This window comes from Candidatus Blastococcus massiliensis AP3, assembly GCF_000582785.1.
Classification (GTDB): domain Bacteria; phylum Actinomycetota; class Actinomycetes; order Mycobacteriales; family Geodermatophilaceae; genus Blastococcus; species Blastococcus massiliensis.
Map to the genome: position 1 here is coordinate 759,574 of NZ_HG931174.1, position 56,223 is coordinate 815,796.

At 73.2% G+C, this 56,223-nt stretch carries 55 protein-coding genes and 1 tRNA gene (2 of these 56 cut by a window edge); 22 read left to right on the forward strand and 34 right to left on the reverse strand.

Going from position 1 to position 56,223, the window contains the following annotated elements; genetic code table 11:
- Both BN344_RS12135 and BN344_RS12140 read right to left on the reverse strand, forming a co-directional pair.
- Positions 1-34, reverse strand: the 5' end (the start) of a protein-coding gene (locus tag BN344_RS12135; protein WP_040338688.1) for an MBL fold metallo-hydrolase. 578 nt of this gene lie to the left of the window's left edge; only the first 34 of its 612 coding nucleotides appear in the window; it begins with the start codon at positions 32-34; the stop codon falls past the left edge of the window.
- A gap of 79 nt (positions 35-113) precedes the next feature.
- Positions 114-1,199, reverse strand: a complete 1,086-nt coding sequence (locus tag BN344_RS12140; protein WP_040338689.1) for an S-(hydroxymethyl)mycothiol dehydrogenase — start codon at positions 1,197-1,199, stop codon at positions 114-116.
- Between the two features lie 204 nt (positions 1,200-1,403).
- On the opposite strand from BN344_RS12140, the gene BN344_RS12145 reads away from it, so the two are divergent.
- Both BN344_RS12145 and BN344_RS20300 read left to right on the forward strand, forming a co-directional pair.
- Positions 1,404-2,813 (forward strand): OFA family MFS transporter, encoded by a 1,410-nt coding sequence (locus BN344_RS12145; protein ID WP_040339178.1) that lies wholly within the window; start codon positions 1,404-1,406, stop codon positions 2,811-2,813.
- Entirely contained in the window at positions 2,810-2,956 is a 147-nt protein-coding gene (locus BN344_RS20300; RefSeq protein WP_166518231.1) for an MFS transporter small subunit, read from the forward strand. The genes BN344_RS12145 and BN344_RS20300 overlap by 4 nt, the downstream gene beginning before the upstream one ends.
- A gap of 16 nt (positions 2,957-2,972) precedes the next feature.
- On the opposite strand, the gene BN344_RS12150 is transcribed toward BN344_RS20300, so the two are convergent.
- Genes BN344_RS12150 through purS form a run of 5 tightly spaced genes read right to left on the reverse strand, consistent with a single transcriptional unit; the run spans position 2,973 to position 7,425 of the window.
- Positions 2,973-3,758 (reverse strand): acyl-CoA thioesterase domain-containing protein, encoded by a 786-nt coding sequence (locus BN344_RS12150; protein WP_051515836.1) that lies wholly within the window; start codon positions 3,756-3,758, stop codon positions 2,973-2,975.
- 56 nt (positions 3,759-3,814) lie between these two features.
- Positions 3,815-4,204 (reverse strand): sterol carrier family protein, encoded by a 390-nt coding sequence (locus tag BN344_RS12155; protein ID WP_040338690.1) that lies wholly within the window; start codon positions 4,202-4,204, stop codon positions 3,815-3,817.
- A complete protein-coding gene (gene purL, locus BN344_RS12160) occupies positions 4,204-6,501 on the reverse strand; it encodes a phosphoribosylformylglycinamidine synthase subunit PurL (protein WP_051515931.1) in 2,298 nt (765 codons plus the stop codon). The genes BN344_RS12155 and purL overlap by 1 nt, the downstream gene beginning before the upstream one ends.
- Before the next feature lie 5 nt (positions 6,502-6,506).
- Positions 6,507-7,178 carry a phosphoribosylformylglycinamidine synthase subunit PurQ gene (purQ, locus tag BN344_RS12165; RefSeq protein WP_166518232.1) on the reverse strand — a complete coding sequence of 224 codons (672 nt, stop codon included), beginning with the start codon at positions 7,176-7,178 and terminating at the stop codon, positions 6,507-6,509.
- Positions 7,179-7,185: 7 nt separating this feature from the next.
- Positions 7,186-7,425 (reverse strand): phosphoribosylformylglycinamidine synthase subunit PurS, encoded by a 240-nt coding sequence (purS, locus tag BN344_RS12170; protein WP_040338692.1) that lies wholly within the window; start codon positions 7,423-7,425, stop codon positions 7,186-7,188.
- Positions 7,426-7,557: 132 nt separating this feature from the next.
- Between purS and BN344_RS19100 the strand changes: the two genes are divergently transcribed.
- Positions 7,558-10,044: an Ig-like domain-containing protein gene (locus tag BN344_RS19100; RefSeq protein ID WP_051515837.1), complete on the forward strand. Its 2,487-nt coding sequence runs from the start codon at positions 7,558-7,560 to the stop codon at positions 10,042-10,044.
- A 15-nt stretch (positions 10,045-10,059) separates the two neighbouring features.
- Here BN344_RS19100 and BN344_RS12180 read toward each other — a convergent pair whose 3' ends face one another.
- The 4 genes from BN344_RS12180 to purD form a co-directional block, all read right to left on the reverse strand.
- Positions 10,060-10,542 carry a PKD domain-containing protein gene (locus BN344_RS12180; RefSeq protein WP_155858857.1) on the reverse strand — a complete coding sequence of 161 codons (483 nt, stop codon included), beginning with the start codon at positions 10,540-10,542 and terminating at the stop codon, positions 10,060-10,062.
- Positions 10,543-10,894: 352 nt separating this feature from the next.
- Positions 10,895-11,785, reverse strand: coding sequence for a phosphoribosylaminoimidazolesuccinocarboxamide synthase (locus tag BN344_RS12185; protein ID WP_040338694.1), 891 nt, complete (start codon positions 11,783-11,785; stop codon positions 10,895-10,897).
- A complete protein-coding gene (gene purB / locus BN344_RS12190) occupies positions 11,782-13,089 on the reverse strand; it encodes an adenylosuccinate lyase (protein ID WP_040338695.1) in 1,308 nt (435 codons plus the stop codon). Before purB ends, BN344_RS12185 begins: the two co-directional genes overlap by 4 nt.
- A gap of 49 nt (positions 13,090-13,138) precedes the next feature.
- A complete protein-coding gene (purD, locus tag BN344_RS12195) occupies positions 13,139-14,416 on the reverse strand; it encodes a phosphoribosylamine--glycine ligase (protein ID WP_040338696.1) in 1,278 nt (425 codons plus the stop codon).
- A 205-nt stretch (positions 14,417-14,621) separates the two neighbouring features.
- Here purD and BN344_RS12200 point away from each other — a divergent pair, with 205 nt between their 5' ends.
- The gene (locus tag BN344_RS12200) at positions 14,622-15,650 is read left to right on the forward strand and encodes a glycerophosphodiester phosphodiesterase family protein (protein ID WP_040338697.1); all 1,029 of its coding nucleotides are present in this window, start codon (positions 14,622-14,624) and stop codon (positions 15,648-15,650) included.
- A 15-nt stretch (positions 15,651-15,665) separates the two neighbouring features.
- Here BN344_RS12200 and rsgA read toward each other — a convergent pair whose 3' ends face one another.
- Complete coding sequence (rsgA, locus tag BN344_RS12205) at positions 15,666-16,691, reverse strand: ribosome small subunit-dependent GTPase A (protein WP_040338698.1); 1,026 nt, start codon at positions 16,689-16,691, stop codon at positions 15,666-15,668.
- A 43-nt stretch (positions 16,692-16,734) separates the two neighbouring features.
- Positions 16,735-18,024 carry an adenylosuccinate synthase gene (locus BN344_RS12210; protein WP_040338699.1) on the reverse strand — a complete coding sequence of 430 codons (1,290 nt, stop codon included), beginning with the start codon at positions 18,022-18,024 and terminating at the stop codon, positions 16,735-16,737.
- 162 nt (positions 18,025-18,186) lie between these two features.
- Here BN344_RS12210 and BN344_RS12215 point away from each other — a divergent pair, with 162 nt between their 5' ends.
- The 3 genes from BN344_RS12215 to BN344_RS12225 all read left to right on the forward strand — a co-directional run bounded on the left by BN344_RS12215 (position 18,187) and on the right by BN344_RS12225 (position 20,763).
- Positions 18,187-18,801 (forward strand): hypothetical protein, encoded by a 615-nt coding sequence (locus tag BN344_RS12215; protein WP_040338700.1) that lies wholly within the window; start codon positions 18,187-18,189, stop codon positions 18,799-18,801.
- Between the two features lie 94 nt (positions 18,802-18,895).
- The gene (locus tag BN344_RS12220; protein WP_040339182.1) at positions 18,896-19,948 is read left to right on the forward strand and encodes an ABC transporter permease; all 1,053 of its coding nucleotides are present in this window, start codon (positions 18,896-18,898) and stop codon (positions 19,946-19,948) included.
- Positions 19,945-20,763: an ATP-binding cassette domain-containing protein gene (locus BN344_RS12225; protein ID WP_081788573.1), complete on the forward strand. Its 819-nt coding sequence runs from the start codon at positions 19,945-19,947 to the stop codon at positions 20,761-20,763. Before BN344_RS12220 ends, BN344_RS12225 begins: the two co-directional genes overlap by 4 nt.
- Positions 20,764-20,895: 132 nt before the next feature.
- Here BN344_RS12225 and BN344_RS20305 read toward each other — a convergent pair whose 3' ends face one another.
- The 4 genes from BN344_RS20305 to BN344_RS12240 form a co-directional block, all read right to left on the reverse strand.
- Positions 20,896-21,039 carry a GPGG-motif small membrane protein gene (locus BN344_RS20305; protein WP_166518233.1) on the reverse strand — a complete coding sequence of 48 codons (144 nt, stop codon included), beginning with the start codon at positions 21,037-21,039 and terminating at the stop codon, positions 20,896-20,898.
- 145 nt (positions 21,040-21,184) lie between these two features.
- Positions 21,185-21,607 (reverse strand): DUF3151 domain-containing protein, encoded by a 423-nt coding sequence (locus BN344_RS12230; protein ID WP_040338701.1) that lies wholly within the window; start codon positions 21,605-21,607, stop codon positions 21,185-21,187.
- Positions 21,607-22,641 (reverse strand): class II fructose-bisphosphate aldolase, encoded by a 1,035-nt coding sequence (gene fbaA / locus BN344_RS12235; protein WP_040338702.1) that lies wholly within the window; start codon positions 22,639-22,641, stop codon positions 21,607-21,609. The genes BN344_RS12230 and fbaA overlap by 1 nt, the downstream gene beginning before the upstream one ends.
- 148 nt (positions 22,642-22,789) lie before the next feature.
- Entirely contained in the window at positions 22,790-24,142 is a 1,353-nt protein-coding gene (locus BN344_RS12240) for an FAD-dependent oxidoreductase (RefSeq protein ID WP_040339184.1), read from the reverse strand.
- A gap of 65 nt (positions 24,143-24,207) precedes the next feature.
- Between BN344_RS12240 and BN344_RS12245 the strand changes: the two genes are divergently transcribed.
- The 3 genes from BN344_RS12245 to BN344_RS12255 are packed head-to-tail and all read left to right on the forward strand — an operon-like array spanning position 24,208 to position 26,035.
- The gene (locus BN344_RS12245; protein ID WP_040338703.1) at positions 24,208-24,720 is read left to right on the forward strand and encodes a P-loop nucleotide/nucleoside kinase family protein; all 513 of its coding nucleotides are present in this window, start codon (positions 24,208-24,210) and stop codon (positions 24,718-24,720) included.
- Positions 24,721-24,729: 9 nt separating this feature from the next.
- Entirely contained in the window at positions 24,730-25,533 is an 804-nt protein-coding gene (locus tag BN344_RS12250; RefSeq protein WP_040338704.1) for a class I SAM-dependent methyltransferase, read from the forward strand.
- A gap of 7 nt (positions 25,534-25,540) precedes the next feature.
- On the forward strand, positions 25,541-26,035 hold the full coding sequence (locus BN344_RS12255; RefSeq protein WP_155858859.1) for an NUDIX hydrolase: 495 nt from the start codon (positions 25,541-25,543) through the stop codon (positions 26,033-26,035).
- Here BN344_RS12255 and BN344_RS12260 read toward each other — a convergent pair.
- Positions 26,013-27,440, reverse strand: coding sequence for an FAD-binding oxidoreductase (locus tag BN344_RS12260; protein WP_040339186.1), 1,428 nt, complete (start codon positions 27,438-27,440; stop codon positions 26,013-26,015). The genes BN344_RS12255 and BN344_RS12260 overlap by 23 nt on opposite strands.
- Before the next feature lie 123 nt (positions 27,441-27,563).
- Positions 27,564-28,118 carry an orotate phosphoribosyltransferase gene (gene pyrE / locus BN344_RS12265; protein ID WP_040338705.1) on the reverse strand — a complete coding sequence of 185 codons (555 nt, stop codon included), beginning with the start codon at positions 28,116-28,118 and terminating at the stop codon, positions 27,564-27,566.
- Between the two features lie 167 nt (positions 28,119-28,285).
- Between pyrE and BN344_RS12270 the strand changes: the two genes are divergently transcribed.
- On the forward strand, positions 28,286-28,756 hold the full coding sequence (locus tag BN344_RS12270; protein ID WP_155858860.1) for a hypothetical protein: 471 nt from the start codon (positions 28,286-28,288) through the stop codon (positions 28,754-28,756).
- A gap of 9 nt (positions 28,757-28,765) precedes the next feature.
- Here BN344_RS12270 and BN344_RS12275 read toward each other — a convergent pair whose 3' ends face one another.
- Positions 28,766-29,236: a hypothetical protein gene (locus BN344_RS12275; protein ID WP_155858861.1), complete on the reverse strand. Its 471-nt coding sequence runs from the start codon at positions 29,234-29,236 to the stop codon at positions 28,766-28,768.
- Between the two features lie 372 nt (positions 29,237-29,608).
- Entirely contained in the window at positions 29,609-32,200 is a 2,592-nt protein-coding gene (gene clpB / locus BN344_RS12280) for an ATP-dependent chaperone ClpB (RefSeq protein WP_040338708.1), read from the reverse strand.
- 206 nt (positions 32,201-32,406) lie between these two features.
- Between clpB and BN344_RS12285 the strand changes: the two genes are divergently transcribed.
- A complete protein-coding gene (locus BN344_RS12285; RefSeq protein ID WP_040338709.1) occupies positions 32,407-32,862 on the forward strand; it encodes a MarR family winged helix-turn-helix transcriptional regulator in 456 nt (151 codons plus the stop codon).
- 95 nt (positions 32,863-32,957) lie between these two features.
- Positions 32,958-33,398 (forward strand): OsmC family peroxiredoxin, encoded by a 441-nt coding sequence (locus BN344_RS12290; protein WP_040338710.1) that lies wholly within the window; start codon positions 32,958-32,960, stop codon positions 33,396-33,398.
- A 39-nt stretch (positions 33,399-33,437) separates the two neighbouring features.
- Here the strand turns inward: BN344_RS12290 and BN344_RS12295 are convergent, their stop codons facing one another.
- The 8 genes from BN344_RS12295 to dnaK all read right to left on the reverse strand — a co-directional run bounded on the left by BN344_RS12295 (position 33,438) and on the right by dnaK (position 41,130).
- Entirely contained in the window at positions 33,438-34,064 is a 627-nt protein-coding gene (locus BN344_RS12295) for a hypothetical protein (RefSeq protein WP_040338711.1), read from the reverse strand.
- Between the two features lie 86 nt (positions 34,065-34,150).
- Positions 34,151-35,740: an MFS transporter gene (locus BN344_RS12300; protein WP_040338712.1), complete on the reverse strand. Its 1,590-nt coding sequence runs from the start codon at positions 35,738-35,740 to the stop codon at positions 34,151-34,153.
- Between the two features lie 55 nt (positions 35,741-35,795).
- Positions 35,796-36,284, reverse strand: coding sequence for a MarR family winged helix-turn-helix transcriptional regulator (locus BN344_RS12305; protein WP_051515839.1), 489 nt, complete (start codon positions 36,282-36,284; stop codon positions 35,796-35,798).
- Between the two features lie 99 nt (positions 36,285-36,383).
- Positions 36,384-36,890, reverse strand: a complete 507-nt coding sequence (locus BN344_RS12310; protein WP_051515933.1) for a MarR family winged helix-turn-helix transcriptional regulator — start codon at positions 36,888-36,890, stop codon at positions 36,384-36,386.
- Positions 36,887-37,336, reverse strand: coding sequence for a heat shock protein transcriptional repressor HspR (locus BN344_RS12315; RefSeq protein WP_040338713.1), 450 nt, complete (start codon positions 37,334-37,336; stop codon positions 36,887-36,889). Before BN344_RS12315 ends, BN344_RS12310 begins: the two co-directional genes overlap by 4 nt.
- The gene (gene dnaJ / locus BN344_RS12320) at positions 37,333-38,544 is read right to left on the reverse strand and encodes a molecular chaperone DnaJ (protein ID WP_040338714.1); all 1,212 of its coding nucleotides are present in this window, start codon (positions 38,542-38,544) and stop codon (positions 37,333-37,335) included. The genes BN344_RS12315 and dnaJ overlap by 4 nt, the downstream gene beginning before the upstream one ends.
- Positions 38,545-38,566: 22 nt before the next feature.
- Positions 38,567-39,259: a nucleotide exchange factor GrpE gene (grpE, locus tag BN344_RS12325; protein WP_040338715.1), complete on the reverse strand. Its 693-nt coding sequence runs from the start codon at positions 39,257-39,259 to the stop codon at positions 38,567-38,569.
- Entirely contained in the window at positions 39,256-41,130 is a 1,875-nt protein-coding gene (gene dnaK, locus BN344_RS12330) for a molecular chaperone DnaK (RefSeq protein WP_040338716.1), read from the reverse strand. The genes grpE and dnaK overlap by 4 nt, the downstream gene beginning before the upstream one ends.
- A gap of 319 nt (positions 41,131-41,449) precedes the next feature.
- On the opposite strand from dnaK, the gene BN344_RS12335 reads away from it, so the two are divergent.
- From BN344_RS12335 to BN344_RS12345, 3 genes are all read left to right on the forward strand, one after another.
- Complete coding sequence (locus tag BN344_RS12335; RefSeq protein WP_051515840.1) at positions 41,450-42,451, forward strand: type IV toxin-antitoxin system AbiEi family antitoxin domain-containing protein; 1,002 nt, start codon at positions 41,450-41,452, stop codon at positions 42,449-42,451.
- A 332-nt stretch (positions 42,452-42,783) separates the two neighbouring features.
- Complete coding sequence (locus BN344_RS12340) at positions 42,784-45,081, forward strand: (Fe-S)-binding protein (RefSeq protein WP_040338717.1); 2,298 nt, start codon at positions 42,784-42,786, stop codon at positions 45,079-45,081.
- A gap of 92 nt (positions 45,082-45,173) precedes the next feature.
- A complete protein-coding gene (locus tag BN344_RS12345; RefSeq protein ID WP_040338718.1) occupies positions 45,174-46,508 on the forward strand; it encodes an MFS transporter in 1,335 nt (444 codons plus the stop codon).
- Here the strand turns inward: BN344_RS12345 and dcd are convergent.
- A complete protein-coding gene (dcd, locus tag BN344_RS12350; RefSeq protein ID WP_040338719.1) occupies positions 46,477-47,064 on the reverse strand; it encodes a dCTP deaminase in 588 nt (195 codons plus the stop codon). The two genes, BN344_RS12345 and dcd, sit on opposite strands and share 32 nt — an antisense overlap.
- Before the next feature lie 176 nt (positions 47,065-47,240).
- Between dcd and BN344_RS19105 the strand changes: the two genes are divergently transcribed.
- The 5 genes from BN344_RS19105 to BN344_RS12375 all read left to right on the forward strand — a co-directional run bounded on the left by BN344_RS19105 (position 47,241) and on the right by BN344_RS12375 (position 53,332).
- A complete protein-coding gene (locus BN344_RS19105; protein WP_051515841.1) occupies positions 47,241-49,982 on the forward strand; it encodes a S8 family serine peptidase in 2,742 nt (913 codons plus the stop codon).
- A gap of 32 nt (positions 49,983-50,014) precedes the next feature.
- Complete coding sequence (locus tag BN344_RS12360) at positions 50,015-50,623, forward strand: PAS domain-containing protein (protein ID WP_081788574.1); 609 nt, start codon at positions 50,015-50,017, stop codon at positions 50,621-50,623.
- 1 nt (position 50,624) lies between these two features.
- On the forward strand, positions 50,625-51,581 hold the full coding sequence (locus BN344_RS21045) for a methyl-accepting chemotaxis protein (protein WP_051515842.1): 957 nt from the start codon (positions 50,625-50,627) through the stop codon (positions 51,579-51,581).
- 71 nt (positions 51,582-51,652) lie between these two features.
- Entirely contained in the window at positions 51,653-52,906 is a 1,254-nt protein-coding gene (locus BN344_RS12370; RefSeq protein ID WP_051515843.1) for a phosphotransferase family protein, read from the forward strand.
- A 90-nt stretch (positions 52,907-52,996) separates the two neighbouring features.
- Positions 52,997-53,332: a hypothetical protein gene (locus tag BN344_RS12375; protein ID WP_051515844.1), complete on the forward strand. Its 336-nt coding sequence runs from the start codon at positions 52,997-52,999 to the stop codon at positions 53,330-53,332.
- 107 nt (positions 53,333-53,439) lie between these two features.
- Here the strand turns inward: BN344_RS12375 and BN344_RS12380 are convergent, their stop codons facing one another.
- Genes BN344_RS12380 through BN344_RS12390 form a run of 3 tightly spaced genes read right to left on the reverse strand, consistent with a single transcriptional unit; the run spans position 53,440 to position 55,812 of the window.
- Complete coding sequence (locus BN344_RS12380; RefSeq protein ID WP_040338720.1) at positions 53,440-54,102, reverse strand: response regulator transcription factor; 663 nt, start codon at positions 54,100-54,102, stop codon at positions 53,440-53,442.
- Positions 54,099-55,553 carry a sensor histidine kinase gene (locus BN344_RS12385; protein ID WP_040338721.1) on the reverse strand — a complete coding sequence of 485 codons (1,455 nt, stop codon included), beginning with the start codon at positions 55,551-55,553 and terminating at the stop codon, positions 54,099-54,101. The genes BN344_RS12380 and BN344_RS12385 overlap by 4 nt, the downstream gene beginning before the upstream one ends.
- Positions 55,543-55,812, reverse strand: coding sequence for a hypothetical protein (locus BN344_RS12390; protein ID WP_040339195.1), 270 nt, complete (start codon positions 55,810-55,812; stop codon positions 55,543-55,545). The genes BN344_RS12385 and BN344_RS12390 overlap by 11 nt, the downstream gene beginning before the upstream one ends.
- 185 nt (positions 55,813-55,997) lie before the next feature.
- Here BN344_RS12390 and BN344_RS12395 point away from each other — a divergent pair.
- Positions 55,998-56,071, forward strand: a tRNA-Gly gene (locus BN344_RS12395).
- Positions 56,072-56,079: 8 nt separating this feature from the next.
- Here the strand turns inward: BN344_RS12395 and BN344_RS19110 are convergent.
- A protein-coding gene (locus BN344_RS19110; protein ID WP_051515846.1) for a putative bifunctional diguanylate cyclase/phosphodiesterase crosses the window boundary here: on the reverse strand, positions 56,080-56,223 show its final stretch. The gene runs 1,905 nt beyond the window's last position; only the last 144 of its 2,049 coding nucleotides appear in the window; its start codon lies beyond the right edge, outside the window — the gene reads right to left on this strand; it ends in the stop codon at positions 56,080-56,082.

Sequence of the window (56,223 nt, forward strand, 5' to 3'; positions counted from 1 at the left end):
GGATGACGACCTTGTCGATGCGGGCGGTGCTCATCGCTCGCCTCCGGGCTCGTTCCGCTCCTCGGTCGCCGGCGCTCCCTGCGATGCTCGCTCGCCCGTCGCTCTCGCGGCCATCAGAGCACCACGACCGATCGCAGGACCTCGCCGCGGTGCATCTTGGCGAAGGCCTCCTCGACGTCGCCCAGGCCGATCGTCTCGCTGACGAAGTCGTCGAGCGGGAAGCGGCCCTGCAGGTACAGGTCGACCAGCATCGGGAAGTCGCGGCTGGGCAGGCAGTCGCCGTACCAGGAAGACGTGATCGCCCCGCCGCGGCCGAAGATCTCGATGGCCGGCAGGGTCACCTCCATGTCCGGCGTCGGGACGCCGACCATGACCACCCGCCCGGCGAGGTCACGGGCGTAGAACGCCTGCTCGAAGACCTTCGGGTGGCCGACGGCGTCGATCGCGACGTCCACCCCGAAGCCTCCGGTCAGCGCCTTGATCGCCTCGACGGCGTCGCCGTCCCTGGAGTTCACCGTGTGGGTGGCGCCGAACTTCCTCGCCCACTCCAGCTTCCGGTCGTCGATGTCGACGGCGATGATCGTCGACGCTCCGGCCAGCGTCGCCCCGGCGATCGCCGCGTCCCCGACACCGCCGCAGCCGAAGACGGCGACGCTCTCGCCGCGCCGCACGGCCCCGGTGTTGATGGCGGCCCCGACGCCCGCCATGACGCCGCAGCCGAGCAGGCCGGCGGCCGTCGGCGGGGCGGCAGGGTCGACCTTCGTGCACTGCCCGGAGTGCACGAGCGTCTTCTCCGCGAACGCGCCGATGCCCAGCGCGGGGGACAGCTCGGTGCCGTCGGCCAGCGTCATCTTCTGCGCCGCGTTGTGGGTGTTGAAGCAGTACTGCAACTGCCCCTTGAGGCAGGCCCGGCACGAGCCGCAGACCGCCCGCCAGTTGAGGACGACGTAGTCGCCGACCGCCACGTCGGTCACGCCTTCGCCGATCGCGGAGACGACGCCGGCCGCCTCGTGGCCGAGGAGGAACGGGTAGTCGTCGTTGATGCCGCCCTCGCGGTAGTGCAGGTCGGTGTGGCAGACCCCGCAGGCCTGCACGTCCACGACCGCCTCACCGGGCCCCGGATCGGGCACCAGGATCGTCTCGATCGCGACCGGCGCGCCCTTGCCGCGGGCGACGACGCCCTTCACCTCGTAGGCCATGCCCGGAGCCTAGGCGCGGTGCGCGCCCGTGGCCCGGGGAGCCGGGGCGTCCCGGACCGGTCACGCGGACGTCACGGTTGCCCGTTGGACCTGCGAGCCGCGGGCAGCCGTCGTACGTTCCCACCGGCTGTGGCGCACACCACCGCGCACAGCACGGGTCGCGTCCGACCGGTCGCGCCGAACCCCGTCCCCGGAGGTCCGTCCGTGGCCGTACCCGCCTTCCTGGCCCGCGAGCGCATCATCGCCCGGCCAGGCTTCAACCGGTGGCTCATCCCGCCGGCCGCCCTCGCCGTCCACCTGTGCATCGGCCAGGCCTACGCCACCAGCGTCTACAAGACCGCACTGGTCCAGCACTTCGACGCCAGCCTGACCGCGATCGGCATCATCTTCTCGATCGCGATCGTGATGCTCGGGCTCTCCGCCGCGGTCTTCGGCACGTGGGTGGACCGCAACGGGCCCCGCGCGGCGATGTTCACCTCCGCGGTCTTCTGGGTCAGCGGCTTCCTCGTCGGATCGCTGGGCATCTACACCGACCAGCTGTGGCTGCTGTACTTCGGCTACGGCGTCCTGGGCGGCATCGGTCTGGGCATCGGCTACATCTCGCCGGTCTCCACCCTGATCAAGTGGTTCCCCGACCGCCCGGGCCTGGCGACCGGCATGGCGATCATGGGCTTCGGCGGTGGCGCGCTCATCGCCTCGCCGCTGTCCCGCCAGCTGATGAACTTCTACGACCCCGACTACGACGGCACCGCGGGCACGGTGCCCGACGGCGAGTCGGTGGCCCTGCTCTTCCTCACCCTCGCCGCGCTCTACGCGGTGTTCATGATGTTCGGCGCGTTCATCGTGCGCGTCCCGGCCGAGGGCTGGAAGCCCGACGGGTTCGACCCGTCCACCGTGAAGCAGAAGGCGCTGGTCACCAGCGAGAGCGTCTCCGCGAACAACGCGATCCGGACGCCGCAGTTCTGGCTGCTGTGGATCGTGCTGTTCTGCAACGTGACCGCGGGCATCGGCATCCTCGAGCAGGCCGCGCCGATGATCCAGGACTTCTTCCGCGACGGCGCGACATCCGCGGTCGCCGCCACGACGGCCGCAGGCTTCGTCGGGCTGCTCTCGCTGTTCAACATGGGCGGCCGCTTCGCCTGGTCGACCACGTCGGACTACATCGGCCGCAAGCCGATCTACATGATCTACCTCGGCGTCGGCATCGTGCTCTACATCATCCTGGCGACGCTGGGCAGCAGCGCGACCTGGATCTTCGTCATCACCGCCGCGATCATCATCAGCTTCTACGGCGGCGGCTTCGCGACGATCCCGGCCTACCTGCGCGACCTCTTCGGCACCTTCCAGGTCGGCGCCATCCACGGCCGGCTGCTCACCGCGTGGTCGGCCGCCGGCATCGCCGGTCCGCTGATCATCAACGGCGTGCTCGACATGGCCGACGGCGAGCCCGGGGAACTGGTCGCCGGCGACTACCGGCCGGCCCTGTTCATCATGGTCGGCCTGCTCGCGGTGGGCTTCGTGGCCAACCTCCTGGTCAAGCCGGTCGCCGACAAGTGGCACGAGCCGACGTCGTCCCCGTCCGCCCCCGACAACGAAGAGAGCGCCGTCCGATGAGCAGTCCGGCCCCGACCGGGAACCAGCAGCCCACCCGCACCCCCGCGGCCCTCATCGCCGTCGCGTGGACCCTCGTGGGCGTGCCGCTCGCCTACGGCCTGTTCCAGACGGTGAAGACGGCGAGTTCGCTGTTCGGCGGCTGAGCGCCGAGCCCCGGGCTCAGCGCGGCCCGGGCCGCCCGGCCTGGCGGGCCTGGATCCGCGGGTCGGGCAGGGCGCCGGCGACGCCGTGCCCGATCAGCCCGTCGCGGTCGTACATCCACGTGGTGCCGAACGCGACGCCGCCGTCCCCGAGGTGCCCGGCGCTCTCCATCCCGATCCACTCGCCCCGGGGATCGCGGACCAGGTACATCGTCACGTCGGTGTTGATGAACGCCAGACCGTCGGGACCCGAGTTCGACAGCGGGTTGGTGAAGTCGGCCATCAGGGCGGCGCGGAGCAGCGGCGTGAGCGGCTCGCCGGCGACGAACTCCGCCGTCTCCCGCATCCACACCCGGCCCGGCTCGGCGCTGCCCCACGGGTTGATCCGCCGGATCTCCCACGACATCGGCCCACCGGCCGGGCCCTCGATCGCCTCGGGCGGTGGCACGTCCCAGGCAGTGGGTGCCCACGGTTCGGACTCCGGGTGCTCCGACCGGCGGAGCAGCACGGCCGAGCCCCGCAGCACCTCGACGTCGTCGGCCAGCACGCTCACGTCGACCGCGCGCAGCCGCCGACCGTCCCGGGTGCGCCGGGTCTCCACGCGCAGCGGCCGCATCGGCACGGCGCGGACCATGTCCACCGTCATCCGGGAGAGCTGGAACTCCGGGTCAGCGCAGTCCCGCTGGACACCCCACCCCACCAGTCCGCCCATGTGATGGCCGTTGACCATCTCGTCGGACCAGGGGCTGGCGGCCGTGGGCGACGGCACCAGCAGCTCCCCGTCGGGCGTGAACGACGCCTGCATGACACCTCCGTGCGGTGCGGCCGATCCGCACGGGGTCGAGCATGCCCGACGTCGGTTCAGGGGCGACTCAGGGGGCGCAGCGGGAGGAGCGCGCTCAGGTCGGCGCGGTTGCCGCTGGCGCTGACCGTCCCCTCGGAGACGGCGTCGGCCCAGCTCAGCAGGCCGCTCGCCATCCGCAGCCAGGTGGCCGCGTCGGTCTCCACCACGTTGGGCGGCGTGCCGCGCGTGTGCCGCGGCCCCTCCACGAACTGGACGGCGACGTGCGGGGGCACCCGCAGCTCCACCGACCGGCCGGGCACCTGCTGGGCCAGCCAGCGCGCGCTCGTCTTCACGGCAGCGCCGACGACCGGCCGCGGGGGCTGCTCCGCCTCGCCGGCGAGCCAGGCGCGCACCGGGTCGAGGGCGGCGCGCAGCTCGTCGGCGGGGATCGGGGCGGTGCCGGCCATCAGCTGGTCGGGACGGTGCCCGCCGGAACGGTGAGCGGGGTGCTGTGCTCCGGCCCGCCGAACAGGGCCGGCAGGGTGGCGCTCCAGGCCGCCCGCAGCTCGGCCAGCGGCAGGTCCAGCAGTCCGTCGAGCGCCAGGACGTCGCCGCCCGTCGTCCCCAGCTCGGTGACCGGCACACCGGCCCACCGAGCCGTCTTCTTCACAGCGCCGGGGTCGGCCGTGGTGACGACGACGCGGGCGGTGGACTCGCTGAACAGGGCGGTGAACGCGTCACCGTCGAGGCGGAGCCGGGCGCCGACGCCGTAGCGCAGCGCGGACTCGGTGAGCCCCTGCGCCAGCCCACCGTCGGCGAGGTCGTGCGCGGAACCGACCAGCCCCTCGCGCGCCAGCGCACCCAGCAGGTCGGCGAGCGCGCGCTCGGCGGCGAGGTCGATCGCCGGCGGGCGGCCGCCGAGGTGGCCGTGCACGACGCTCGCCCACGCCGAGCCGCCGAACTCCGGCTTCGTCTCGCCGAGCAGCAGGACCGTCTCCCCCGCCGTCCGCCAGCCGGCGGGCACGCGGCGGCGGACGTCGTCGTGCACGCCGAGCACACCGATGACCGGGGTCGGGTTGATCGCGACGTCGCCGGTCTGGTTGTAGAGGCTGACGTTGCCGCCGGTCACGGGCAGGCCGAGCTCACGGCAGCCGTCGGCCAGGCCGCGCACGGCCTCCGCGAACTGCCACATGACCTCGGGGTTCTCCGGGGAGCCGAAGTTCAGGCAGTTCGTGACCGCCAGCGGCTTCGCGCCGGTGGCGGCGACGTTGCGGTAGGCCTCGGCCAGGTTCAGCTTCGCCCCGGTGTAGGGGTCCAGGCGCGCGTACCGGGCGTTGCCGTCGAGGGAGAGCGCGATGCCGCGGTGGCTCTCCTCGTCGATGCGGACGACGCCGGCGTCCTCGGGCTGGGCGAGGACCGTGTTGCCGCGGACGTAGCGGTCGTACTGCTCGGTGACCCAGCTCTTGTCCGCACCGTCCGGGCTGCTGACGACGGCCAGCCAGTGCGCCTGGAGCTCCGCGCCGGTGGCGGGCCGCGGCAGGCGGGCCGGGTCGTCGGCCTGCAGGGCGTCGAGGTCGGCCGGCCGTGCCATCGGGCGCTCGTAGACCGGGCCCTCGTGGGCGACGGTCCGCGGCGGGACGTCGACGATGCGCTCGCCGTGCCAGTCGACGGTGAGCCGGTCGCCGTCGGTGACCTCACCGATGACGGCGGCGAGCACGTCCCACTTGTGGCAGACGGCGAGGAACGCCTCGACCTTGCCCGGCTCGACGATGGCGCACATGCGCTCCTGCGACTCGCTCATCAGGATCTCGGCGGGCGTCAGGGTGGAGTCGCGCAGCGGGACGGTGTCGAGGTCGACGTGCATGCCGCCGGTGCCGGCGCTGGCCAGCTCGCTCGTGGCACAGGAGAGGCCGGCGCCGCCGAGGTCCTGGATGCCGGTCACGAGGTTCTGGGCGAAGAGCTCGAGACAGGCCTCGATGAGCAGCTTCTCGGTGAACGGGTCGCCGACCTGCACGGCCGGGCGCTTGGCCGGCCCCCGTTGCCCGTCCGCGGAGTCATCGAAGGTCTCCGACGCGAGGACCGAGACGCCGCCGATGCCGTCGCCGCCGGTCCGGGCGCCGAACAGGATGACCTTGTTGCCGACGCCCTCGGCCTTGGCCAAGTGCACGTCCTCGTGCTTCATGACGCCGACGCACAGGGCGTTGACCAGCGGGTTGCCGGTGTAGCACTCGTCGAAGAGCAGCTCGCCGCCGATGTTGGGCAGGCCCAGGCAGTTGCCGTAGCCGCCGACGCCGGCGACGACCCCGGGAAGCACGCGGGCGGTGTCGGGCGCGTCGGCGCGACCGAAGCGCAGCGAGTCCATGACCGCGATCGGGCGGGCGCCCATGGTGAGGATGTCGCGGACGATGCCGCCCACGCCGGTGGCCGCGCCCTGATAGGGCTCGACGTAGCTCGGGTGGTTGTGCGACTCGACCTTGAAGGTGACCGCGAGCCCGTCGCCGACGTCGACGACGCCGGCGTTCTCGCCGATCCCGACCAGCAGGGCGTCGCTCTGCGGCAGGTCGCCGAACTGCCGCAGGTGCACCTTCGAGCTCTTGTAGGAGCAGTGCTCGCTCCACATGACCGAGTACATGGCCAGCTCGGCGGTGGTGGGGCGGCGGCCCAGGATGTCCTTGATGCGGGCGTACTCGTCGGCCTTGAGACCGAGCTCGGCCCAGGGCTGCTCGTCGTCGGGGTGCTGGGCGGCCTGCTCGACCGTGTCCATGCGGGTCACGCGTTCACGACCGCCTTCAGGACGCTGGTGAAGAACCCGAGCCCGTCGGTGCTCGGCCCGGTGAGGTCCTCGACGGCGTGCTCGGGGTGCGGCATGAGGCCGACGACCCGGCCGTTCTCGCTGGCCACGCCGGCGATGTCGCGGGAGCTGCCGTTCGGGTTGCCGTCGACGTAGCGGAAGACGACGCGACCGTCGCCCTCGAGCCGGTCGAGGTCGCGGTCGGCGGCGACGTAGCGGCCCTCGCCGTTCTTGACCGGGATGAGGATGCGCTGGCCCTGCTCGTAATCGCCGGTCCAGGCGGTGTCAGCCCGCTCGACACGGAGCCACTGGTCACGGTTGCGGAAGTGCAGGTGGCCGTTGCGGGTCAGGGCGCCGGGCAGCAGACCCGCCTCGCAGAGCACCTGGAAGCCGTTGCAGATGCCCAGGACCGGCAGGCCGCCCTTCGCCGCGTCGACGACGTCCTGCATCAGCGGCGACCGGGCGGCGATGGCGCCGGCGCGCAGGTAGTCACCGTAGGAGAAGCCACCGGGGAGGACGACGGCGTCGACGTCCTTCAGGTCGTGGTCGGCGTGCCAGAGGACGACGGGCTCGCCGCCGGCGAGCCGCACCGCGCGGGTGGCGTCGACGTCGTCCAGGGAGCCCGGGAAGGTGATGACACCGATGCGCACGGTTCTCTCAGTCCTTGGGGAGATGCAGTTCGACGTCCTCGATGACCGGGTTGGCCAGCAGCGTCTCGGCGATCTGCTTCAGCTCGGCCTCGTCGGGCGTCCCGTCGACCTCGAGCACGAAGTGCTTGCCCTGGCGGACGCTCCGGACGGAGTCGTGGCCGAGCCGGCCGAGGGCGCCGAGGACCGCCTGCCCCTGGGGGTCGGAGATCTCCGGCTTCAGGACGACGTCGACGACCACTCGGGACACGCGGACGAGGGTACCCGGAAGATTTTTCTTCCTTCCGGCCGCCGAGCTGTGCACACTGAGCCGCCTCCTCCCCGACGGGGGCCCTGACCTGGTGAAAGACCGGTCAGGAGCACACCCCGCCGAGGAGTCGATGTGCGTGCGCTCACGGTGGCCGCGGCCGCCGCCCTGGTCCTCCTGCCTGCCGTCCCCGCCTGGGCGGCGCCCAACCAGGCACCGGTCGCCGTGGACGACGTCGCGGACGTGGACAGCATCGGGATCGACCGCGTGATCCCGGCACTGGCCAACGACACGGATCCGGACGGGGATCCGCTCACGTACACGGCCGTCGGTCCAGCCGCCAAGGGCGTCGCCTCCATCGACGCGGGCCGGCTGCTCTACCGCCCGTTCATGTTCGGGACCGGGACCGACTCGTTCACGTACACCGTCTCGGACGGCCAGGGGAACACTGCGACGGCCACCGTGACGGTCACCCTCTGGGCGCGGCTCCCGGCTCCCACGGGCCTCACCATCAGTTCCGCGGATGCGGCCAGCGCCACGCTGGTCTGGCCGGCCGCCCCAGGCGCCGTGCAGTACCGGATCTACCGGAACACCTGGCTCGTCCACACGACCTCGAGCACGACCTGGACGGACACCGGCATCCCCGCCGGCGCCAACTACGACTACCGGATCGCCAGTGTCGACGGAGGTGGGTTCGGCGGGCTCCAGTCGGGTGCCGTCTACCGGGGACAGCAGGCGCGCACCCCCACGGACCTGGCCGTGAGCGTGACCACCGATCCGACGGCGTTGACCCTCACCTGGGCCAACGGGGATCTCGGCCCCTGGAACGTGTACCGGGACGGCGCTCTCGTGGCGACCCCCTCCACGCGGACCTTCACCGACACAGGCCTGGTCACCGGCCGGGCGTACAGCTACCAGGTCCAGACGGCCGGCTACACCTCGCCCACCGCCGTCAACCCACCGAGCGCACTGTCCTCTGCGGTGCGGGGCACCCCGGCCCTCTCCGCCATCGCCCAGCTGGTCGAGCATCGCGACCTCATCAGCTCGCTGGGGCCGGTCACGGTGCCGGAGCGGGCGATCCCGGGCGGACGCCAGCAGGACCACCAGAACGGTCTGGTCCTCCAGCAGGACGGCGAGGATCCGTTCGTCGTCGGCCACGGCGGCTTCCCCGCGGCCTACGCCAAGGTGGGCGGAGCCACGGGCCAACTCGGCTTCCCGATCGCGGACGTGGAGTGCACCGACGTGCGGGCCCAGGGCTGCATCCAGTTCTTCGAAGGCGGCAGCATCGTCCACTCGCGGGCTCACTGGTCGACCCCGGTCGTCCTGCAGGTCATCGAGGACGGCTGGGCGGCCACCGGGTGGGAGGACGGTCCGCTGGGGTGGCCGATCTTCAACCAGCGAGCAACGGCTCGCGGCGTGATCCAGCCGTTCGAGGGTGGCTACGTCCTGTGGACCCCGACCACCGGGTCTCACGGCGTGAGTCAGTCGAGCGGGTTCCTGGACGCCTGGGACTGGGACCTCGTCTACGAGACCGGTCGGCTGGGCTACCCCACCAGCGACATGGCCTGCGGCCTGCGCGCCGCGGGGTGTTTCCAGCAGTTCGAGGGCGGTGCCATCTACTCGTCCCTGAACAGCGGCGTCCACGCGATGTACACCCCGTATCTCGACACCTGGACACAGCACGGATGGGAGAACGGCCGGCTCGGCTATCCGACCGCCGGTGAGGTCTGCGGGTTGATCGGCGGTGGCTGCTTCCAGAAGTTCGAGGGCGGCGCCATCTACGGAAGCCCGGTGGCTGGGAGACACGTGGTCGCCGGACCCGTCTACACCGCCTGGAGCCGCACCGGCTCGGAGAAGGGCCGGCTCGGCTACCCGACGTCCGGAGAGACCTGCGGTCTTCCGGGTGGGGGCTGCTCGCAGTCCTTCCAGGGCGGGGCCCTCTACTGGACCGCTGCCACCGGCGCCCAGGTCTCGGTCGGGGCCATCCGCGACACCTACCTGCGCGCCGGCGGGGTCGCCGGGCGGCTCGGCTACCCCACCACCGGCGAGCACTGCGGGCTGGCCCGCGCCGGCTGCCTCCAGTTGTTCCAGGGCGGCGCCATCTACTTCTCCCCCGCTACCGGAGCCCACGTCGTCCTCGGCGCCATCCGGGGCACCTGGAACAACGCGTGGTCGCAGGACGGCCGACTGGGTTACCCCACCACCAGCGAGATCTGCGGGCTGCGCCGCGGCGGTTGCTTCCAGGAGTTCCAGGGCGGCGCCATCTACTTCTCCCCCGCCTCCGGAGCCCACGTCGTCCTCGGCGCCATCCGCGACACCTGGGCGCGGCAGGGCTGGGAGACCGGCCGGCTGGGCTACCCCACCAGCAGCGAGTTCTGCGGGCTGCGCGGCGGCGGCTGCTTCCAGGAGTTCCAGGGCGGCGCCATCTACTTCTCACCGGCATCCGGAGCTCACGTGGTCCTCGGTGGCATCCGGGACACCTGGGCCCGGCAGGGCTGGGAGACCGGTCGGCTGGGATACCCCGTCTCCGGTGAGAGCTTCTCGGGCGGCGCCTACCGGCAGACGTTCCAGGGCGGCACCATCACGCTCGACGGCCGGGGACCGCGGATCACCTACCGCTGACCGTGCGCCGTCCGCTCACCCGCTCCAGGTGTAGGTGCAGCCGCCCGTCGTCGTCCGGCCCGTCGGGTCGGTGAGCACGGCACTGACCTCGTAGGTGCCGGGCTCGACGTAGGTGTGCGAGAAGATCGCCCCGAGGCGGTCGCTGGTGTCGGTGTACACGTCGCCGTCCCCGTAGTCGATGGTGATTTCGTACGGCGTCGGCGCGCTGATCTGGTGCCCGAACCTCGGTGAGGCGCCGGCGCCGCTGGGGCAGGTGACGGTCATCGCGAGCGCGGCGGCCGCGGGTTCCGCCGCCGGTGGAGCCGATGCAGTGGGGGCGACGGCGGGAGGACCGGCGACCGGAGGACCGACCGGGGGCGGGGTCGTCGGGGTCACCGCCTGCACCTCGGGCGAGACGGAGGAGCCCGCTGTCGACGCGGACGGCGTCGGATCGCCCGCCTGCCCGGCGATGATGCTCCCGACGAGGACGCCCGCGAGCGCCAGTGCTCCGATGACCACTCCGATCTTCTGGTTGCGCTTCCGGCGTGCGGCGCGGGAGGACCGGTTCAGCGGAGCGAGAGGTCTCCGCTCCCGTGCGGCGGACGAACCCAGGCCCTTCAGCGTCTCCGGTTCACGGCCGCCCGCGGGCGCGGCTGCGGGCCGCGTGGACCGGCTCGGGGGCGACCCCTTCGTCGACGCCGGCTTCTTCCGGTTCGCGGGCTGCGACGCGCGCGACCGCGACTTCCGGTTCGGTTGCTTCCGTCCCCGTCCGCCCATCTGGCTGCTCCTCGACCGAGCGTGTGCCCCGCCTTGCCACGGATCGGCGCAGTGTGCACCCCAGGACATTCAGGGGAAACCCCTCCGGGCGCGCTCAGTCGAACGAGGTGCCGGTGAGCTTCTCGTAGGCGGTGACGTAGCGCTCGCGGGTGGCCGCGACGACGTCCTCGGGAAGTTCCGGTGGCGGTGAGACGCGGTCCCAGCCGGACGACGTCAGCCAGTCGCGGACGAACTGCTTGTCGAACGAGGGCTGCACGTCCCCGGGCGACCAGGTGACCGCCGGCCAGAAACGGGACGAGTCGGGGGTGAGCACCTCGTCGCCGAGCACCAGCGAGTCGCCGGACAGGCCGAACTCGAACTTGGTGTCGGCCAGGATGATCCCGGCGTCGAAAGCGATCTCCGCCGCCCGCGAGTACAGGGCGAGGGTGAGTTCGCGCAGCTCGGCCGCCCGCGACTCCCCGACCGCGGTGACGACGGCGCTGAAGTCGATCGCCTCGTCGTGCTCGCCCACCTCCGCCTTGGTCGACGGCGTGAAGACCGGCTCGGGCAGCCGCGAACCCTCGACCAGTCCGGCAGGGAGCGGCACATCGCGGATCGATCCGGTGCGCTGGTACTCGACGGTGCCCGAACCCGAGAGGTAGCCGCGGGCCACGCACTCGACCGGCAGCATCTCCAGCCGGCGCACCAGCATCGCGCGGCCCTCGACCTCGGCCGGCACTCCGTGCTCCGCCAGACCCGGGCCGCTCGACACCAGGTGGTGGGTCGCCCCGAACGACGCCAGCACGGGAGCGAGCTGGTCGAACCACCACACCGAGAGCTGGGTGAGCACCCTGCCCTTGTCGGGGATCGGCGTGGGCAGCACCCAGTCGTAGGCGGAGATGCGGTCGGAGGCGACCAGCAGCAGCCGGTCCTGGCCGGCGTCGTAGATCTCCCGCACCTTGCCGCGGGCGACCAGCGGCAGCTCCACGGCCGGGTCGGAGCTCACGAGAGCGCAGCCAGCCGGTCGAACAGCGGCCCGAGATTGGTCACGTAGCGCTCGGGCCGGCAGATCTCGTCGAGCCGTGCCTCGTCCAGCGTGACCCCGGACGACGACGCCTTGGCCCGCAGCGTCTCGCGGAACGGCGTTCCGCTGTTCCACGTCTCCATCGCGGCCGTCTGGACCAGCGCGTAGGAGTCCTCTCGGGAGAGTCCGCCCTCGACCAGCTCCAGCAGCACCGACGACGTGTAGATGAGGCCGCCGGTCGACTCGAGGTTGGCCCGCATCCGGTCGGCGTCGACGACGAGGTTCTCGACGAGGCCCGTGGTCAGGTGCAGCAGGTAGTCGGTGGTGATCGCGGCGTCGGGGAGGAAGACCCGCTCGGTGGAGGAGTGCGAGATGTCCCGCTCGTGCCACAGCGGGATGCCCTCCATCACCGGCACGATCGCGGCCCGCACCACCCGAGCCAGGCCGGCGATGCGCTCCGAGCGGATCGGGTTCTTCTTGTGCGGCATCGCGCTCGAGCCCTTCTGGCCCGACCCGAACGCCTCCGACAGCTCCCGCACCTCGGTGCGCTGACCGTGCCGGACCTCCAGGGCGATCGCCTCGCAGACCGTAGCGATCACCGCCAGCGCCGACACCCACTCGGAGATGGAGTCGCGCAGCACCACCTGGGTGGAGGCGTCGGCCGGCTTCAGCCCCAGGGCCTCGGCCACGGCGACCTCGACCGAGGGGTCGATCAGCGAGTAGGTGCCGACGGCGCCGGAGATCGCGACGACGCCGACCCGCTCGCGCGCCGCCCGCAGCCGGTCGCGGGACCGGGCGGCGGCGAAGGCGAGGTCCGCGACCCGGTGTCCCCAGACGACGGGTTCGGCGTGCACGCCGTGGGTGCGGCCCACCCGGATCGTCGACCGGTGCGCCAGCCCGTGGTCGCGGAGCGCGGCCACGAGCCGGTCGGCCTTGGCCAGCAGCACGTCCGTCGCGTCGGTGAGCTGCACGGCCAGTGCCGTGTCGAGCAGGTCGGACGACGTCATCCCGTGGTGCACGTAGGCGGCGGCCGAGCGCGGCTCGGTGTTGTCCGCCCAGGCGGTGAGGAAGGCGATGACGTCGTGCTGCGTCGTCTCCTCGATCTCGGCGACCCGCTCCGGCGTCGGCGGGGGCGCGTTGCGCACCGGCTCGACGACGTCGGCCGGGACCCGCCCGGCAGCGGCGTGCGCCTCGAGCACCAGCGTCTCGACGCGGCACCACAGCTCGTACTTGTGCTGGTCGCTCCAGACCCGACCCATCTCGGGGAGCGTGTAGCGCTCGATCATCCGGCCCACCTCGTCGCCATCAGCACGGGCACAGTCTCCCGCAGGCCGGTCAGGGCAGCGCGATCCGCCCCTCGACGGCGCCCAGCGCGATGTCGGTCCGCCAGTGCGCGCCGGCCAGCCGGACACCGGCGACCCGCTCGTAGGCGGCCTGCCGCGCGGCGGCGAGGTCGTCCCCGACGGCCGTCACCGCCAGCACCCGCCCGCCGGCCGAGACCACCGAGCCGTCGTCGGCGAGGGCGGTCCCCGCGTGCAGCACGCCCTCGCCGTCGGCGCCGGTCACCGGGTCGCCGGTGCGTGGCGCCTCGGGGTACCCGGCAGCCGCGACGACCACGGTGACGGCGGAGCCGGCCCGCCACTCCAGCGGTGGGTGGGCGGCCAGCGTGCCGGTCGCCGACGCGTACAGCAGCCCGGCCAGCGGCGTCGCCAGCAGCGGCAGCACCACCTGCGTCTCGGGGTCGCCGAAGCGGGCGTTGAACTCCACCACCCGGACGCCGCGCGAGGTCAGGGCCAGCCCGGCGTACAGGAGGCCGCTGAACGGCTCGCCGCGACGGGCCATCTCGTCGACCGTCGGCTGCAGCACGGTGGCCAGCACCTCGTCGACCAGGCCGGCCGGGGCCCAGGGCAGCGGCGCGTAGGCACCCATGCCGCCGGTGTTCGGGCCGCCGTCGCCGTCGTCCCGTCGCTTGAAGTCCTGCGCCGGCACCAGCGGGCGTACGGTCGTGCCATCGGTCACTGCGAACAGCGAGACCTCCGGGCCGTCCAGGTACTCCTCGACGAGCACCGCTCCTCCCGCGTCCAGCACCGCCTGCCCGTGGGCGACGGCGGCGGCGCGGTCGGAGGTGACCAGCACGCCCTTGCCGGCAGCCAGGCCGTCGTCCTTGACGACGTAGGGCGCTCCGCCGGTGAGCGCGGCGACCTCGTCGAGCGCGGTCTCGAGCTCCGCCGGGCCGCCGACCGGCCAGGCCTGCGCGGTGGGCACCCCGGCGGCGGTCATGACGTGCTTGGCGAAGGACTTGCTGCCCTCGAGCTGCGCGGCCTGCGCCGACGGGCCGAAGCAGGCGATGCCCGCGTCCCGGACGGCGTCGGCCGCGCCCGCCACGAGAGGCACTTCCGGCCCGACGACGACGAGGTCCGCCTGCCAGGTGCGCGCGAGCGCCGCGACGGCGTCGGGGTCGGGGTCGCGGACGTCGAGCGCGAAGGGCTCGGCCAGCTGCCTCGTGCCCGCGTTGCCGGGCGCGCACGCCAGGGCCTCGACGGCAGGGTCGGACGTCAGAGCCACGCACAGGGCGTGCTCCCGGGCACCGGAGCCGATCACGAGCACGCGCACGGGGCGCGAATCTACCGGCGGGGCGACCGGGACGGGTGGGACGACCGTGATCCGGCGCGGCAGCGCCGCAACCAGATCGCAAACCTGTGAAATGAGTCACCGCGGGCATGCGCCGACCCAGGTCAACGCTGTGTCCGTCGAATTGTGCGCAACACGTTCACTTCAGTTCTCCCGGAAGCCACCCGATTAAGGTGTTGTGGGATCCATGCGCGCGACCGAGTCGCTGGCGATGCCGCCCGTGACCCGCCTTCCCCGGCCTGCCGTCATCGGGCACCGTGGTGCCCCCGCCTACCGCCCCGAGCACACGGCCGCCAGCTTCGAGCTGGCGATCGACCAGGGCGCCGATCTCATCGAGCCCGACGTCGTGGTCACCCGCGACGGCGTCCTCGTCGTCCGGCACGAGAGCGACCTCTCGCTGTCCACCGACGTGGCCGAGCACGCCGAGTTCGCCGACCGCCGCAGCACGCGGGTGGTCAAGGGCGAGCCGGTCACCAGCTGGTTCACCGAGGACTTCACCCTCGCCGAGCTGCGCACGCTGCGCGCCGTCGAGCGGATGCCCGCCCTGCGTCCGCTCAACACCGCCTACGACGGCCGGTTCGGCATCCTCACCCTCGCCGAGGTCATCGAGCTGGCCCGCCGCCGCTCCACCCCCGGTCACCGCGTCCAGGTCCTCGTCGAGCTGAAGAACGTCGTGTGGCCCGACGGCGACGGCCCGACCCTGGCGGCCCTGGCCGCCGACGAACTGCGCCGGCTCGGGGTGGCCCACGCGGCCGGCCCGGTGGTGGTGCAGTCGTTCGACACCGCGCTCCTGCGGGAGCTGCGCGAGCGGCTCGGCGACCACGGGCCGCGGCTCGTCCAGCTCGTCAGCGACCAGCCCGTCGGCGACCGGATGGTCACCCGGGCCGGGCTCCGCGAGATCTCGACCTACGCCCAGGGCATCGGACCCAGCCGCAAGCGGATCCTGGAGTCCGCCGGGTCCCGCAACGGCCGGCGCTGCCCTCTGGTGGTCGAGGCCCACCGCGCCGCGCTGTCGGTGTTCTGCTGGACCCTCCGCGCGGAGAACGCGTTCCTGCCCGAGCACCTGCGCAGCGGCGACGAGCCGGGCGAGCACGGGGACTCGGTCGCCCAGGCCCAGGAGCTGCTCGACCTGGGGCTGGACGGTCTGATCACCGACAACCCCGACCACGCGGTCGCCGCCCTGCGGAGCCGCACGCCCCAGTCCGTCGGGGCCTGATACGGGAGCGAGAGCTCAGCGCACCTTCCGGGGCTGCTCCCTGAGCGCCCGGGAGAACGACCGCAACCGGGCGCGTTCCTCCGCCCGCGCGCGGGCGTCCACGCGGAGCAGCTGGCGGTGCGCCTCGGCCTGCAGCTTGCGCCAGGCGGTGAAGCGGGCCGGGTCCAGCCCTCCGTCGTCGATCGCGGCCGCCACCGCGCAGCCCGGCTCACCGCGGTGCCCGCAGTCCCGGAACCGGCAGTCGGCGGCCAGCTCCGCCACGTCGCCGTAGGCCGTCTGCACACCCTCGACGTCGTCGTAGAGCGCCAGTTCCCGCATGCCGGGGGTGTCGATCAGCAGCCCGCCGCCGGGGAGGACGTGCAGTTCGCGGGCCGTGGTCGTGTGCCGCCCGCGCCCGTCCCCACGGATCTCCCGGGTGTCGGCGATCGCACCCCCGGCCAGGGCGTTGAGCAGGCTGGACTTCCCCACCCCGGACGGCCCGACCATGGCCGCCGTGCGTCCCGGCCCGACCAGCGCCCGCAACGCCTCCAGGTGCTCGCCGGTACGTGCGCTGACCGGTAGCACCTCGACGCCGAGGGCGTCCTCGCGCACCGCCCGGACCGCCGCGGCGACGTCGTCGCAGAGGTCGGCCTTGGTGAGGACGACGACCGGGGTCGCCCCGCTGCCCCAGGCGACGGCCAGGTACCTCTCGACGCGGCGCAGCCGCGGGTCGGCGGTCAGCGCGTCCACGACGAGCACGAGGTCGAGGTTGGCCGCCACCACCTGAGCCGCCGAGGCCCGCCCGGCGCCCGTGCGGACGAAGGCCGCGGTCCGGGGCAGGACGGCGACGGCCAACTCCCCGCGCAACGCGACCCAGTCCCCGACGGCGGGACCGGTGGGCTCGTCCGCGTACAGGGCCTGCCCGGGGACGACGCGCCGCTCGCCCGCGCCGTCCAGGACGGTCAGCCGGCCGCGGTCCACCCGCGTGACCCGGGCAGGCGCGCACCCGGCCGGCAGCGCCGCGGCACGCTCGGGCGCCCAGCCCAGTGCGAGGAGTTCCACACGGGGATGGTGGCGCGCGACGGCCCCGCCGTCGCCCGAATAATCAGCCGATCAAGTCGTGGATGACGACGTTCTCGTCGCGGCCCGGGCCCACGCCGATCACGCTGATCCGGGCACCGGCGAGCTCCTCCAGGCGCCGCACGTAGGCCTGCGCGTTCGCCGGCAGCTCGTCGAAGGTGCGGCAGTGCCGGATGTCCTCGAACCAGCCGGGCATCTCCTCGTACACCGGCGTGGCGTGGTGGAAGTCCGTCTGGGTCATCGGCATCTCGTGGTGCCGGACGCCGTCGATGTCGTAGGCGACGCAGATCGGCACGGTCTCCAGCCCGGACAGCACGTCGAGCTTGGTGAGGAAGTAGTCCGTGATCCCGTTGACCCGGCTGGCGTACCGCGCGATGACGGCGTCGAACCAGCCGCAGCGGCGGTCGCGGCCGGTGGTCACGCCCACCTCGCCGCCCTGCTTGCGCAGGTACTCGCCCCACTGGTCGTGCAACTCGGTGGGGAACGGGCCGGAGCCGACGCGCGTCGTGTACGCCTTGAGGATCCCGACCACCCGCTCGATGCGGGTGGGCCCGATGCCGCCGCCGACGGCGGCGCCGCCCGCGGTCGGGTTCGACGACGTCACGAACGGATAGGTGCCGTGGTCGACGTCGAGCAGGGTGCCCTGCGACCCCTCCAGGAGCACCCACTCGCCGGCGTCGAGCGCCTTGCCGAGCAGCAGCCGGGTGTCGGCGATCCGGTGCTTCAACACGTCGGCGTACGCCGCGTACTCGGAGACCACCTCGTCGACGTCGATCGCCTTGCGGTTGTAGACCTTGACCAGGATCTGGTTCTTCTCCTGGAGCGTGCCCTCGAGCTTCTGCCGGAGGATCGAGAGGTCCAGCAGGTCCTGCACGCGGATGCCGGTACGGGCGACCTTGTCGCCGTAGGCCGGGCCGATACCGCGGCCCGTGGTGCCGATCTTGCGCTTGCCCAGGAACCGCTCGGTGACCTTGTCCAGGGCACGGTGGTGCGGCATGATCAGGTGCGCGTCCGAGGAGATGGTCAGGCGCGAGGTGTCCACGCCCCGCTCCTCCAGGCCCGCGAGCTCCCGGATCAGCACCTCCGGGTCGATGACCACGCCGTTGCCGATGACCGGCGTGCACCCGGGCGTGAGGATGCCGGACGGGATCAGGTGGAGGGCGTACTTCTCGCCGTCCGGGGTGATCACCGTGTGGCCGGCGTTGTTGCCGCCCTGGTAGCGGACGACGTAGGGGACGCGGCCACCGAGCAGGTCGGTGGCCTTGCCCTTGCCCTCGTCGCCCCACTGGGCGCCGATCAGCACGACTGCCGGCATCGGAGGTGGTTCTCCCTGGTCTCGTCGGGGTGGCGGGGTGGGTCGGTCGCTCGGTGGCGGGGTGGGTCGGTCGCTCGGTGGCGGGGTGGGTCGGTCGCTCGGCGCGGAGGGTCGCTCCTCGCCACCCGTGGATCGGCGTGGTCCGGATGGCAGGGTATCCGCATGGGTTCGGTCGAGCTGGATCTGCGGCGGCTGGCGGCCGGTGAGGCACCTCGCGCGGCCGCCGTCGCGGGGGCCGCGGACGCGTCGTCGGTGCTCGTCCGCGGACCGGTCGCGGGGCTGTCGGCGGTGCTCGCGGTGCTGCTCAAGGCCGGGCGCACCGCGGAGGTGCCCGTGTCGTGGGAGCCGGGCGGCGACAAGGACTCCACCGGCCTGGCCCGCGACCTCGGCATCGGCTCCGGCGCTCCGCGGGAGCTGACGCTGGTCCGCGACGACCACGGCGGCGTGCTGCTGCACCACGGCCGCATCGAGGCCGACGGTGACGGGCGCCGCTCGCTGAGCCGCCGGCTGGGCCTGCAGGCGCACCACGACGACATCCGGGTGGCCGACGGCGAGATCACCCGGATCGACGTCCGCCCCGACTGGACGGCGGTCGACACCATCGGCGTCACGGTGATGACCCTGCCGCTGCGCCCCACCCGCCGGACCAGCGGGCGGGCGCTGCAGGTGGCGTGCGACCCCGCCCGCGTGCTCCGGGACGGCGTCCGGTTCACCCGGCCCGTGCACCGCTGGACCTGGTACGCCGACGACCGGGTCCGCTGGCTGCTGCACCCCTGAACGGCACCTCCCGGGGGTCGTGGACACTGTGGGTCACGCTCGTCGAGGAGGTCCCGCTGCCGTCGTCCCCGCGTACCGCCGGACCGCGCCCGTGATGGTCGAGCTGCCCGGGCACGGGATCTCCCGTGTCGCGACGCCGCGGACCACGTGGGGCCGCTGGGTGCTGGCCCGGCCGAGCCTGCCCGCGCTGATCGGCCTGGTCCTCGTCGTGGCGTTCTTCGGCGCGCAGGCGCCGGAGCTGCTGGGCACCGCCGGGCTCGCCGACGTCCTCGACGTGGCGGCCACGCTCGGCATCGGTGCGGTGGCCGTCGCGCTGCTGCTCGTCGCAGGCCAGTTCGACCTGTCCGTGGGCATGCTGGCGCTCGCCTCGTCGGCCCTGACCGCCCTGCTGATCCACCACGCCGGGTGGGGCATCTGGCCGGCCCTCGCCGCCTCGTTCGGCGGCGCCCTGCTGATCGGTCTGGTCAACGGGGTGCTGGTCGTCAACACCGGGCTGCCCAGCTTCCTGGTCACCCTGGCGTCCTTCCTGGTCCTGCAGGGGACGACGCTCGCCGGGATGCAGTCCATCGGCGGATCGACGCGGATCGAGGGGCTCGACGACGCCCCGGGCTGGGCCTCGGCCGCCACGCTGTTCGGTTCGACGACGCAGCTGGGTGACGGCCGGTTCCGCGTCTCGCTGCTGTGGTGGCTGGGCGTCACCGTCGTGGCGACGTGGGCGCTCTGGCGGACGAAGTTCGGCAACGCCGTGTTCGCCAGCGGCGGCGCGCGCACGGCGGCCCGCGAGCTGGGCGTCCCGGTGCGCCGCACCACCGTGTCGCTGTTCTGCCTCAGCGCCATCGCCGGGTGGCTCATCGGCACGCTGGGGCTGGTCCGGTTCGCCGGGGTCGAGGTGAGCAACTCGGGGCTGTCGACCGGCATCGACTACATCGTCATCGCCGTGCTCGGCGGCTGCCTGCTCGCCGGGGGCTACGGCTCGGCGTTCGGCGCGGCGATCGGGGCGCTGCTGTACGCCGTCGCCCACGAGGGCATCGAGCTGGTCGGCTGGGACGCGCCCTGGTTCCGGGCGTTCCTCGGCGTCCTGCTCCTCGTCGCCCTGCTCGCCAACGGCGTGGTGGGGCACCGGCTGAAGGGGGTGCCCCGCTCGTGACGACGGATCTGCCGGCAGCCCCTCCGCCGGGCCTCGAGCTGCGCGGGGTGACGGTGCGCCACGGCAGCGTGCCGGCGCTCTCCCGGGTGAGCGCGCTGTTCGCCGCCGGCGAAATCGGCTGCGTGCTGGGGGAGAACGGTTCGGGGAAGTCGACGCTGGTGGCCCTCCTGTCGGGACTGCTCCGGCACGACGAGGGCGAGCTCCTCGTCGGCGGCACCCCCATGCGCTTCCGCTCCCCCCGGCAGGCGCGGGCCGCGGGCATCGCCACGGTCTGGGAGGACCTCGCGGTCGCGCCGCTGCTCTCCGTCTGGCGCAACTTCTTCCTCGGCGCCGAGCCGACCGTGGGCAGGTGGCCGCTGCGCCGGCTGGACCTCGACACCGCGCGCGAGACCACGGCCCGCGCGATGGCGCGGGTCGGCGTGCCCGGCCTGGATCCCGACCAGCCCGCCAGCCAGCTGCAGGCCGGTGAACGGCAGAGCCTCGCGGTGGCCCGCGCGCTGCACTTCGGCGCCCGCGCGCTGATCATCGACGAACCGACGACGGCGGTGACCGTGGCCCGGCAGACCCTGTTCGGGCAGGCCATCCTCGCCGCCCGCGCCCAGGGGCTGGTCGTCGTCGTCGTGACGAACAACCCGCGCTACGCCCACCTCATCGGCGACCGCTTCCTGCTGCTGGCCGGCGGCCAGGTGGCCGGCAGCCTCACGCGGGAGGACGTCGACGCCGACTCCCTCACCGCGCTGATGGCCGGCGGCGACCAGCTGGGCATCCTCACCGACGCGCTGACCGCCCTGCACCCCGAGCTCGGCGAGCGCTGAGGCGACGCACGTGAGCGGCCCTCCCGAGGATCGGGGAGGGCCGCTCACGTGTGGTGTCGGTGTCGTCCGGGCCGTAGGGCCGGATCGACCGGCGACGCCCCGGGGCCCTGGAGATCAGGGTCCGGGGCTCGCTCAGTTGAAGATGCTCACCCCACCGGGACCGACGAGCAGTCCGACGATGATCAGCACGATGCCCCACAGCAACTGACCGCGGACGATCGAGACGATCCCGGCGATCACCAGGATCGCGGCGAGGATCAGCAGCAACGTCGTCATGCGCTGGCTCCGTTCGTGCGGGCGCCTGGACGGCGCCGTGCACTCACAGTGATGACTATCACGATCAACTCGGAAACCCACGCTGTGGAAACCCGAGGTCAGCGGCCTGCAGGTCTCTCCGGGTAGCCGTTACCGAGGGTCACACTCAGGGAGCGAGGGTGGGGTCGCAGTCGCGGAGCAGCTGGGTGCAGCGCTCGTGCTCGTCGTGCTCGCCGATGGCCTCGGCGGCCTTCGCCAGCACCGTGACGCAGCGCAGGAAGCCACGGTTGGGCTCGTGCGACCACGGCACCGGCCCGAAGCCCTTCCAGCCGTTGCGGCGCAGCGCGTCCAGCCCGCGGTGGTAGCCGGTGCGGGCGTAGGCGTAGGCCTCGATGGTGTCGGAGAGCTGCCGCTCCGACCGGTTCAGCGCCTCCTCGGCCAGCTCGGCCCACAGAGCGCTGACGGTCGGGTGGTGGGCGACGACCTCGGCGGGCGTCGCCCCCTGAGCCAGTTCGGCGTCGGCCTCCGGAGTGGCCGGCAGCAAGGTCGCCGGCGGCTCGCCCAGCAGGTTGCCGTGGGAGTGGCTCATCAGGCGGCCTGCGACTGACCGGCCGAGAGCAGGTGCTCGCAGGCCTCGACGATGCGGGCGGCCATGCCGGCCTCGGCGGCCTTGAGGTAGCTGCGCGGGTCGTAGGCCTTCTTGTTGCCGACCTCGCCGTCGATCTTCAGCACGCCGTCGTAGTTGGTGAACATGTGGGCGGCGACCGGCCGGGTGAAGGCGTACTGGGTGTCGGTGTCGACGTTCATCTTGATGACGCCGTAGGAGATCGCCTCACGGATCTCGGACTCCGAGGAGCCCGACCCACCGTGGAAGACCAGGTTGAACGGCTTGGCGCCCTCGCCCAGACCGAACTCCTTCGCCACGACGTCCTGACCCTGCTTGAGGATCTCCGGGCGCAGCTTCACGTTGCCCGGCTTGTAGACGCCGTGCACGTTGCCGAAGGTCGCCGCCAGCAGGTAGACGCCGCGCTCGCCGAGGCCGAGCTTCTGCGCGGTGCGCAGGAAGTCGCCGTCGGCGGTGTAGAGCTTCTCGTTGATCTCGGCGACGACGCCGTCCTCCTCGCCGCCGACGATGCCGATCTCCAGCTCGAGCACGAGCTTGGCCGCCGCGGACTTCTCCATGAGCTCCTCGGCGATGTCGAGGTTCTCGCCGAGCTCGATGGCCGAGCCGTCCCACATGTGCGACTGGAAGAGCGGCTCCTGGCCGGCGTCCACCCGGTCCTGCGACAGCGCGATCAGCGGGCGGACGTAGCCGTCGAGCTTGTCCTTGGGGCAGTGGTCGGTGTGCAGCGCGACGTTCACCGGGTACTTCTCGGCGACGACGTGGGCGAACTCGGCCAGCGCCACCGCGCCGGTGACCATGTCCTTCACCTTGGTGCCCGAGCCGAACTCGGCGCCGCCGGTGGAGAACTGGATGATGCCGTCGCTGCCGGCGTCGGCGAAGCCGCGGAGAGCCGCGTTGATCGTCTCCGACGAGGTGCAGTTGATCGCCGGATAGGCGAACCCGCCCTCCTTGGCCCGACTGATCATGTCGGCGTAGACCTCGGGGGTCGCGATGGGCATGCTCTGCACTCCTCCGGAGAAGCGGGTGTACGGCGCTGTACGTCGGTGATCAGTATCCCGCCGGCGCGCTCACGCCGGTGCGCCGGGGCTGACCCCGTGACCCCACGGTGGTGGGGAGGACGACCGGACGGGTGACGTCGACCTGCGGTCAGCCGGTCTCGATGCGGCTGGAGACGCGGGCGGCCACCGCGACGGGGTCGTAGGTCGGCGAGAACGGCGGGGCGTAGGAGAGGTCGGAGCCGGCCAGCTCCTCCGCCGTCATCCCCGCCCAGATGGCGGTGGCCAGGACGTCGATCCGCTTCGCGCTGCCCGGTCCGCCGACGAGCTGCGCCCCGATGAGCAGCCCCGAACCGCGCTCGGTGATCAGCTTGACCGCGATCGCCTCGGCACCGGGGTAGTAGCCGGCCCGGGTGGTCGCCTCGATCGTCTCGCTGCGGTGGTCGAAGCCGGCCTCCTCGGCCTGCGTGGTGCACAGCCCGGTGCGCGCGATCTCGAGGTCGCCGACCTTGGTGGCCGCCGTCCCCAGGACACCGGCGAAGCGGGCCGGCCGCCGGCCGATGACCGAGCCGGCCACCCGGCCCTGCTTGTTGGCGTGCGTGCCGAGGGCCACGTGGGCGGCCTCGCCGGTGATCCGGTGGAAGGTCTGCGCGCAGTCGCCCGCGGCGAAGACCTCCGGGTGGGAGCGGCTGCGCTGGGTGTGCGCGACGTCGATCCCCCCGGTGACGCCGATCTGCAGTCCTGCCTCGCGGGCGAGCTCCGTCTCCGGTCCCATCCCCAGACCCAGCACGACGAGATCGGCGTCGTAGCTGCCTGCGTCGGTGCGGACCGCGCGCACCACGCCGTCGGCGCCGGTCTCGATCTCGCGCACCGGCTGCTCGGGCTGCACATCGATGCCGATGTCGCCCATGGCCTTGCAGACCCGCTCGGCCATGTCCCGGTCCAGCTGCGCCATGGGGAGCGGGTCGGCGAGGACGACGGTGACCGACAGCCCGCGGGCCTGCAGCACCTCGGCCATCTCCAGGCCGATGTACCCACCGCCCAGGACGACGGCCCGCCGCGCCCCGGCAGCGATCGCGGCCCGGATGTCGGCGCCGTCGGCCAGCCGGTGGACCCCGAAGACGCCCTCGGCGTCCAGGCCGGGCACCCGTGGGCGGAACGGGCGACCGCCGGTGGCGACCATCAGGTCGTCGTACCCGAACCGCCGCCCGTCCGAGGCGCGCACCTCTCCCGCCGACAGGTCGATCTCCTCCGCGCGGACGTGCGTGTGCACCGTGATGTCGTCGGCCTCGAACTGCGCCGGCGTACGGGCGAGCAGCGCGTCGCGGTCCGGGACCTGCCCGCCGATCCAGTACGGGATCCCGCAGGCGGAGTAGGAGATCTCCGGGCCCTGCTCGAGGACCACGATCTCCAGGTCCTCCGCGGGCCGCAGCCGCCGGGCCTGCGCCGCGGCCGACAACCCGGCGGCGTCCCCGCCGATGACGACCAGCCGATCGGTGCTCACGGCCACAGCGTGTCACCAGGTACCGGCGCTGGCACGCGGCGGCAGGGATCCGGCACTGTGAGCGGGTGCTCGTCGTGATCTCCGGTCTGCCCGGCACGGGCAAGACCACGGTCGCGGCCGCGCTCGCCGAGCGACGGGCGGCGGCCCACGTCTCGGTCGACCCGATCGAGGACGGGCTGCTGGACGCCGGGCACCCGCGGACGTGGGAGACCGGTGTGGCGGCGTACGAGGCGGCCCGCCGGGAGGCCGAACAGCACCTTGCCCTCGGTTCCTCCGTCGTGGTGGACGCGGTGAACGACAGCGAGCCCGCCCGGGAGACGTGGCGCGTGGCGGCGGCCAACACCGGCGCGGAGCTCGCCTTCGTGCTGCTGGTGCTCGACGACGCCGGCGAGCACCGCCGGCGGCTGGAGGGCCGGGAGCGCGACCTGGCGCACGTCCCCGAACCGTCCTGGGACGACGTCCTCGTTCGGGCGGCGAGCTACGCGCCGTGGCCCGAGGGGTCGTGTCTGCGCATTCGTGCGGACGGCGCCGTGGACGAGGTGCTGCACGACGTCCTGACGGGGCTCCCCGGCCTCTAGGGTCACCGCATGTCCGACGGTGGAGCCCCGGCCGGCGTCTTCGGCGGGCGCGCCGGCGACTGGGCGTCGTGGCAGTCCTCGCCGTGGGGCCGGCTGCGCTACGACGTCGTCCGGGAGACGACGGCCCGGGCGGTGGCCGACCTGCCCGCGCCCCTGCGGGTGCTCGACGTCGGGGGTGGCGACGGCACGGACAGCCTGCCGCTCGCGGCGCAGGGGCACGAGGTGACGGTGCTCGACTTCGCGCCCGAACTCCTCGCGCGGGCTCGGGAGACCGCGGCCGCCCGCGGGACCGCCGTGCGGGTGGTCCACGCCGACCTCGACGACCTGGTCCCGGGCGAGGGCCCCGGCGAGCTGGGGAGCTTCGACGTCGTCCTGTGCCACAACGTGCTGCACTACCGCGCCGACGTGCCGGCCACCGTGCGCCTGCTGGCGGGGCTGGCCCGGCCGGGCGGCGTGCTGTCGGTGATGGCACCCAACCCGGCGATGGACGTGCTCGCAGCCGCGGTGCGACGGCTCGATCCGGGCCGGGCCCGCGCCGTCCTCGACTCCCCCACCGTGCACGGCGAGACCTTCGACCACGAGATGCGCCGCCTGGAGGCGGCCGAGGTCGAGCAGGCGCTGGCGGGGGCCGGGTGCACCGTCGAGCGCCGGTTCGGCATCCGCTGCCTGATGGACCTCATCGCCGACGACGAACGCAAGGCCGAGCCGGAGTTCTACGAGCAGCTGCTGGAGCTGGAACTGCTCCTGTGCGAGCGGGAGCCGTACTGGCGCACCGCGCGCTTCTGGCAGCTGACCGCCCGCGCCGGCGGGTAGAGGCACGATGCCCGCACGACGGCTGACGGCGATGGCCCCGTGGCATCCCGACTGCTACCAGCGCGCGACCGCCTTCGTCACGGATCCGGCCGGGCGGCTGCTCGTGTTCGACCACGTCGACCAGGAGGCCGGAACGCAGGTCCCGGGAGGCGGCATCCACGTCGGCGAGTCCCCCGAGGACGCAGTCCTGCGCGAGGTCGCGGAGGAGTCCGGGCTCGTCGACACCGTCGTCGTCCGGAAGCTCGGGGAGGCCTGGAACAGGTCGGAGCCGGGGAACGTGCCGCCCGGCCTGGAGGAGCACGTCGTCCACGCCTTCCACCTCCGGCTGGACGACCCTCCTCGGCAGGAACGGTGGGAGTGGGAGGAGCGCTCCGGCGGCGACGTCGTCCAGCACCGCTTCGCCTTCCGCTGGATCTCTCTCGAGGCAGCCGCCGGAGCGCTCTGGCCGGCTCAGGCGATGTGGCTGCACGGGCTCCGGCTCAGCTGCCGGTCAGCTCCCTGACCGCCGCCAGGTCCCGCACGGACGCACGGCGGAACACCTTGCCCGGGTTGAGCAGACCGTCCGGGTCGAGCGCGTCCTTGATCGCGCGGTGCACGTCGAGGGCGACCGGTCCGATCTCGCGCTCCAGCCAGTCGACCTTGATGGAGCCGACCCCGTGCTCCCCGGTGATCGTGCCGCCCATGCCGAGGCCGAGTTCCAGGATGTCGTCGAACGCGGCGTAGGCCCGGTCCCGCTCGTCGGCGTCGGCGCCGTCGAAGGAGATGCAGGGGTGCATGTTGCCGTCGCCGGCGTGCCCCGTGACACCGATGATCACCGTTCGCTCGCTGGCGATGGCGTCGCAGCCGTCGAGGAACTCGGCGATCCGCGAGCGCGGCACGGCGACGTCGTCGACCAGCATGCCGCTGCGCATCGCGGCCAGCGCCGGTAGCGCCATGCGCCGTGCCTGGAGAAGCAGGTCGCCCTCGGCGGGATCGTCGGTGCTGTGCACGAAGTCCGCTCCCGCCTCGCGGCAGATCTGCGCCAGCGCCTCGATCTCGGCCGCGGCGGCCTCTCCCCCGGCGTCGGACTGCGCGACCAGCAGCGAATGCGCCCCGCGGTCGAGCTCGGCCCTGAGCAGGTCGTCGACCGCGCAGATGCAGGTGTTGTCCATGACCTCGAGCAGGCTGGGCACCAGGCCGCTGGTGACGACGCGCTCCACCACCTGGCCGGTCTGCGCCGTCGTCGCGAAGGAGGCGGCGAGGGTGACGGGGCGGTGCGGGGCCGGGCGCAGCGCGAGCGTCGCCTCGGTGATGACGCCGAGCGTCCCCTCCGAGCCCACGAAGAGCCGGGGCAGGTCGTAGCCGGCGACGCCCTTGACGGTGCGCCGTCCGGTGCGCAGCACCCGCCCGTCGGCGAGCACGACCTCCAGGCCCATCACGTAGTCGGTGGTGACGCCGTACTTCACGCAGCAGAGGCCACCGGAGTTGGTGGAGAGGTTGCCGCCGATGGTGCACCAGTCGTAGCTGGAGGGGTCCGGCGGATAGAACAGCCCGTGGCCGGCGACGGCGTCGCGTAGCGTCTTGTTGACCACGCCGGGCTGGACGACGGCGAGCCGGTCGGCGGGCGAGACCACGAGCACGGCGTCCATCCGGGTCATGACCAGCGTGATCGCGCCGTCGACGGCGTTGCTGGCCCCGGCCAGCCCGGACCCCGCGCCGCGCGGCACGACCGGGACGCGGTGGCGCGTCGCGATGCGCATGACCGCGACGACGTCGTCGGTGCTCCGGGGGAGGACGACGGCGGCCGGTGTGCCGGCGGGGGCCATCATCGCGGCGTCGCGGGCGTACCCGGCGGTGACGTCGGGATCGGTGAGGACGCTGTCGGCGCCCAGTGCGTCCTGCAGCTCGGTCAGCCAGGAAGTGGTCACCGTCACACCGTACGACGCCGTCCCGGCGATGATCAGGGAACCTGATCGTGCAGCGTCCTCCCTCAGGTCCCACGGTGAGGGAGGACGCTCGACGATCAGGTCAGCTGATCGTCGCCGGCACCGTCAGGAGAGGCCGAGGTCGGCCGCGGTGAAGGCGGCGCGGTACTCGAAGCCGGCCGCCTCGACGGCCTCGCGCCCTCCTCGGTCGACGATCACGGCGACGGCGATGACCTCGGCGCCGGCCTCCTGCAGCGCCTCCGCCGCGGTGAGTGGACTGCCGCCGGTCGTCGAGGTGTCGTCGACCACCAGGACGGCGCGGCCCGCGACATCAGGTCCCTCGATCCGCCGCTGCAGGCCGTGGGCCTTGCCCGTCTTGCGCACCACGCAGGCGTCCAGGAAGCCCTCACCCGCTGCGGCGGCGTGCAGCATCGCCGTCGCCACCGGGTCGGCGCCCAGGGTGAGCCCGCCGACGACGTCGTAGCGCAGGTCGCCGGTGAGCTGACGCATCACGCGGCCCACCAGCGGCGCGCCCTCGTGGTGCAGCGTGAGGCGGCGCATGTCGATGTACCAGTCGGCCTCACGGCCGGAGGAGAGCGTCACCTTCCCGTGCACCACCGCGAGGTCGACGATGAGTTCGAGCAGCCGGTCGCGGTCGGGCTGGGCAGCGGGAGCCGTCATGGCATCGACCCTAGGCCAGCGTTCCTCGGTCGGATCTCGCCGTCCGTGCCCGGCGCGGCAGTGACGCCGTTCGTTCCCGTCCCCGGCCCCGGGCCCGGTCGGGATGCACGGGCGATCATCATCCGGGGTGCGACCGGGCGACGGCGGCGGTCTGCCAGGCTGAGGCCGTGTCGACGCCCACTCCCCCCACCCCTGCCGATGACGCCACCCCGGTCATGCCGACCTCGGTCCGCGTGGCCATCGTCGTCATGGGGGTGCTGGCCGCCCTGCTGCTGCTGAACGGCGGGCTCCTGTGGGCCGGCTTCGACGCCGCGGTCGACCGCATCGTCGAGGACGTCGAGGACGTGACCCGCGACGAGGCGGAGAACTTCGTGATGCTGTCGCTGGTCCCCTACCTCGTGCTGGGCGTCGTCCTCGCGCTCGCGGCGCTGTTCCTGCCGCGGCGGCAGCCGTGGGCCCGCTGGATCGGGGTCGCGGCCACCGCGCTGCTGACCCTGCTGACCCTGTTCAGCGTGCTGGCCGCCGGCGGGGTCACCGTCGCCGGCCTGCTCCTGCTGGTCCTGTCGATCGCCGGCCTCACCAGCCTGATGGCGAGGACGACGCGCCAGTGGGTGCCGTCGCTGCGCAGCGACGGCTGACCGGAGCGGTCAGCGCTGCTGACCGGTGTCGCGCAGCCAGCGCATGTAGCGGTACCACTCGTTGCTCGGCTGGAGCGCCAGCAGCACGACCCCGGCCAGGGTCAGCAGCCAGCTGAACAGGTTGAGGCCGTCGACGTAGCCGACGCCGGTCCCGCCGCCGCCCATGCCGGCGAACCCGCTCAGGATGGACAGCCCGCCCAGGACCCAGAGGACCACGCGCGCCCAGTTGCGCCCGCGCCAGGCGAACCACAGGAAGACCAGGAAGACGGCCGTGAAGAGCAGCCCGGCCACGAGCGCGAACTGGACGACCAGCTCGGCGACCTCCTCCGCCGTCTCCCGCTCGCTGCCGCTGAGCCCCGCGCCGGCCTGCCGGATCGCCTCGGAACTGATCTCGTCCCAGTTGGCGTACATGACGACGGAGGCGACGAGGCCGAGCACCACGGTGGCGACGAACGCCCCGATGCCGGCCCGCACCGTCACGGGTGGCTCCACCGAGCCGGCGGGCGGCGGCCCGTACCCGGGCGGCGGGGTCGGCGCCGGACCGTAGGGGTACGGCTGCCCGGGAGGCGGCGGGCCCCACCCCTGCGGCGGAGGCGGCGCGTTCCAGCCCTGCGGCGGAGGCGGCGCGCTCCAGCCCTGGGGCGGAGGCGGCGCGTTCCAGCCCTCCGGGCCGCCGGAGCCGCCGGAGCCGCCCTGCCCTCCGGTCCCGCCCTGGCCGCTGCTTCCCGGCTCGCCGTGCTGGCCGCTCTGTCCTGCTGTCATCCCCGCGCCTCCCGGTAACCGGTTCACGACGATCATGGACGATGCCGTCCGCGCGGACCACCGGCCCCGCCGCAGCCTGCCGCCGAAGACTCAGCCGCGTACGACGCTCAGACCGCTGTCACCGTCGGCGACGTCGGCCGGCCAGTCGACCACCACCTCGTCGCCGTCCCGGATCTCGCCGGAGAGCAGCGCCTTGGCCAGCTGATCGCCGATGGCCGACTGCACCAGCCGCCGCAGGGGACGGGCGCCGTAGACCGGGTCGAAGCCGTTGAGCGCAAGCCACTCGCGCGCCGCGTCGGTGACCCGCAGCGAGAGCCGCCGGGCCGCCAGACGCCGGGCGAGGACACCGACCTGGATGTCGACGATGCCGGTCAGCTCCTCGCTGCCCAGCGCCCGGAAGATCACGACCTCGTCCAGCCGGTTGAGGAACTCCGGCTTGAAGTGCGAGCGCACGACCTCCTGCACCGCGTCGCGGCGGCGCTCCTCGGGCACCGACTGGTCGGCGATGATCTGCGACCCCAGGTTCGAGGTGAGGATCAGCAGGGTGTTGCGGAAGTCGACCGTGCGGCCCTGCCCGTCGGTCAGCCGCCCGTCGTCGAGCACCTGGAGCAGGACGTCGAAGACGTCGGGGTGCGCCTTCTCGACCTCGTCGAGAAGGACGACGGTGTACGGACGGCGCCGCACCGCCTCGGTGAGCTGGCCGCCGGCCTCGTAGCCGACGTAGCCGGGCGGCGCCCCGACCAAGCGCGCCACCGAGTGCTTCTCGGAGTACTCGCTCATGTCGATGCGGACCATCGCCCGCTCGTCGTCGAACAGGAACTCCGCCAGCGCCTTGGCCAGCTCGGTCTTGCCGACGCCGGTCGGGCCGAGGAAGAGGAAGGAACCGGTGGGCCGGTCCGGGTCGGCGACGCCGGATCGGGCCCGCCGGACGGCGTCCGAGACGGCGCGCACGGCATCCGGCTGCCCGACGACCCGCGCGGCGAGCCCGTCCTCCATGCGCAGCAGCTTCTGGGTCTCGCCCTCGAGCAGCCGGCCGGCGGGGATGCCGGTCCAGGCCTGGACGACCTCGGCGATGTCGTCGGCGCCGACCTCCTCCTTGAGCATGGACTCGCCGGTCTCGACCGATGCCTCGGCCTCGAGGAGGGACTTCTCCAGCTGGGGCAGCTGCCCGTAGCGCAGCTCCGCGACGCGGGCGAGCTCGCCGTCCCGCTCCGCGCGCTCGGCCTCCAGCCGCAGCCGCTCCAGCTCCTCCTTGATGGCCTGGATGCGGCCGATCGCGCTCTTGTCCTGCTGCCAGCGCGCGGTCAGCTCGGCCAGCTCCTGGCGCTTGTCGGCCAGGTCGGACCGGAGAGCCGCCAGCCGTTCGATGGACGACGGGTCGTCCTCCTTGGCCAGCGCCATCTCCTCGATCTCCAGCCGGCGCACGGCGCGCTCCACCTCGTCGACCTCGACGGGGCGGCTGTCGATCTCCATGCGCAGCCGACTGGCGGCCTCGTCGACCAGGTCGATCGCCTTGTCCGGCAGGAACCGGGCGGTGACGTAGCGGTCGGAGAGGGTCGCCGCGGCGACGATCGCGGTGTCGGTGATGCGGACACCGTGGTGCACCTCGTAGCGCTCCTTGAGCCCGCGGAGGATGCCGATGGTGTCCTCGACGCTCGGCTCACCCACGTAGACCTGCTGGAAGCGGCGCTCGAGCGCGGGGTCCTTCTCGATGTGCTCGCGGTACTCGTCGAGCGTCGTGGCGCCGACCATGCGCAGCTCACCGCGGGCGAGCATCGGCTTGATCATGTTGCCGGCGTCCATGGCCGACTCGCCGGTCGCGCCGGCGCCGACGATCGTGTGCAGCTCGTCGATGAAGGTGACGATCTGCCCCTCGGCGTCGGTGATCTCCTGCAGGACGGCCTTGAGCCGCTCCTCGAACTCACCGCGGTACTTGGCACCGGCCACCATCGAGCCCAGGTCCAGCGCCATGAGCCGCTTGCCCTTGAGGCTCTCCGGGACGTCGCCGGCGACGATGCGCTGCGCCAGGCCCTCGACGATGGCGGTCTTGCCGACGCCGGGCTCGCCGATGAGCACCGGGTTGTTCTTGGTGCGCCGGGAGAGCACCTGGACGACGCGGCGGATCTCGGTGTCCCGTCCGATGACCGGGTCGATCTTGCCCTCGCGCGCCCGCGCGGTGAGGTCGACCGCGTACTTCTCCAGAGCCTGGAAGGTGCCCTCCGGATCGGGGGTGGTCACCTTGCGGGAACCGCGCACGGTCCGGAACGCCGCGAGCAGCGCGTCCCGGGTGGCACCGGCGCTGGTGAGCACCGTGCCCGCCTCGCCGCTCGAGCCGGCGAGCCCCACGAGCAGGTGCTCGGTGGAGATGTACTCGTCGCCGAGCGCACTCGCCTGCTCCCCGGCGTCGTTCATGACGCGGAGGAACTCGCGCGACGGCGAGGGCGCGGGCACGGTGGCGCCGCTGACGCTGGGCAGCCGGCGCACGGCCGCCTCGGACTTGGCCTTGACGTCGGCCGCGTCGGCGCCGGCCGCCTTCAGCAGCGGCCCGGCGATGCCGTCGTCCTGCTCGAGCAGCGCAGCCAGCAGGTGCAGCGGCTCCAGGGCCGCCTGGCCGCGGGCGACGGCGAGCCGCTGGGCGGCGGCGATGGCCTCCTGCGAACGGGTGGTGAGCTTGCTCTCCATGGTCGCGGCGTCCGTCCTCTCTCTGTCGTGCGCGGGGTCGTCGACCTCACGGGATCGATCTGTGCAACGACCGGCGAGTTGAGTCTGTTCCACTCAACCTCGCTGAGTCCGCTCGCCGCACCGTCGACCTCCCCGTACGGAGGACGACGAGGCGCCGACGTTCGCGACCCCTGACGTTCGCCTCCGCGCGCCCTAGACTCGCCCGCATGACCGCACTGCCGACGCCGAGCGTGGCGCTCGACGACCAGCTGTGCTTCGCGCTCTACGCCGCCTCACGCGCCGTGACGGCCCGGTACCGACCCATGCTCGAGGCGATCGGCCTGACCTATCCGCAGTACCTCGTCATGATGCTGCTGTGGGAGGAGGACCACCAGACGGTCGGTCAGCTGGGGTCCCGCCTCGCCCTGGACAGCGGCACGCTCTCGCCCCTGCTCAAGCGGCTCACCGCGGCCGGCCTGGTCACCCGCCACCGCCGCCTCGAGGACGAGCGCTCGGTCGCGATCGCCCTCACCGACGACGGCCGCGCCCTGCAGGAGAAGGCCTACGGCATCTCGCAGGAGATGATCGACGCCATCGGGTTCGACACCGGCGAGTTCACCGAGCTCAAGAGCCGTCTCCAGTCGCTGATCGAGCGGGTGAACCGCGGCGAGGCCGTCTGCTGACGACGGTTGCCCGCACCCGGGCGGGGTAGGTCGGCACTCGGCCCATCCCCGCGGAGCGGTGAACCCCACCGCCCCGCCGTCGGCGAGGAGAACCGATGCCCACCCGCACCGCGCGCACCGCTTGGAACGGCACCCTCCAGGAGGGCTCCGGCCAGGTCGAGCTGTCCAGCTCCAAGATCGGCACCTACGAGGTCTCGTTCCCGAAGCGAGCCGCCGACGAGGCCGGCGGGACGACCAGCCCGGAGGAGCTCATCGCGGCGGCGCACTCCTCCTGCTTCGCGATGGCGCTGTCCAGCGAGATCGGCAAGGCGGGCGGCACGCCCACCGCCCTGGAGATCACCGCCGAGGTGACCCTCGGCCAGAAGGACGGCGGCCCCCACATCACGAAGATCGCCCTCACCGTCCGCGGCGAGGTCGAGGGGCTGGACGCCGCGGGCTTCGACAAGGCGGCTCAGGCGGCGAAGGCGGGCTGCCCGGTGAGCAAGGCGCTGGCCGGGGTCGACGAGATCACCCTCGACGCCGCGCTGGAGAGCTGACCTCCCGCGGTCGGCGGGACACGGGGCCCGACGTCGAGGTCAGCAGCCGAAGCCCTCGAAGGACTGGTCGGCCGGCCGCACGGTGAAGAAGTCCTGACCGCCGTAGCTGGTGTACATGTTCGCGATGTACGGCCCGCCCGAGCCCGTGTAGTTGTTGATGCGCTGCCGGTGGCCGTCGGAGTACACCACCGTGAACTGCATCCGGTAGGTGTCGACCCCGTCGAAGGAACAGGACTTGTCGGTCAGGTCGACCCAGAAGTCGACCGGGCCGGCGGGAGCGGGCGCGGGCGGAGGCGCCTGACCGGTCGAGGGGCGGGGCGCCGCCTGCGTCTTCGCGGGCCCACCGGCAACGGCGGTCCTCGGCTCCGCGTCCCGCGCCGTCTGCTCCTCGGCGATCCGGGCCGCCTCCGCCTCGGCAGCGATCCGGGCGGCCTCGGCCTCGGCGGCGATCCGCGCCGCCTCGGCTTCTGCCGCGACCCGGGCGGCCGCCTCGGCCTCCTGTTCGGCGGCCAGGCCGTTGACGGGCTCGTGGCCGGTCCGGGGCGCGGCGGACGCGGACGGGACCGGCTCCTGCGCCGCGGCGGAGGAGCCCTGGCACCCGGTCGCGAGCGCGAGCAGGGCGAGCGCCGGGAGGACGAGGACCGAGGGCCGGGCGGAGGTGCTCACACCCGCCCGTCGGCGTCTCCCGCCACGTACTTGATCATGAAAGCCGGTTCCGTTCCGGATCTCACCCCGCCGGGCGAGCCCAGGCGTCAGCCCGCCGCGTCGGCCGACTCCCGCTTGAGCCGCTCCTCACCGCTCTCGGTGCTGAGCGCGATCTCCCGGATCAGGAAGATCGCGAGCACGGCCACCACGGCCACGACCGCCGAGATCAGGAAGATCCGCCCGGTCGCGTCCCCGTAGGCCACGCGGATCAGCTCCTGGATCGCCGGTGGTGCATCGGCGAGGTCGGCCAGGCCGATGTCGTCCGAGCCGGCCTGCGCCGCACCGGGGGTACCGGCGAGGTCGGCCCTGATCAGCTCTCCCACGCGGGTGGAGAGCACCGCTCCCAGCACCGAGACACCCACCGTGCCGCCCAGGCTCCGGAAGAACGTCACGGCCGAGCTCGCCGACCCCAGGTCCCGGGCGGCCACCGTGTTCTGCACCGCGAGCACCAGGTTCTGCATCGTGGCGCCGATACCGATGCCCAGCAGGAACAGGAAGCAGCAGAGCAGCACGATGTCGGTCTCGTGGTCGACCATCGAGAGCAGCGCGAACGCCAGGAGGGTCAGCAGCGACCCAGCCGTGAGGAAGCGCTTCCACCGGCCGTGGCGGGTGATCAGGTAGCCGGAGCCGGTCGAGGAGATGAGCAGCCCGCCGACCATCGGCACGGTGAGCAGCCCCGCCGCCGTCGGCGAGTAGCCGCGGGAGATCTGCAGGTACTGGCCCAGGAAGACCGTCGAGCCGAACATGGCGACGCCGATCGCGATGCTCGCGGCGATCGCCAGCGTCGTGGTGCGGTCGCGGAACAGGCGGAGGGGGACGATCGGCTCCTTGGCCCTGGTCTCGGTGACGAGGAAGGCCGCGATCGCGAGAACGCCGCCACCGACGAACAGCGCCGTCTCGGTGGAGGCCCAGGCGAAGCTGCCCCCGGCCAGGGTGACCCAGATGAGGAGCGCGGAGACCCCGGCGGTCAGGAAGGCAGCGCCGAGGTAGTCGATGTGCACCTTCCGCTTGGTCACCGGCAGGTGCAGCGTGCGCTGCAGGAGCACGAGGGCGATCAGGGCGAACGGGACACCGACGTAGAAGCACCAGCGCCAGCCCAGCCAGCTCGTGTCGACCATCACGCCGCCGATGAGCGGTCCGCCGACCGTGGCCACCGCGAACGTGCTGCCCATCCAGCCGGCGTACCGACCGCGCTCCCGCGGGCTGATCATCGCGGCCATCGCGATCTGCACCAGCGCCTGCAGGCCACCCAGGCCCAGGCCCTGCAGGACGCGCCAGGCGATCAGCGTCTCCACCGACTGGGCGAGGCCGGCGAGCATCGAACCGATGATGAAGATGACGATGGCGAGCTGCAGCAACAGCTTCTTGCTGAACAGGTCCGAGAGCTTGCCCCAGATGGGCGTCGAGGCGGTCGAGGCGAGCAGGGTGGCCGTGACCACCCAGGTGTAGTGCCCCTGCGAGCCCCGCAGCTCGGTGATGATCGTGGGCAGGGCGTTGGAGACGACGGTCGAGGACAGGAACGCCACGAACATCGCCAGCAGCATCCCGGACAGCGCGGACAGGATCTGCCGGTGCGTCATCTGCCCCTGTTGCTCGGCGGGCGCCTGGGGAGCCGGCCGATCGACGGTGCTGGTCATGGTTCTCCTGGACTGGCGGGCGAGCGCGTGCGGGCGGGAAGAACGCGGGTCCGGGTCATCCGGAGCCCGCCGGGGACCGCTCCCCAGCCGCGGCCGGCAGGGGCATCGCGCGGAAGTCGGCCGCCAGGCGGTCGATCAGGTCGGTGAGCCGGCGGGCGTCGTCCTCGTCCCAGCCGGACAGGACCTCGAGCGCCCAGTCGGCCCGGACGGCGCGCGTCCCGGCGAGGGCGTCGGCGCCCAGCGCGGTGAGGTGGAACAGGGTGGCCCGCCCGTCGCACGGATCCGGTCGGCGCTGCACGTAGCCGGACCGCTCCAGGGCGGCGAGCTGCCGGCTGGCCACGGAGACGTCGATCCCGGCGCGCGCGGCGAGGACGCTGCACCGCTGGTCGCCGTCCTCCTCGAGGGGCAGGAGGAGCGGCCAGCCGAAGGACGGCAGCTCGCCGTAGAGCTGGGCGGCGGCCCGCATGCTGACGTGGCGTCCGGTCCGGACGAGCTGGGCGATGCTGGCCGTCAGCCGGTCCCGGGTCTCGGGGCTGATGGGCACGGGAGTTCCTGACGTCGAGATGTGTGCAGAAAGCAACCATAAGTCGGTTGGTTGCGGTCTGCAACGTTCGACACGTCACGTGCCCTGCGGGAAGGACAGCTAGAGAGCCCGCCCGCCGTCGGTCCCGCTCTCGTCGGTCAGGTCGCCGGCCTCCCGCGCCCGGGCCTCGCCGATCCGGTTCAGCCGGTGCAGCAGGTCGGCCAGGGTGGCGACGTCGTCCGCCGGCCAGTCCCCCAGGTCGGCTTCCCAGCGCTCGCGGCGCGCGTTCCGGATCAGCGCCAGGCGGGCCGAGCCCTCGGCCGAGGGGGTGAGCACCTGCGCCCGCCCGTCGTCGGGATCCGCGCTCCGGTCGACCAGCCCCAGGGCGACCAGACTGGCCACCTGCCGGCTCACCGTGCTCTTGTCCAGGCCCAGCCGGACGACGAGGTCGCTGGCCCGGAGGGGGCCGGCGTCCTGGAGCAGGGCCAGCAGGCCGTATGCCGCGCCGTCCAGATCCGGGTGCAGCTGCTCGGCGAGCCGGGCGGACAGCGCGCGCGAGCGGCGCAGCAGCAGGCCGATCTCCCGCTCGAGAGCCACGAAGGCCTCGTGCGGGTCGACCCCGCTCACCTGCCGCTCCGCGGCCGCCACACGACCAGCGCCGAGCTCGGCCGCCGCTGCGGCACCAGGTCGGCGCGATAGCCGGCCGGCACGGCCGCCTCGGCGGCCATCCGGCGGCGTTCGCTGTGCTCCAGCTCGTCGAGCAGTTCGTGCACCCGCGCCTGCAGGGCCTCGACCTGCGACTCGAGCTCGATGATCCGCTTGATGCCGGCCAGGTTGACGCCGTCCTCCTGCGACAGCCGCTGCACCTCGCGGAGCAGAGCGACGTCACGGGGGCTGTAGCGGCGACCACCACCGGAGGTCCGGCCGGGGCTCACCAGCCCCAGCCGGTCGTACTGGCGCAGGGTCTGGGCGTGCATGCCGGCGAGCTCGGCGGCCACGGAGATGACGAAGACGGGCGCGTCCTCGGCCACCGAGCGGGCCGCGCCCCGCGCCGGGTCGGCCGGGCTGGTCATCGGTCACCTCCCGACTGGAGCGCCGCGGTGATCTGCGGACGCGGGTCCTCGTCCATCTCCTCTGCCAGGGCCTCGATGACCTTGCGCTGGGCCGGCGTGAGACGGACCGGTACGGCCACCTCGAGGGTCACCAGCAGGTCGCCGGAGCGCCCCTTGCCGGGGACGCCGCGGCCGCGGACCCGCAGCGTCCGCCCGCTCGCCGTGCCGGCCGGCACCTTGAGGGACACGGTGCCGTCCAGCGTCGGGACGGTGAGGGTCGTGCCCAGCGCCGCCTCGGCGAAGGTGACCGGCACGGTGAGCGTCAGGTCGTCGTCCTTGCGGCTGAACAGCGGGTGCTCGGCGACGTGGACGACGACGAAGAGGTCACCGGCCGGACCACCGCGGCGGCCGGGCGCGCCCTTGCCGGCCAGCCGGATGCGCTGGCCGTCCTTGACGCCGGAGGGCATGCGCACGGTGATGGTGCGGGTCTGGCTGGTGATGCCGCTGCCGGTGCAGGTCGGGCAGGGATCGTCGACGACGGAGCCGCTGCCCCGGCAGTTGCGGCACGGCTCGGAGAACGCGAACGCGCCCTGGCTGCGGCTCGTGACGCCGGCTCCCTGGCACACCGGGCAGGTGTGCGGGCTCGTACCCGGCTTCGCGCCGGAACCCGCGCACGTCGGACAGCTTCCGGGGCTCTGCATGCGCAGCGGCACCGTGACACCGAGGACGGCCTCCTCGAAGGAGAGCGTCGCCTCGGTCTCGACGTCCTGGCCACGCGCGGGGCCCGACGCCGCCTGGCTGCGTGCCCGCGCGCCGCCCGCGCCCCCGAAGATGCCGCCGAGGATGTCGCCCAGGCCGCCGGCACCGCGGGGGCCGGCACCGGTCCCGGCCCCCGCGGCACCGCCGAAGAGGTCGCCGAAGTCGAACGCCTGCCCGCCCCCGGGGAACCCGCCCCCGCCGGGGAAGCCGGCACGGGCACCGGCACCGCCGGCACCGAACAGCCGCCGCGCCTCGTCGTACTCGCCCCGCCGCTTCGGGTCGGACAGCACGTCGTAGGCCTCGGAGACGTCCTTGAACCGCGCCTCCGCCTGGCTGTTCCCCGGGTTCTTGTCCGGGTGCAGCTCCTGCGCCAGCTTCCGGTAGGCCTTCTTGATGGCCGCGGCGTCGGCGTCCTGAGGCACGCCCAACGCGGCGTAGTAGTCCTTCTCGATGAAGTCCCGGGTGCTCATCGGGCGCCCCCTCTCTGGCGGATCAGTCGGACGCCGGAGCGCCCGGCTCGTCGGACACCGGACCGGCCTGGGCCGGCGCCGGGTTCTCGGGCTCGGTCACCGCGACCATCGCCGTCCGCAGCACCCGGTCGCCGCGGCGGAAACCCTGCCGCAGGACCGTGGTCGCGGTCGGCACCGCCACGTCGGCCGACGTGTCGTGCATGACGGCCTCGTGCAGCGCCGGGTCGAACTCGTCCCCGGCCTTGCCGAAGGCCTCCACGCCCAGACCGTCCAGCAGGCCGAGGAGCCGGTCGGCCACCAGCTTGAACCCGCCGGTGAGCTCGTCGTGGTCCCGGGCGCGCTCGATGTCGTCGACGATCGGGAACAGCTGGACGGCGAACCGCTCCGCCGCCTGGTCGACCATCAGCGACCGGTCGCGATCCACGCGGCGCCGGTAGTTGGCGTACTCGGCGGTGACCCGCTGCAGGTCCTCGGTCCGCTCGGCCAGCTGCTGGGCGAGGTCTCCCCCGCCACCACCTCCGGCCGGCTGCTCCTGGGGCTGCGGCTGCTCATCCACGGGCGTCTCGTGCTCGCTCATCTGCTCCCCTGCGACGGTCGGGCCCGGCGGGGCGCCGGCCGGCTGCTCGCCGGCCGGCGCCCGCACCTCACCACTGATCGGGTCGATCCGCCGCTTGTCGCGGATGACGACCCGCGGCTGCTCTTCCCTGTCGGTCATCGGCGGTCAGCACCCTCGTCCGGGCCCTCGTCGACGATCTCGGCGTCGACGACGTCGTCGTCACCGGACGGAGCGGCACCGGCCGCGTCCCCCGCCTCGGCGCCCGGGGCGCCTTCGGCACCGGCCTCGGCCTGCTGCGCGTAGAGCGCGCCGCCGACCTCCTGCGAGACCCGGGCGACCTTCTCCTGGGCGGTCTTGATCGCGGTGATGTCCGAACCGCCGAGGGCGGAGCGCAGCTCGGTCAGCGCCTCGCCGAGCTCGTCCTTCTTGTCGGCCGGGATCTTGTCGCCGTTCTCCGCGAGGAACTTCTCGGTCTGGTACTGCAGCGACTCGGCCAGGTTGCGGGTCTCGGCCTCCTCGCGGCGCTTCTTGTCCTCCTCGGCGTGCGCCTCGGCGTCCTTCATCATCCGCTCGATGTCGTCCTTCGGGAGCGCCGAGCCGCCGGTGATCGTCATCGACTGCTCCTTGCCCGTGCCGAGGTCCTTGGCGTGGACGTGGACGATGCCGTTGGCGTCGATGTCGAACGCGACCTCGATCTGCGGGACACCACGCGGCGCCGGGGGCAGACCGGTCAGCTCGAACATGCCGAGCTTCTTGTTGTAGGCCGCCATCTCGCGCTCGCCCTGGAAGACCTGGATCTGCACGGACGGCTGGTTGTCGTCGGCCGTCGTGAAGATCTCGGAGCGCTTGGTCGGGATCGTGGTGTTCCGCTCGATGAGCTTGGTCATGATGCCGCCCTTGGTCTCGATGCCCAGGGACAGCGGGGTGACGTCGAGGAGCAGGACGTCCTTGACCTCGCCGCGGAGGACCCCGGCCTGCAGCGCGGCACCGATGGCCACGACCTCGTCCGGGTTGACGCCCTTGTTGGGCTCCTTGCCGCCGGTCAGCTCCTTCACGAGCTCGGTGACGGCCGGCATGCGGGTCGAGCCACCCACGAGGACGACGTGGTCGATCTGGCCCACGGAGATGCCCGCGTCGCGCACGGCCTGGTTGAAGGGTGCGCGGCAACGGTCGAGCAGGTCCTGGGTCATCCGCTGGAACTCGGCACGGGTGATCGTGACGTCCAGGTGCAGCGGGCCCTCGGCCCCGGCGGTGATGTAGGGCAGGTTGATGTTGGTCGACTGGGCGCCCGACAGCTCGATCTTGGCCTTCTCGGCGGCCTCGCGGAGGCGCTGCATGGCCAGCTTGTCCTTGGACAGGTCGATGCCGTTGGAGGCGTTGAAGGTCTTGACCAGGTGGTCCATGACCTTCTGGTCCCAGTCGTCACCACCGAGGTGGTTGTCACCGGCAGTGGCCTTCACCTCGATGACGCCGTCCCCGATCTCGAGCAGGGAGACGTCGAAGGTGCCGCCACCGAGGTCGAAGACGAGGATCGTCTGCTCGGTCTCGCCCTTGTCGAGGCCGTAGGCCAGGGCGGCCGCGGTGGGCTCGTTGACGATGCGCAGGACGTTGAGGCCCGCGATCTCACCGGCCTCCTTGGTGGCCTGGCGCTGGGCGTCCTCGAAGTAGGCCGGGACGGTGATGACGGCGTCGGTCACCGGCTCGCCCAGGTAGGTCTCGGCGTCCCGCTTGAGCTTCTGCAGCGTGCGGGCGCTGATCTCCTGCGCGGTGTACTTCTTGCCGTCGATCTCGTCGGTCGACCAGCTGGTGCCCATGTGCCGCTTGACGCTGCGGATGGTGCGGTCGACGTTGGTGACCGCCTGGTTCTTGGCCGACTGGCCGACGAGGACCTCGCCGTTCTTGGCGAAGGCGACGACCGACGGGGTGGTGCGCGAGCCCTCGGAGTTGGCGATGACCGTCGGCTCACCGCCCTCGAGGACGGTGACGACGGAGTTGGTGGTGCCGAGGTCGATACCGACCGCTCGAGCCATGGGGATGGCCTCTCTTCCGTGTACGGGGTGGTGCTGGTCCGTGTGAGGAGCCGAGCCGGAACCATCTTGCGCGAAGTCCGCTCAACTTTCCTGCCCACCCTAACGGCAGGGCGCCACCTCCTGTTCCCGGGGCCGGTCGCTGGGCGCTCCCTCCCCCGCACCGCACGGCGTCGACCTCGCGGTGTGGCCGGGACCCTCGCGGTCGACGCCGCGGTCGGCAGCCACATCGCGCGGATGAGTCGGCGTCGCGCGGTCGAGGTCTCACGGTTGTCCACAGCCCCGCCCCGCGACCACGCCCGAACGCCCGACACTTCCGCCCGTGCATCCACTCCTGCGCGCTGCGGCTGATCGGCAGCTGTGCCTCTTCACCGCTCGCGACGCACGCCGTGCCGGGTACGAGCACGGCGAGATCCGCCACCTGTGCAGCTCGGGAACGTGGGTGCGCCTGCGCCGCGGTGTGTACGGGGTCGCCGAGGAGGTCACCGCCGCCCAGGCAGCGGGACGGCGGCACGCGCTGGACTGCGTCGCCGTCCTGCTCGACCTGGACCGCCCGGGAGCCGCCGTCAGCCATTCGTCGGCGCTCCGGCTGCTCGGCCTGCCGGTCCGCCGCGCTCTGCTCCCCGACCTCGTGCGGCTCACGGCCCCGGACCTGTGGCGCCGCGGCAAGGGCTTCGTGGTCAACCAGGCGCCGCTGCCCCCGGAGGACGTGACGACCCGCGGGCCGGTGCGGCTCACGACGCCGGCCCGCACCCTGGTCGACTGCGCGCGGGAATGGCCCCTGGAGGACGCCGTCGTCGCGATGGACGCCGGGCTGCTTAAAGGCGCCGTCTCCCCTGCCGGACTCGCCGCCGCCGTGACGGCCGCGCGGTCGTGGCCGGGGGCGCCGCGCGCGGCACGGGCCGCCGGGCTCGCCGACGGTCGGGCGGAGTCGCCGCTGGAGACGCGGGGGCGGCTGCGGATCCTCGGCGCCGGGTTCCCCGCACCGGAGCTCCAGGTGGAGATCCGCGTCGCGGGGCGGCTCGTCGGAGTCGCCGATGCGTGGTTCGAGGAGGCTGCAGTGGCGGTGGAGTTCGACGGGCAGGTCAAGTACACCGACCCGTGGCGGGGCCGCACACCGGAGCGCGTGCTGTGGGAGGAGAAGCGGCGCGAGGACCAGATGCGGGGGGTGGACATCCGCGTCGTGCGGATCGTCGACGAGGACCTCGACGCGAACTGGGGCGCCACCGAGGACCGCCTGCGCTCGCTGCTCGCGGTCCCCGGGCCGGCGGTGCGGCAGTTCACGACGGCGGCCCGGTCGAGAGGCGTCGTCCGCGCCGGATGACCTCACCCTCGCGCTGTGGCAGCCGACCGCGCGGTCGACCGCGAGGGTCGCTGCCACACCGCACGGACGACGAGCCGCGACGACGGTGCGGGGGTGGTGCCGACGCGAAGCCTCCGGCTCCGGTGCGACCGGATCGTGATCGCTACGCCCGAGTAGCCTTCGGGCGCGCCAGCTATCGTGCGATCCGTGCGGGCACGCCGTGCCCGCATGCGTTCCGCGCGCCGGTCCCCGACCGGTGTCGACGACGGCGCGTGCACCTATCCAGAGCTTCGCCGTCGCCGTACGGCGCACGGGAGTCAACCGACGCCGGCAGGCGTGCGGGGGAGGAAAACATGACGGGCACGCTGCAGATCGTCCTCGGGACGATCAGCGTCCTCTTCCTGATCGTGGCCTCGGTGATGGCCTACCGCGCGGTGCGCGCCATGGTGCGGATCATCCGCACCGGCCAGCCCGACGGCACCCGATGGGGGCCGGTCAAGACCCGCCTGAAGACGACGCTGGTCGAGTCGCTGGGCCATACCCGGATGCTCAAGTGGTCGAGCATCGGCGTGGCCCACTGGTTCGTCTTCGTCGGCTTCTACGGCCTGTTCCTCACCCTGGTCGAGGCCTTCGGCGAGGTCTGGGACCCGGCCTTCAAGCTGCCGCTCATCGGCGAGTGGGCGGTGTGGAACCTCTTCGCCGACATCATCGGCACCGGCACGATCCTCGGGATCATCTACCTGATCATCCGGCGCCAGCGCGACCACCCGCGTCGGCAGGGGCGCAAGAGCCGCTTCGCCGGTTCGAACGAGGGCCGCGGCTACTTCGTCGAGGCCATCGTCCTCGGCGTCGGAACCTGCATCCTGCTGATCCGCGCGCTCAAGGTCTCCTCCGACCTCACCGAGGCGCCGGCCTGGTCGCACCCGGTCTCCAGCGCCCTCGGCCAGATCCTGCCGGACAGCCCCGACCTGCTGACGGTCGTCGCGTTCGTCAAGATCGTGATCAGCCTGACCTGGCTGGTCGTCATCAGCCGCGTCCTCAACATGGGTGTCGCCTGGCACCGGTTCAGCGCGTTCCTCAACATCTACGCGAAGCGCAACGCCGACGGCGCCCCCGCGCTCGGCCCGCTGCTGCCCATGACCAGCGGTGGCAAGCCGATCGACTTCGAGGACCCGGGCGAGGACGACATCTTCGGCCGCGGGAAGATCGAGGACTTCACGTGGAAGGGGATGCTGGACTTCACCACCTGCACGGAGTGCGGTCGGTGCCAGAGCCAGTGCCCGGCGTGGAACACGGGCAAGCCGCTCAGCCCGAAGATGGTGATCATGGACCTCCGCGATCACCTCTACGCGAAGGCTCCCTACCTCCTCGGTGAGAAGACGGCCTCGGAGACGGCCCCGGACTACGACGTCCTCAAGCCGAGCGACGAGCAGGTCTGGGCCAGCGGCTACGCCCGCATCGAGGGCACCAACGACGCGCAGGCCCACCGCCCGCTCGTCGGCACCCTCGAGGAGGGCGGGGTCATCGACCCCGACGTCCTGTGGTCCTGCACGAACTGCGGTGCCTGCGTCGAGCAGTGCCCGGTGGACATCGAGCACATCGACCACATCGAGGACATGCGCCGCTACCAGGTGCTCATCGAGAGCAACTTCCCCTCGGAGGCCGGCGTGATGCTGACCAACCTGGAGAAGCGCGGCAACCCGTGGGGCATGGGCGGCAACGTCCGCGAGGACTGGATCAAGGAGCTCGACTTCGAGGTCCGCATGGCCGACGGCCCGCTTCCCCACGAGGTCGAGTACCTGTTCTGGGTCGGCTGCGCCGGCGCCGTCGACGACCGGGCCAAGAAGGTCACCAAGGCCGTCGCGGAGCTCCTGCACACCGCGGGCGTCGAGTTCGCCGTCCTCGGCAACGGGGAGACCTGCTCCGGCGACCCGGCCCGTCGCCTCGGCAACGAGTTCGTGTTCCAGCAGCTGGCCATGGAGAACGTCGAGACCCTCAACGGCGTCTTCGAGGGCCGCGTCCCCGGCACCCGCAAGATCGTGGCCACCTGCCCGCACTGCTTCAACTCGCTGGGCAAGGAGTACCCGCAGGTCGGTGGCGAGTACGAGGTCATCCACCACACGCAGCTGCTCGGCCAGCTGATCGAGGAGGGCCGGCTCGTCCCGGTCACCCCGATCGACCGCAAGGTGACCTACCACGACCCGTGCTTCCTGGGCCGGCACAACAAGGTCTACACGCCCCCGCGCGAGATCCTCGACTCCGTCCAGGGCCTCTCCACGCAGGAGATGCACCGCTGCAAGGACCGCGGCTTCTGCTGCGGCGCCGGCGGCGCCCGCATGTGGATGGAGGAGAAGATCGGCAAGCGGATCAACATGGAGCGCACCGAGGAGGCGCTCGAGCTGGATCCCGACGTCATCTCCACCGCGTGCCCGTTCTGCATCACCATGCTCTCCGACGCCCTCACGTCGAAGAAGCAGAACGGCGAGGCCGGCGAGCACGTCGAGGTCCTCGACGTCAGCCAGATCCTGCTGCGCTCGATGCAGCCGGTCGCTGCCGGCGTCCAGGGCGCGGCCTCCGGTGCCGACGTCGGCACCAAGGGCGACGACGTCGTCGGCCTGGACTCCGCCGCGACGGAGCACGACCCGCAGTAGAAGGACCTCGCTCCATCACGTCGCAAGGCGGCGCCCGTTCCCCGGCCGGGGACGGGCGCCGCCGCCGTTCGGGGGTGAGGGACCATTCCCAGGTGACCCGCACCGTCCCGGCGCCCGCCCCCTCCGCACGCTCGACCCGGCGCCCCCTGGTGCTCATCGCCGTCGCGATCGTCCTCACGGCCCTGAACCTGCGGACGGCGATCACGAGCGTCGGACCGGTGCTGGAGGAGATCGAGCAGGGTCTGGGCATCTCCAGCGGCCTGGCCGGGGTCATCACCACCGTCCCGGTGCTCTGCTTCGCCCTCATCGGGTTCACCGCCCCGGCGCTGTCGGCCCGCTACCGGGACGCGCACGTGCTCGCCGGCGCACTGATCGCGATGGCCGCCGGCCTGGCCCTGCGCAGCGCGGCCGGCGGCTTCGCGCTGTTCCTGGTCGGGACGGCGCTGGCCATGGTCGGCGGAGCCCTGGGCAACGTGCTGCTCCCCAGCCTGGTGAAGCGGTACTTCCCGACCCGGACCGGCGTGCTCGTGGGCGCCTACAGCACCACCATGGGCCTGGGCGCCACGCTGGGCGCCGTCGGTTCGCAGCCCGTGGCCGATGCGACCGGGGGGTGGCGCTGGGCGCTCGTCGTCTGGGCGATCCCGGCGATCCTGGCCGCGGCCGCCTGGCTGGCCGTACCCGCCTCCCCCGGCGTCTCGCGGCAGAGCCACACCGCCGTCCGGATGCGGCCGCTGGTGCACAGCCCGACGGCGGTGGCGCTCGCGGTCTTCTTCGGCGTGCAGGCGCTGCAGGCCTACGTCGTCATCGGCTGGTCACCCCAGTACCTGCGCGACTCGGGCCTGACGGCGGCGACGGCGGGGCTCCTGCTGGGCCTGAACGCGCTCGTGGGCCTGCCGCTGAGCGCGGTGATCCCCTCCCTCACGGTGCGGCCCCGGCTGCAGCGCCCGTTGCTGGCCGTCTTCGTCTCCAGCTACGTGGTCGGATGGTGCGGCCTGTGGCAGGCACCGACCACCGCGCCGTGGCTGTGGATGACGCTGATCGCCGTCGGCATGGGCACCTTCTCGATGGTGCTCACGCTGATCGGCCTGCGGGCCCGCACCCCGGAGACGGTCGCTGCCCTGTCGACCGTGACCCAGTCGTGGGGGTACGTGATCGCCGGCGCCGGTCCGCTGCTGGTCGGCGTGCTGCGCGGGATCACCGGCGGCTACACGGGCATGTTCGTGATCGTGCTGGCCGCCGTCGGCGTGCTGGCCGTGGTCGGGTGGATCTCGACGCGGCAGGTCTACGTCGACGACGAGGTGGACCGGTCCGTCCCGGGCTGGTCACCCGGTCCCCGCACCGACGGCGGCGTGGAGACCACCGAGGTGGAGACCGCCGGAGCCGAGCCGCCCGTCGTCAGGACGGACGCCGCGTCTCCGCGCGGGTGAAGTTGCGGAAGGACCGCGACGGCGTGGGCCCGCGCTGGTCCTGGTACCGGGAGCCGTAGACCGCCGAGCCGTACGGGTGCTCGGACGCACTGGTGAGCCGGAACATGCACAGCTGGCCGATCTTCATGCCCGGCCAGAGCGTGATCGGCAGATTGGCCACGTTCGACAGCTCCAGCGTGATGTGGCCGGAGAAGCCCGGGTCGACGAAGCCCGCCGTCGAGTGGGTGAGCAGGCCCAGCCGGCCCAGCGAGGACTTGCCCTCCAGGCGCGCGGCGAGGTCGTCGGGGAGGCTGATCACCTCGAGCGTGGAACCCAGCACGAACTCCCCCGGGTGCAGCACGAACGGATCCTCGCCCTCGGGCTCGACCAGCGTCGTCAGGTCGTCCTGCTGCTCGGCCGGGTCGATGTGGGTGTACCGCGAGTTGTTGAAGACGCGGAAGAAGCGGTCGAGCCGCACGTCGATGCTCGAGGGCTGCACCAGACCCGGGTCGTAGGGCTCGATGCCGAGGCGTCCTTCGGCGATCGAGGCCTTGATGTCGCGGTCGCTCAGCAGCATGGCGCGGAGTCTAGGGAACCCGGCGCAGGCACCCGCGCGGGTGAACCCGGGCCCTGGGGCTCAAGCAACAGGCGCCACACGCCGTTGCGAGCCCGACGACGCCTGTCGGCGGTCCACGGACGGACCGCCGGACGCACCGGACGGCCCGGGGCAGCGGTGTCCGGAGGACGTCACGGATGAAGAGCAAGCGCATGCAGGCGCTCGTGCTGGTGGCCGCGCTCGCGGTCGGCTACGGCGGCGCCGCCGTCTACACGGCCCTGGCTGCTCCCCCGCTGCCCCTCGACGAGATCACCGACTGGGGCGACGGCGACGGACTCACCCGCTACGTCGTCACCGCGTCCTCGGGCTCCGCCGCCGACGTCCTCTCCGGGCTCGAGTCCGTGGCCGGCGTCGCGCACGCCCAGGACCTGGGCGACGGGCGCGCGCTCGTGGCGACCGACGGGCTCGTACCGCAGGACCTCTCCGGCGTGCCCGGCGTCGCGGGCGTGGAGCTCGACGTGATGGTGCCGGTCGCCGCTGTGCCGAGCGACCCCTACGTCGCGCAGTACGGCTGGCACCTGGACAACACCGGCAGCAACGCCTTCAACCAGACGGCCGTCCCGGACAAGGACACCGACGCGCCCGACAGCTGGCCCCTCACCACGGGCGAGGGCATGGTCGTCGCCGTCATCGACTCGGGCTACGACTCCGACCACCCGGACATGGCCGGCGCGCTGTGGAACAACCCGGCGCAGCCGTGCGGCAGCACCGACGCCGACGGCAACGGCCTGCGCGGCGACTGCCACGGGTGGAACTGGTACACGAACAGCGCCGACATCGACAACGGGAGCGACGGCGAGCACGGCACGTCGGTCTCCGGCACCGTCGGCGCCCGTGCGAACAACGGCCACGGCCTGGCCGGCATCGCCCCCGACGTGACGATCATGCCGCTGGTCATCGGCGGTGGCCGGACCGTCAGCGTGACCGCCGGTGCCGCCGCGATCCGCTACGCCGTCGACCACGGCGCCGACGTCATCAACGCCTCGTGGGGCGGCTCCTTCACCGGCCCCGCGCTGGACGACCTCAGGGCGGCCGTCGCCTACGCCGCTGCCCACGACGTCCTGTTCGTGGCGGCCGCGGGCAACGACGGCCTCAACCGCGACAGCGCGCCGATGTACCCGGCGAGCCTGGACAACTGGAACGTCATCTCGGTGGGCGCCTCGACGGCTGCCGACACGGTGAGCGACTTCTCCGCCTACGGCGCCGCCTCCGTCGACCTGTTCGCGCCAGGGACGGGCATCGTCTCGATCGCCAACAACGGCGGCTACGGGGCCTCCAACGGGACCTCGCTGGCCGCGCCGATGGTCGCGGCCGCCCTGGCGCTGTACAAGTCCGTACTGCCGTCGGCCACCGCGGCCGAGCTCAAGGCGGCGCTGTTCGCCGATGTCGACCCGGTGCCCGCGTTCGCGGGCAGGTCGGTCACCGGCGGGCGCCTGACCCTCGGGAAGCTCACCGGCACCCCGGCCGAGTCGGTCCGCTACGCCTTCACCGCCATGACCTCGCCCGCGGGCACGGTCCGGCCGGCCATCGGTGTCACCGGTGCCACCGGCAGCGGCGACTACGAGGTCGCGATCGGCCTCGGCATGGAGGACGCCGGCGAGATCTGGGCGCTGTCCCAGAAGACCGTGACGCTGGACGGCGTCTCGGTGGCCACGGACGACGAGGGCGACGCCCGCTTCGACCTCGGCAACCTGCCGGCGCTCGACGGCGCCGGGCTGGCCCCGACCGTGGAACTGGCCGACGGCCGCTACGTGCTCACCGTGCAGCTCTACCGCGACGGCGTCCCCGTGGGCCGAACCCACGCGGCCCCGCTCCTGGTGGGCACCTCCGTGCCGGTCGATCCCGCACCGGGCGGTTCCGGCGGCGGCAGCACCCCGGGCGGCGGGACGACGCCGGGCGGTTCCGGCGGCGGCACGACCCCGGACGGGTCCGGTGGCGGCACGAACCCGGGCGGCAGCGGTCCCGTCGTGAACCCCGGCCCGAGCACCCCGACCATGCCCGGCGGCGGCAGCACCCCGGGCGGGACCACGCCCGGGGGCAGCGGCCCCGGCTCCACGCCGGGCGCCACCGACCCGGACGACGGGAGCACGCCCGCCGACACGCCTCCGGGCGGCAGCACGCCCGACGGCTCCACGCCCGACGGCACGACTCCCGACGGTGGGACTCCCGACGGTGGGACGACGCCCGGCTCGGGCGGCACCCCCGGCGGCGGCAGCACGCCCGGCTCCGGCGGCACCCCCGGCGGTGGCACGACGCCCGACGGGAACACGACGCCGAGCACTCCGGCCGCACCCGGCGACGACACCACCACCTACCCGTCGGTGGGCGCCTTCCGCATCACCTCGCTCGGCCCGAACACCGTCGACACAGCCGGCGGGGCGCGGGTGACCATCACCGGCGCCGCGCTCCCCGCCGGGGCGAGGGTCCTGGTGGGCAGCGCGTCCGGTGCCACGGTCATCCGGGCGACGACGACCCGTGTGACCTTCCGGGCACCGGCACGGGTGGCCGGCACCTACGACGTCACCGTGTTCGCCCCGGACGGCCGCTCGACCGTCCTGAGCAACGCCCTGACGTACGTCGACGGTCTCGGCACGACCCCGGACGGCAGCACGCCCGACGACCCGGGCACGGACGGCTCGACGCCGGACGGCACGAGCCCCGGCGGCAGCACTCCCGGTGGCTCCACGCCGGGCGGCTCCACCCCCGGCGGCTCCACCCCGGGCGGCTCCACCCCGGGCAGCTCCGGCGCAGCACCGGCCGAGCCGGTCGTGCGCACGGGCCCGTCGGGCGAGCGGCTGGTGCGGTCGGCGCGGTTCTCCGCGCTGGGCTCGATCTGGTCGATGAACTGCTCGTCGTCCTGCACCGGTGTGGCGATCTGAGGTCACCGTCCGGTCCTGACCTCCGACTGCCGATGACCTCCTCGCAGATCCAGCAGGGGAGGAACGTGCTCGACACCAGGCCGGCGCCCGCGGTCCGCGGCGCACAGCGCTCGATCCGGCCGACGGGCGTGGAACGCACGTTCGACGGGGACGAGCTGATCGTGTCCAAGACCGATCTCCGCGGCGTGATCACCTACGCCAACGACGTGTTCCTGCGCGTCAGCGGTTACGCCATGGCCGACATCCTGGGCCAGCCGCACAACCTCATCCGGCACCCGGAGATGCCGCGCGCGGTCTTCCAGCTGCTGTGGGAGACCCTGGGCGAGCGGCGCGAGCTGTTCGCCTACATCAACAACCTCGCCGTGGACGGCAGCCACTACTGGGTCCTCGCCCACGTGACGCCGTCCTTCGGCCCCGCCGGCGCGGTCGTCGGCTACCACTCCAGCCGCCGCAAGCCCTCACCGCGCGCCGTCGAGCGGGTCCGCCCGCTCTACGACCGGCTGCTCGCCGAGGAACGCCGGCACCCCACCGCCCGGGCCGCGGTCGCCGCGTCCTCCTCGCTGCTGGCCGAGGCGCTCGCCGAGCACGGCGGGTCCTACGACGAGTTCGTCTGGTCGATCATCAACGCCGAGGAGCACTGAGGTGGCCGTCCGCAGAGCCCGTACCGCGGAACGCGGCGCCGCCGAGGAGCTGGAGGTCTACCGCGCGTTCGTCCGCCAGCTCACCGAGACCTGCGAGGCGGCGGCACGAGGGGACCTCGAGGCCCGCAGCCGGCCGGCCCCGCAGGTCGAGGAGATCCCCGAGCTCCGCGCCCTGCACCACGCGGTGAACCGGGTGCTCGACGTCTCCGACGCGTTCGTCCGGGAGTCCTCGGCGTCGCTCGCCTCCGCGGCCGAGGGCCGCTTCTCCCGCAGGCTGCTGGAGGGCGGCCTGCTGGGCGCCTTCCGCAGGAGCGCGAGCGACATCAACAGCGCGCGGGACGCCATGGAGGAGACGGCCGGCCGGGTCACCGAGGCCCAGACCTCGCGGCTGCGGCTGGCCGACGACTTCGAGTCCGTCGTCCTGGCGATGTCCGAGCAGGTGGCGACGGCGGCCACCGAGATGAGCGCGTCCGCCGCGGGGCTCACCACCGCCGCCGGGGCCGCGACCACGGAGGTCGGCACCGCGCGGGAGACCATCGCCTCGCTCACCCAGTCCTCCGGCGAGATCAAGGAGATCATCGCCATGATCGACGCCATCGCCGCCCAGACCCGGCTGCTGGCGCTCAACGCGACCATCGAGGCCGCCCGCGCCGGCGAGGCGGGGAAGGGCTTCGCCGTCGTCGCCTCGGAGGTCAAGGACCTCGCCGACCAGACCGGCCGGGCGACCGAGCGGGTCACCGCCCAGGTCGAGGAGATCCGCTCGGCGTCGGAGGCGGTCGCGGCAGGGATGAGCACCGTCGGGACGACCGTCGGCGAGATGAACGGCCTGGTCGACGGGATCGCGACAGCGGTGGACGGCTCCTCGGGCGTGGACGGGACCGCGCCGATGGGCCTGTCCCAGATGGCCGAGCGGCTGCGGACCGAGGCGATCGCCTTCCTGCAGGAGATGCGGCGCTGACGACGCGGCGGGCCCGCGGCGGCTCATCCGCGTCTCACCGTGGAGCCATCCGGGCCCTCTAGCGTGGCCGGGTGCCCGTTCCCGTGATCGCGCCGCCGGCGCCCCCGGAGCTCCGCCGGGCCTGGCCGCCGGCCCTCCGCCTGCTGCTGGGCGAGGACGCGGTGGACCTGTGGGACGCCGCCCTCTCCCCCGCCGGTGGGCGGCTGACCCGGTTGCGGCCGACCGGCACCAGCGTGCAGCCGGGCGGCGCCGCGACCGTGCAGTACGCAGCCGAGGTCGCCTGGACCGACGGACGGCGGTCCCGCGAGTCGCTCGCGGCCACCACCGGCGCGCGGATCCCCGAGGGCGCGACCGTGCTGGAAGGCGGCAGTGACGGGGAGGTCGTCCGGGTGGGGCTCTGGCGCTGGCCGCTGGACCCGGCCCTGCCGGCGCTGGCGTGGGCGAGCCGGGCCGGGGCCACTACGGACCGGTTGGGCGCTCTGGGTCTCGCCGACGGCCCGCTGCGCCTGCGGCTGCGCGCCTACCGGCCGGGGCGACGAGCGGTGATCGAGGCGACGTCGCCCACGGTGTCGACCTTTCTCAAGGTGGTCCGGCCGGTCGCCGTCGGGCGCCTGGTCGAGCGGCACGCCGTCCTGGACGGGGCGGTTCCCGTGCCGCCGGTGCTGGCCTCCACCGACGACGGCGTGGTCGTCCTGCCGGGCCTGGCGGGGACGCCCATGCGCGACCTCGTCGCGGGCGATGGCGCGGGCCTGCCCGACGCGGCCACGATCGACGCCCTGCTCGACGCGCTGCCCGAGGCGGCGGCGCTCGTGGTCCCCGCCGGCCGCAGTCGACCCGGGGACGCCCGCGGACGCGTCCGCGCCCACGCCGCCGTCCTCGGGCTGGTGGCGCCGGAGCTGCGGCCCCGGCTCGACCGCCTGGTGGCCGTCCTCGAGGACGCGGACCCGGGCGAGCACGAGGAGGTACCCGTGCACGGGGACTTCTACGAGTCGCAGCTGCTCGTCGACGGGGGACGGGTGGTCGGGCTGCTCGACGTCGACACCGTCGGCCGCGGGCACCGCATCGACGACTGGGCGACCCTGCTCGGGCACCTCGTGCTGCTCGAGACGATCCTGCCCGCGCCGGCCACCGCCGTCCGGTACCGCGCCGAGCTGCAGGAGGCGGCCCTGCGGCGCTGGCCGGCCGCGCAGCTACGGCCGCGGATCGCCGCCGTCCTGCTCGGGCTGGCCACCGGGCCGTTCCGGGTGCTGCAGGGGGACTGGGCCGCGCGCACGGCCGCCCGGATCGCGGCGGCCGAGGAGTGGGCGGCTCCCGGACGAGGATGAGAGACCCCTCATCCGGCTCTCCCCGATCCCTCACCTCCGGTGGCGAACCTGGAGTCGTCCGAGAGAGAACCACCGCCTGAGGAGACCGAGATGACCACCCGCCCCGCCACCTGGAAGATCGTGACCTTCGGCGCCGCGCTGACCGGCCTGGGCGCCGCCGGCGTCGGCATCGCCGCGGCCGAGGACGACCGCGACGGGTCGCTGCCGGCCGGCGTCTCGGTGTCGGCCGCGCCGGCCGACGCCCCCGCCGACGCACCCGCGGACGTGCCGGTCGACGCCTCGCCGGAGAGCGCCGACTCGCCCAACGAGAGCGCCACCGACAGCACCGACGACGCCTCGCCCGACACGGACAGCCCGGACGACGCGAGCCCCGACGACGTGGAGAGCGCGCAGTCGGCCCAGTCCGCCGACTCCCCCGACAACTGACCGCTCACGCACCCCCTCCCGGGGTGCTCCTCGCTCCTCCGGGTCCCGCAGGACTCCGGGAGGGCGAGAGAGAACCCCGGGAGCCCGGCGGCGGCGGCGGTGGCGGCTCAGTCCTCCACGAGGCGGTAGCCCATCCCCCGCACGGTCTCGATGCGGTCGACGCCGATCTTCTTGCGCAGGTACCGCACGTAGACGTCGACCACGTTGGAGCCCGGGTCGAAGTCGTAGCCCCACACGTGGCTGAGCAGCTGCTCGCGGGCGAGCACCTGCCCCGGGTGGCGGAGGAACGTCTCGGCCAGCGCGAACTCCCGCGCGGAGAGGTCCACGGTCGTCTCCCCCACCCGCGCCCGCCGGGTGCGCAGGTCCAGCGACAGGTCGCCCGCGGTGAGCACGGTGAGCTCGGCCGTGCGGTCGGTCGCCAGCCGCAGCCGCACCCGGGCCAGCAGCTCCTCGAACCGGAAGGGCTTGGGCATGTAGTCGTCCGCGCCGCCCTCGAGCCCGGCCACGGTGTCCTGCACGCTGTCCCGCGCGGTCAGGATGATCACCGGGATGGGCACGCGGCGGGCCCGCAGCCGGCGCAGCACCTCGAAGCCGTCGATGACCGGCAGCCCGATGTCCAGCACGAGCAGGTCGAACTCGCCGCCGGCCGCCTGGGCCAGCGCGGTGCCGCCGTCGGTCGCGACGGCGGTCGTGAAGCCGTTGGCGCGCAGGCCCTTCTCGATGAACGAGGCGATGCGCGGCTCGTCCTCGGCGATCAGCACGCGGCTCATGCGTCCTCCTCGGTGTCCTGGACGTCGGCCGGCAGCACGAGGGTGAACGTGGCGCCGGCACCGGGGCGGCTGTCCAGCAGCACACGGCCCCCGTGCGCCGCCGCGATCGCCTGGACGATGGACAACCCGAGACCGGAGCCGTCGGACCTCCGGACGCCCGCTGCGCCACGGGCGAACCGCTCGAACACGCGGGCGCGGTCCTCCTCGGCGATCCCCGGCCCCGAGTCGGCGACCCAGATCCGCAGCTCTCCCCCGGAGATCTGGCTGCCGAGCGCGATCCGGTCGCCCGGGGCGGTGTAGCGCGCGGCGTTGTCGGCCAGCGCCACCAGGGCCTGCGTGACCCGCTGCGGATCCAGCCGGACGTCGGCCCGTGCCGCCGTCTCCAGCACCCACTCGCGCTCGGCGAGCCGGCGCACCTTGCCGAACACGTCGCCCGTCAGCGCCGCGACGTCGACCGGTTGCGGCCGGACGAACTCCGTCTGCTCGGCCCGGGCCAGGAGCAGCAGGTCGGACACCAGCCGGTTCATGCGCTCCAGCTCGTCGTCGACCAGCGCGACCGTCTCGCGGACGTCCTCGGTGTCGTCGGGGTCCAGGACGTCGAGGTGGCCGCGCACGATGGTGATCGGCGTCCGGAGCTCGTGGCCGGCGTCGTCGAGGAAGCGGCGCTGGGCCGCCACCCCGCGCTCCACCCGGTCCAGCATGGCGTTCACCGTCACGGCGAGCTCGGTGAGCTCGTCGCCGGGACGGCCCTCGAGCGGGATCCGGCCAGTGAGATCGGTCTCCGTGATGCCCTGGGCGGTCGCCACCACGCCGCGCACCGGCTGCAGCACCCGGCCGGCCACCACCCAGGCGCCGGCCGCGGCGAGCAGCATGGTGCCCGCGCCCACGGCGAGCATCAGGCGCGCCGTCTCGTCGGCGGTCTCGCGCTCCTGGTCGGCGAAGTAGGCGACGACGGCGACCCCCCGCGACGGGTCGCCCTCCAGCACCACGGGGACGGCGAGGTAGCGCACTTCCCCGGCGGCGCTGTCGTACGTGCCCGCCTCGGTCTCCGTGACGGAGCCGACCAGGTCGGTGAAGGCCGCGTCCTCGCTCAGCAGCACCGGCGCCTCGATCCGGCTCTGGAAGCGGTACTGCCCGTCGACGTAGCCGAGGAACTTCTCGTTCGGGCGGGCCAGGTTGTAGGTGATCACCGTCTGCAGGACGTCGTCGACCGAGGCGAACGGCCGGCCGGTGGCGGGGTCGACGGCGGACGAGGCGATCTGGGTGAACTCCTCCACCTCGGCCCGCAGCGCCGTGTCCATGCGCTCGTCGACGCTGCGCACGAGCAGCCGCCAGGTCACGAAGGTGACCAGGGCGAGGGCCAGGAGGACCAGCAGCAGGACCCAGCCGATGATCCGGGTGCGCGCGGCGCGTGGGGCCCACCGCCGCGGGCCCGGGCGATCAGTCGTCATCGTCGTCCGGGTCGTCGTCATCGTCGTCGTCGTCCGGCAGCGGCGGCGGCGGGACGACGTCGGTCGGTGCGGGGCCCGTGGTCGGCTCAGGAGCTGGTGCACCCGGCGCCGAGGGGAACGGTGAGCGCTCGGGAACCGTGATGGGGGCGGGCACGGCGGTGCCGGCCGGGTCCACGGGTCGCAGCAGCAGCCACGCGCCGGCCAGGACGGCCAGCAGCACGACGACGGAGGCGGCGACGAGGGCCGCGCGGGAACGCACCCGCCCACCCTGCACCGCGGCGGTGACCTGCGGGTGAGAAGTCGATGAGAGAGCTCTCATCCGCCCGCCCGGTCACGGGTGCTCGCCGGTCGAGCGACATCGCCACGGGGAGGCCCGTGTACGATTCCTGGGACTGCTCGCCGAGCCCGCGTCCGATGGACGTTTGCGCAGGTCAGAGTGGTAATGCGGGTGTAGTTCAATGGTAGAACATCAGCTTCCCAAGCTGACAGTGCGGGTTCGATTCCCGTCACCCGCTCCACGCGGAGCTCACGAGCCCGCCGGCACCTGCTCGTCGTGGATCGTCCCCACCCGGGCCAGCATCTCCGTCATCCGCTCGGCCGGCATCGGCCGTCCGTAGTGGTAGCCCTGGGCGACGTCGCAGCCCAGCTCCCGCAGGGCCGCCACGTGCTC

What these genes read in the sequence shown, in the direction of transcription:
- dnaK (WP_040338716.1), bottom strand. Translation starts at nt 41,130, where the DNA reads ATGGCTCGAGCGGTCGGTATCGACCTCGGCACCACCAACTCCGTCGTC.
- BN344_RS12255 (WP_155858859.1), top strand. Translation starts at nt 25,541, where the DNA reads ATGCCCGCACGACGGCTGACGGCGATGGCCCCGTGGCATCCCGACTGC.
- BN344_RS12155 (WP_040338690.1), bottom strand. Translation starts at nt 4,204, where the DNA reads ATGGCCGGCACCGCCCCGATCCCCGCCGACGAGCTGCGCGCCGCCCTC.
- BN344_RS12200 (WP_040338697.1), top strand. Translation starts at nt 14,622, where the DNA reads ATGCGCGCGACCGAGTCGCTGGCGATGCCGCCCGTGACCCGCCTTCCC.
- BN344_RS12300 (WP_040338712.1), bottom strand. Translation starts at nt 35,740, where the DNA reads ATGACCAGCACCGTCGATCGGCCGGCTCCCCAGGCGCCCGCCGAGCAA.
- BN344_RS12385 (WP_040338721.1), bottom strand. Translation starts at nt 55,553, where the DNA reads ATGACGACTGATCGCCCGGGCCCGCGGCGGTGGGCCCCACGCGCCGCG.
- purB (WP_040338695.1), bottom strand. Translation starts at nt 13,089, where the DNA reads ATGATCGAGCGCTACACGCTCCCCGAGATGGGTCGGGTCTGGAGCGAC.
- BN344_RS20305 (WP_166518233.1), bottom strand. Translation starts at nt 21,039, where the DNA reads ATGACGACGTTGCTGCTGATCCTCGCCGCGATCCTGGTGATCGCCGGG.
- BN344_RS12340 (WP_040338717.1), top strand. Translation starts at nt 42,784, where the DNA reads ATGACGGGCACGCTGCAGATCGTCCTCGGGACGATCAGCGTCCTCTTC.
- clpB (WP_040338708.1), bottom strand. Translation starts at nt 32,200, where the DNA reads ATGGAGAGCAAGCTCACCACCCGTTCGCAGGAGGCCATCGCCGCCGCC.
- BN344_RS12375 (WP_051515844.1), top strand. Translation starts at nt 52,997, where the DNA reads ATGACCACCCGCCCCGCCACCTGGAAGATCGTGACCTTCGGCGCCGCG.
- BN344_RS12150 (WP_051515836.1), bottom strand. Translation starts at nt 3,758, where the DNA reads ATGCAGGCGTCGTTCACGCCCGACGGGGAGCTGCTGGTGCCGTCGCCC.
- BN344_RS12220 (WP_040339182.1), top strand. Translation starts at nt 18,896, where the DNA reads ATGGTCGAGCTGCCCGGGCACGGGATCTCCCGTGTCGCGACGCCGCGG.
- BN344_RS12380 (WP_040338720.1), bottom strand. Translation starts at nt 54,102, where the DNA reads ATGAGCCGCGTGCTGATCGCCGAGGACGAGCCGCGCATCGCCTCGTTC.
- BN344_RS12290 (WP_040338710.1), top strand. Translation starts at nt 32,958, where the DNA reads ATGCCCACCCGCACCGCGCGCACCGCTTGGAACGGCACCCTCCAGGAG.
- purL (WP_051515931.1), bottom strand. Translation starts at nt 6,501, where the DNA reads ATGGACACGGTCGAGCAGGCCGCCCAGCACCCCGACGACGAGCAGCCC.
- BN344_RS12230 (WP_040338701.1), bottom strand. Translation starts at nt 21,607, where the DNA reads ATGAGCCACTCCCACGGCAACCTGCTGGGCGAGCCGCCGGCGACCTTG.
- BN344_RS12250 (WP_040338704.1), top strand. Translation starts at nt 24,730, where the DNA reads ATGTCCGACGGTGGAGCCCCGGCCGGCGTCTTCGGCGGGCGCGCCGGC.
- dcd (WP_040338719.1), bottom strand. Translation starts at nt 47,064, where the DNA reads ATGCTGCTGAGCGACCGCGACATCAAGGCCTCGATCGCCGAAGGACGC.
- BN344_RS12360 (WP_081788574.1), top strand. Translation starts at nt 50,015, where the DNA reads ATGACCTCCTCGCAGATCCAGCAGGGGAGGAACGTGCTCGACACCAGG.
- BN344_RS20300 (WP_166518231.1), top strand. Translation starts at nt 2,810, where the DNA reads ATGAGCAGTCCGGCCCCGACCGGGAACCAGCAGCCCACCCGCACCCCC.
- BN344_RS12315 (WP_040338713.1), bottom strand. Translation starts at nt 37,336, where the DNA reads ATGACCAGCCCGGCCGACCCGGCGCGGGGCGCGGCCCGCTCGGTGGCC.
- dnaJ (WP_040338714.1), bottom strand. Translation starts at nt 38,544, where the DNA reads ATGAGCACCCGGGACTTCATCGAGAAGGACTACTACGCCGCGTTGGGC.
- BN344_RS12215 (WP_040338700.1), top strand. Translation starts at nt 18,187, where the DNA reads ATGGGTTCGGTCGAGCTGGATCTGCGGCGGCTGGCGGCCGGTGAGGCA.
- grpE (WP_040338715.1), bottom strand. Translation starts at nt 39,259, where the DNA reads ATGACCGACAGGGAAGAGCAGCCGCGGGTCGTCATCCGCGACAAGCGG.
- BN344_RS12210 (WP_040338699.1), bottom strand. Translation starts at nt 18,024, where the DNA reads ATGCCGGCAGTCGTGCTGATCGGCGCCCAGTGGGGCGACGAGGGCAAG.
- fbaA (WP_040338702.1), bottom strand. Translation starts at nt 22,641, where the DNA reads ATGCCCATCGCGACCCCCGAGGTCTACGCCGACATGATCAGTCGGGCC.
- BN344_RS19105 (WP_051515841.1), top strand. Translation starts at nt 47,241, where the DNA reads ATGAAGAGCAAGCGCATGCAGGCGCTCGTGCTGGTGGCCGCGCTCGCG.
- pyrE (WP_040338705.1), bottom strand. Translation starts at nt 28,118, where the DNA reads ATGACGGCTCCCGCTGCCCAGCCCGACCGCGACCGGCTGCTCGAACTC.
- BN344_RS12285 (WP_040338709.1), top strand. Translation starts at nt 32,407, where the DNA reads ATGACCGCACTGCCGACGCCGAGCGTGGCGCTCGACGACCAGCTGTGC.
- BN344_RS12140 (WP_040338689.1), bottom strand. Translation starts at nt 1,199, where the DNA reads ATGGCCTACGAGGTGAAGGGCGTCGTCGCCCGCGGCAAGGGCGCGCCG.